The following is a 55,177-nucleotide window of genomic DNA, read 5'->3' on the forward strand; positions in this document are numbered from 1 at the left end:
GTACGCCCAACTCGCCGACCGGTACGGGTTCGTGGTCGTCTACCCGTCCGTCACCCGCAGCAGCAAGTGCTTCGACGTCTCCTCGCCCCAGGCCCTGCGGCGCGGCGGCGGCAGCGACCCCGTCGGCATCAAGTCCATGGTCGACTGGGTGGGCGCCCACTACTCCGCCGACCCCACGCGCGTGTACGTCACCGGCATCTCCTCCGGGGCGATGATGACCAACGTCCTCCTCGGCGACTATCCGGACGTGTTCGCCGCCGGCGCGGCATTCGCCGGCGTCCCCTTCGGCTGCTTCGCGACCACCGACGGCTCCGAGTGGAACAGCGCCTGCGCCCAGGGCACCGTGATCCGCACCCCGCAGCAGTGGGGCGATCTCGTCCGCGGCGCCTACCCCGGCTACACCGGGGCCCGGCCGCGCATGCAGCTGTGGCACGGCACCGAGGACGACGTGCTGCGCTACCCCAACTTCGGCGAGATGATCAAGCAGTGGACCAACGTGCGGGGCCTCTCCCAGACGCCGGCCGCCACCGACTCCCCGCAGTCCGGCTGGACCCGCACCCGCTACGGCGGCACCGGTGACCGCGCCGCCGTAGAGGCCGTCAGCCTCCGGGGCGTCGGGCACAACGTGTACGCCTGGGGCATGGGCGCGCGCGTGATCACCTTCTTCGGCCTGGACGCCGGCGGCGGCCCCGGACCTGGCCCCGACCCCGAGCCCCCGGCCGGGCCCTGCAAGGTGACCGCGTCCACCAGTGCCTGGAGCACCGGCCTGACCGCCTCGATCACCCTCACCAACACCGGGACCGCCACCGTCAGCGGCTGGCGGCTCGGGTTCACTCTGCCCGCCGGCCAGAGCATCACCGGCGGCTGGGGCGCCACGTACGCACCGGCCGCGGGAGCGGTGACCGCGACCAACGCGCCGTACAACGGCACGCTCGCGCCGAACGCCACCGTCACCATCGGATACCAGGCGAACCACACCGGCGACAGTGCCCCGCCGACCGCCTTCACCCTCAACGGGGCTGTCTGCACGACGAACTGACGCCGCGTCCTTTCTGTGCGGCCCCCTCGTCACCGTCGACCGGGGGCCGCACGCGTGCGCGTGCGCGCTCGTCGTGGGGCGGTGGAAAATGCCGGGCGGCCGGTGAAGGCCGAGGGGTAGCGTCCCCCGGGTCCCGGGCGCCGGCCCGGCGGAAGGAGACCCGAGGATGACGTCCGACGACGTGATGAGGCTGTTCGCCGACGAGAAGAAGGTGCGCGCCTTCGCCGCCGTCGCCTTGGGCGCGCGTGGTCCCGCCGAGGTCGCCGAGCGGGCCGGGCTGTCGGCCAAGGAGACCCTCGCCGCGCTGCGCCGGCTGCAGGACCGCGAGGTCGTCGTGTCGGACGACGGGGGACTGGCGGTCGCTTACGACCTCTTCCGCGACCTCGCCCGGGAGACGGCCGTCAACGGGGAGCCGCCGCGCGACCACGGCACCGGGGACCAGCGCGTCGAGGCGCTGCTGCGGACGTTCGTGCGCGACGGGCGGCTGGTGCGGCTGCCCGCGCAGTGGGAACGCAAGAAGCTCGTGCTGCGCCATGTCGCCGAGCGCAGCTTCGAGGCGGGACGGGAGTACTCCGAGCGGGAGGTCGACGACCGGCTGCGCGCCTGGTGCCCCGACGAGGGCATCGACCATGTGACCCTGCGCCGCCACCTCGTCGACCTGCATCACCTCGACCGCCAGGACGGCGTCTACCGACGCTCACCGGAGGACACGGCGCTGCTCGCCTGAGCGGACGGGTGCGCCCGGAGGCGGGGCGCGCGCGGCTCGCGTTTGTGCGGGGGGTGGGTTGCGAGCTCCGGTGTTGGCGGGGTGCCGCCGCGGCCACCCGTGCCGCTCTGGCGGCACGATTGCCCGCTGTTGACGGCTGCGGTTGGTCCGGTGATGGCGCGGCTTGCGGCGTGGTGCGCGGTCCGGCGCTGGCGGGGTTTCTGGCCCGGCCCTGGCGCGGGGTGCCGCGTGGTGCGCGGTCCGGCGGCCGGCGGGGTGTCGCCGCGCTCGCCCAGGCCGCCGACGACCGGGCGCAGGGCGTCAGCGGTTCGGGTGGGTTGCTGCTGCTTTCAGTGCGGCCCAGTCCGGGAGTTTGACCACACCTCGGCCCAGTGAGGCCCCGAGCTCCGCCTCGGCCCGTTCGATCGCCAGCCAGCCCGGCCACTCGACGGGCTCGGCGCCTTCGGCGCGCAGGGCGGCCAGCGGATCGCCGGGCAGCTCCCGCGCGACGAGGGCGGGGGCGTCCGCCAGCAGGGAGGTGACCGTCTCCTTCGCGCACGGCCGGTTCGTGCCGATGACACCCGTCGGGCCCCGCTTGATCCATCCCGCGACGTACTCGCCCCGGGACACCACACCCTCCCGCACCACACGCCCCGCGACGTGCGGCACCGTGCCCCGCTCCACGTCGAACGGCAGCCCGTCCAACGGCACCCCGCGATACCCCACCGAGCGCAGCACCAACTGCGCCGCGACCTCCTCGTAGCGGCCCGTGCCCGTCACCCCGCCCCGCCCGTCCGGCGCGGTCCGCTCGAAGCGCACGGCGGCCACGCGGCCCGCTTCGGCGAGCAGCTCGACGGGCCGCAGGAAGAAGCGCAGGCGGATCCGGCGTCGTAGCCCCTTGGGTGGCACGGCGGCCCAGCCGCGCAGGACCTCCACGTTGCGGCGCTGGGCGGCCGGCAGGGCGGACGGGTCGGCGCAGGCCGGATCGAGGGCGAGCTCCGCCGCGTCGACGACGACGTCGGTGTCCGCCAGCGAGCCCAGCTCGCGCAGCTCCTTGGTGGTGAAGCGGGCCTGGGACGGGCCGCGCCGCCCCACCATGTGGATCTCGGTCACCTCGCTCGCGGCGAGCGCGGTCAGCGCCGCCTGCGGCATGTCGGTGGGGCTCAGCTCCGCCGCCCCGCGCGCGAGGATGCGGGTGACGTCCACGGCCACGTTCCCCACGCCGACGACCACGGCCGAGCGCGCGCCGGTCAGGAAGCCGTCGGCGCCGGCGTCCGGGTGGGCGCTGTACCAGGACACGAACTCCGTCGCCGACCAGCTGCCGGGCAGGTCCTCGCCGGGGATGCCGAGCCGCCGGTCCGTCGCGGCGCCCACGCAGTAGACCACCGCGTGGTACAGCTCCCGCAGCCGCTCCACGGGCACTCCGCCGGCCCCGGCCCGGACCCCGCCGACGAAGCGCACGCGCGCGTGCTCCAGCACCGTCCGCAGGTTCTGCTGGAGGGACTTGATCTTCTCGTGGTCCGGGGCGACCCCGTACCGCACCAGCCCGTACGGGCACGGCAGCCGGTCCAGGACGTCGACGAGGACCTCCTGGTCCATCTGTACGAGGCTCTGGGCGGTGTAGACACCACTCGGCCCGGAGCCGACGACGGCGACACGCAGCACGGCCGGACTCCTTACCCCGAGGGACGGAGGGATGCGCCGGCACTTCCAGCATCGCACCGCCGCGGCTCCCCTGACAGGGTGCCGCGACCGGCATACGCCCGTACGCCCGCCCGCACGGAGGGTGACCATATCGTTACGTCGCGTGCGACGGCGGGCGGCCCCGTGCGACCGCACGGCCCCCGTCGCCCCGTCGCCCCGTCGCCCCGTCGTCCCGTCGCCCCGTCGTCCCGTCGCCCCGAGTGCCCGAGATGCCCGCCGCCCCGGGCCCCGCCGGTCACAGCATCGCGCGCATGCGGGAGATCTCCGAGGTCTGCTCGGCGACCACGTCGTCCGCCATCTCCTCGATACGGATGTTGTTCCCCTGTGCCTTGACATCCGCAGCCATGGTGAGCGCACCCTCGTGGTGGGTGATCATCAAGGCGAGGAACAGCTTGTCGAAGGCCTTGCCGTCGGCCGCTCGGAGCTGCTTCATCTGCGCCTCGGTCGCCATCCCGGGCATCGCGCCGTGATGATGCGCGCTTCCTTCGCCGCCCGCCTCGCCGCCCGCCTCCGCCTTGCCGTACTTGCCGAGCCAGCTCTTCATGGCCGCGATCTCCGGCCCCTGCGCGGCCGTGATCCGGGCGGCGAGCGACTTGACCTTCGCCGACTCGGCCTGCTTCGGGGCGAGCGCGGTCATCTCCAGGGCCTGGGCGTGGTGCACGATCATCATCTGGGCGAAGGAGACGTCGGCCGAGTTCGGGGTGTCGTCCTCCACGCGGTGCGCCGCCGCTTCCCCGGGCGGCAAAGTGCGGTTCGCCTCGCCCGGCTTGCCCGGCGCGATCACCGAAGGCCCGCTCGCCGCACCGGATTTGTCGTCCGGCGCGGAGTCGCAACCGCCGAGGACGAGCACGAGCAGCGAGGCGGTGACGAGGGGCGCGCGACGTAAAAGCACAACAACCTCCTGGTGAGGGCCGGTTGACGACCCGGGCGGACCTGGCGGGACCGTGGTGCGGTCTACCGGGAGTCTGGACCACGTTGATCGAAAACATTCATTACGAGTGCGTTACCGCCTGTTGATCTGTGCATGATGAAGACGATACTTCGGAGGACCGTGAACCGTTCCCGAGCGAACGGCATCAAGGGAGGACGCAGTGACCCTGTTGAACGAATCCCGAACGCGGCGCAGACGCCTGGGAGTCGTCGCCGCCTGTGCCGGACTCATGGCCGCGCTGCTGACCGCGGCCCCGGCCGCGGCGACCCCGGACCCGGGGGACGGCCCGGCCGTCGAACGCGAAGTGTCCCAGCGGGCGCAGGCGGAGGCCGCGGAGGCGATCGCCGCCGGCGAGATACCCGGCAAGGACGAAATCGTCCACTCGGACAACATCGAGCACGTCGCGAACGTTCCCAAGGACGCCTTACCCGGCACCAACTCCGACCTCGCCTTCCAGGGCAAGTACGCCTTCTCCGGCAACTACGACGGCTTCCGGATCTTCGACATCAGCAAGCCGAAGGCCCCGAAGACCGTCGCCCAGGTCCTCTGCCCGGGTTCGCAGAACGACATCTCCGTCTCCGGCGACCTGCTGTTCCTGTCCACCGACTCCTCGCGCAGCGACAGCAGTTGCAACAGCACCACCCAGCCCGCGACCGAGAAGTCCTCCTGGGAGGGCATCAAGGTCTTCGACATCAGCGACAAGCAGAACCCCAAGTACGTCGCCGCCGTCGAGACCGCCTGCGGCTCGCACACCCACACGCTGGTGCCCGAGCGCAAGAACGTCTACGTCTACGTCTCCTCGTACTCGCCCAACGCTTCCTACCCCGACTGCCAGCCCCCGCACGACGGCATCTCGGTCATCAAGGTGCCGCGCAAGGCGCCCGAGAAGGCCGCGGTCGTGGGCTTCCCCGTCCTCTTCCCCGGTGAGGGACCGGACGGCGGCGGCAACCCCGGCGGACCCACCAACCCGGGCGTCTCCAAGACGACCGGCTGCCACGACATCACCGTGCTGCCGGAGGAGGACCTCGCGGCCGGCGCCTGCATGGGCGACGGCATCCTGTTCTCCATCAAGAACCCGGAGAAGCCCAAGGTGATCGACCGGGTCCAGGACAACGTGAACTTCGCGTTCTGGCACTCGGCGACCTTCAACCAGAAGGCGAACAAGGTCGTCTTCACCGACGAGCTGGGCGGCGGCGGCGCTGCCACCTGCACCGCCGAGATCGGCCCGAACCGCGGCGCCGACGGCATCTACGACATCGTCGGCAAGGGCGACAAGCGCAAGCTCGTCTTCCGCAGCTACTTCAAGATCCCCCGGCACCAGGGTCCCACCGAGGTCTGCGTCGCCCACAACGGCTCGCTGATCCCGGTCGAGGGCAAGGACATCATGGTCCAGGCCTGGTACCAGGGAGGCGTCTCCGTCTGGGACTTCACCGACTCCGCCAGCCCGCAGGAGATCGCCTACTTCGAGCGCGGCCCGGTGGACACCGAGCGGCTGACCACCGCCGGCCCCTGGTCGGCGTACTACTACAACGGCTACATCTACTCGAACGACATCGCCAAGGGCTTCGACGTGCTGAAGATCGACGACAAGCGCACGAACCCGGCCAAGCGCGTGCACCTGCCCGAACTGAACGTCCAGACCCAGCCGGACTACTTCGACTGATCCACGGCCGGCTGTATCCCGGCCGGCTGAATCCCGGTGGTCCGAGCCTCGGCGGGGTGATCCCCGGCCGGCGGACTTCCGTCCGGCAGTCCCGTCGCGAAGAAGCGTGACAGGTCCGTCTCGCAGGTCCCGCCGGGCGCCACGGCGTCCGGCGGGACCCCCTGTCCCCAGCCGAGCCGGTAACGCGTGAACAGCTCCGCGCGCACCGGCGGGAGGGGCATCCCCGCATCGGGCAGCACCATCGCGTAGACCGAGCCCATCAGCAGCGAACGCAGCACCGGGTAGTCAGTGTCGACGTCGCACGAGCCGTGCCGGGCCACCGTGTCCCGCAGCAGCTCCGCCAGCCGCCGCTGCTCCGGACACCGCACGAAGCCCTCCGCCTGGAGCAGTCCCGCCATGTGCTGGCGCATCAGCACCGGCCGGTCCCGCGCCAGCCCCAGGATCGCGTCGATGGCCCGTGCCAGCCGCTCCCGGCCGTCCTCGGTGCGCGGCTCCCGCTCCAGCGCCTCCTCCAGCGTGCGGTGCATCAAGCGGTGCACGGCCGACTGGACCAACTGCCGCTTGCCGGGGAAGTAGTACGACACCAGGCCCCTGGCCGAGCCGGCCCGGTCCGCGATGTCGCCGAGCGTCGTGGCCTCGTACCCGCGCTCGTTCACCAACTCCACCGCCGCCTGCAGCAGTCGCTCCCGGGAACGCCGCCGCAATTCTTCATTGACCGAGGCGCTGCGCGGGGACATCCTGGAACTCCTGCGTTGACTGGCTGCCAGCCAACTATACTCAGGGACATCCCGGTGGGTTCCGCTCGGAGCCGTGCCGGGCTGCCGCCTGCTCTGGGCGACGCGGGGGATCGTCCAGAGTGGGCGTGCTTTCTCCCCGATAGTGGCCTGAGGCTCCTTCCGGTGCGGAAGGACTGGCGGAGGGCTGCCGGGCAGGGTCCATGCCCCGCGTGCGCAGTCCCCGCCCCCGCCGAGCCGGGGTCACCGCGACCGTCTCAGCCCACGAGCTCCAGCACCGGCCGCAGCCCGCAGGGCCGTTCCGCCACCGGCAGATGATCCACGAAGTGGACCGCGCAGCCCAACTGCGCGGCACCGCCGTCGGCCCTGCGGTCGTCGCCCACCATCAGCGTCGTCCGCGGATCGACACCGAGCCTCTCGCACGCCGTCGCGAACAGCAGCGGGTCCGGCTTCTGGACGCCGTGCTCGTACGACAGGACGTACGCGTCGACGAACGGGTCGAGACCGTGCTCGCGGAACACCGGCCGCGGATCCCAGCCGATGTTGCTCACCACGCCCACCCGGATCCCACGCTCGTGCAGCGCGCCCAGCACCTCGGAGGCGTCCGGGTACGGGGTCCAGGCAGCCGGCGTCATGTGCCGGTCGTACAGCGCGTCGTGCAGGGCCGGGTCGGTCAGCGGGACCTGGCGGGAGAGCCCGGTGTACGCGGCCCGGTGCAGCTCGGCGCTCCGGTCCCGGTCCCGCCACAGCCCGACCAGCTCCTCGGGCACCCGCGCGGGAGGCGCGCCGCCCGGCAGCGCCCCGGCCGCCTCCAGCGCCCGCGCCGCGTCCGCCAGCTCCTCCTCGTCCGGCGTGGCGCCGGCAGCGTCCAGCACGGCACGCAGCCAGGCCTCGGTGGGCTCGATGCGGAAGAGGGTGCCGGAGAAGTCGAACAGCACAGCTGTGGTCATGCAATCGATCTTACGGAGCCGGCGAGTCGGCCTTCCAGAGGCGGAAAGGACATCGGGCCTGACCGGCCGTCGTACGCCCGCGGGCCCTTGAGGGCATCGCCGTCGGGGCGCGTCACGGCCGCCAGCGGACGTGGGCCGCGATCGCCAGGGCGACCAGCGCCGCGCCCAGCAGCCAGCCGCCCAGGACGTCCGAGGCCCAGTGGACGCCCAGCCAGATCCGGGTCAGACCCACGCCCACCGCGGAGACCGCCGCCACCGCGACCGCCGTACGCCACAGAGCGGGGCTCACGCTCTCGCGGCGCAGGATCCACAGGACTAGACCGAGGGCGACGACGGCCGTGAGGGCGTGGCCGGACGGGTAGGCCGCGTAGTGGGCGGAGTCGACCGGGTCCGGCCAGACCGGACGCGCGCGGCCGACGGCGGCCTTCATGACCTGCTGGACGACCGTGCCCACCGCCGACGTCGTCACCAGCCACGCCGCCGTCCACCACGCACCGCGGCGCCACACCAGCCACACGGCGACCGCCGCGCACAGCAGCCGCATGACCAGAGGGTCCCAGACCCAGTCGGTGAGCACCCGGCAGACCTGTGTCACGTCGGGGTCGGCGACGGCCCAGCGGTGGGCGGTGCGGGCGATGTCGCCGTCCACGGACATCAGCGGACGCCACTCCGCCACGACAAGGAGCATGAGCAGCAGGGAGGACAGCCCCAGGACCAGCGCGGCGCGCAGTGCCGTGCGGTACGGCGAGGAGGCGGGCGGGGAGTCGACGGACGGCGAGTGCATGCCCTGATCCTTGCCCGCGTCGGGAGTTCGAAGCCTACCGGGGGGCTGCTCGTGGACTCTCCCGATCTCCCGCTCTCCCGCCCTCCCGCGAGGCGCGCCTCAGCCGAGCGCCCGCAGCCCCGGTACCAGCGTCACCGCAACCGGGATGACCGGAACCAGCGCGGCCGTCGCCGTCAGGCCGAGTCGGCGGGACGCGCTCAGCCGGTCCGGAGGCGTCAGCAGTCGCCGCACCCGCAGCGGCACGTGCGCATGCGGGGCGGGGGAGGGGCCGAACACGCCTCGGTCCTCGTTGAGTTCGACGAGGGCGAGCGCGGTCGTCAGCCGGCCGAAGCGGCGGGAGGCCATGTCGTCGGCGGAGAGTTCGACCAGGCGGTGCATCTCGTCGCGGAACGCGGCGAACACCGGCACCTGCGGAAACCCGTTCGCCAGCGCGGCCGAACAGTGCAGCAGCCAGTCGTGCCGCGCCTGGGCGTGACCCTGCTCATGGGCCAGCACCGCATCGAGCTGACGGCCTTTCAATCGACGCAACGCGGCGGTCGTCACCACCAGTTGAGGCGTTCCGTCGGCCAGCCACGACGCCTCGGGCCGCTCGTCCTCCAGCACCACCAGCTGTCCCGTGGTCGCCGCCTCGCCCGGCAACAGCGGTGCCCGCAGCCGCAGTTCGGCCCTACGGCGGCGCTGCCCCGACCGCGCGCGGGCGACCTCGCGTACGAGCATCGCCCCGCTCCACAGCCCCGCGCACGCCAGAGCCGTCGCGGTCGCCGCTGCCCAGGGCCCGCTCGCGCTCAGTGCGTACGCCTCCACGACGCCGCTCGGGGCCGACGCGAAGACGTGCCCGCGCACCGCCTGCCAGGCCGCCGCCGCACTCAGGGTCATCGACAGGGCGCAGCACAGCAGCACGGCCGCCACCAAGCACTGCCACGTCCACAGCGCCACCACCGGTTCGCGGTCCGGCCAGTCGGCCCGGGCGAGCAGCCGGGGGCCGGCCACGGCGGTCAGGGCGCCGAGCAGGAGCAGGACCGCAGGGACCATCATGGGCAGCACCCTACGAGCGGCGTACCGCACTCGGGTACGGCTCATCGGGGCAAAGTGACGCACACCACGGTTGTCCGGCCGGTGGTGGGGGAAGGTTGCGCGCTCACATCATCGGCAGCATCGCCAGCATCCCGATGCCCATCGACAGGCGGCACGCGCGCGCGAGTTCGGGGCGGTCGCCCCAAGCGACGACGCCCGCCGGCCCGCCGGCCGCGGGCAGCAGCCGCACCCCGGAGACGAGGACGTACGCGGCGAAGTAGAGCAGCAGCGCGCCCGTGAGCAGGGGGACCCCCGAGCCGCCGAGCGCCGCGCCGGCGTGCGCGTGGGCGGGGGAGTGGTGCGCGGCGGGCGAGGCCATCGCCACCGCCATGTAGACCATGGCCGAGGAACCCACCAGGTGGTGCAGGTGGTGGGCGTCGGAACGGGCGGCCCACAGCGCGTGCACCGCGGCGGTGCCGAAGACCGCCGCGTACACCGGCCAGGTCCACCGTGGCGGGGTGAACGCGGCCGCGGGCACCGCCATCACGGCCATGCCGAAGCCCATGAGCGCCTCACCGCCGGCGGCGAGGCGCTGCCGCCCGTCGCCGCTGCGCATGCGCAGCAGACAGTAGGCGCCCGTGGCCGCACACAGCGCGACCAGCAGCCAGCCGGGTGAAGCCGGTCCGTGCACGCGCACCTCCCCGCTCGACGATCGGTCGAGGGATGCGATGCCCAGGGCGCGCGGCGCGCACCCGAGCGCACGGGTGTACACGGGGAGCGTTCGGCGGGGCGCGCCCGGTGAGCGGTGGCCTGGTGTGACGGAGGCGCATCTTTCACGAGTAAAACACCTGTTAAATTAGTTCTCATGAGCAGTGCGACCCCTCGGCGTCCCCGTCCCCCGGCCCGCCTCCCGCTCGCCGGCGCCCTGCGGCTCGGCCGCCCCTCCGACATCTGGTTCAAGCCCGCACTGAGCGTGGTCGCCGCGGTCGCCCCGCCCAACCTCACTCTGCTGGCCCTCGACCGCCTCGACCTGGCCATGTACACGATGGCCGGGTCACTGTGCGCCCTGTACGCCCACAACCGCCCCTACGCGGCCCGGGCGCGCGCACTGGCGTGGGTGGTGCTCGGCATGACCGGCGGGCTCGCCGTCGCTCTGCTCGCGGCGTCGCTCACCGCGAACGCGGTCGTCCTCGTCACCGTCGGCGCCCTGCTCGCCGCCGTACAGAAGGCGCTGTGCGACGCCAGCCGCGTCGGGCCGCCGGGCAACATCGTCCTCACCTTCATCAGCTCCGCCACGCTGTTCGTGCCGCAGACCCCCGGGCAGATCCCCGGGCACCTCGCCCTGGCCCTCGCCGCGGGCGTCTGGGCCTGGCTGATCGGCATGGCACCAGGACCGGTGCGCCCCCACGGCCCCGAGCGCCGCGCCACGGCCCAGGCCCTGAACGCCGCCGCCGCGTACGCCGCCGCAGACCACCCCGGCGACTCCGCCGGCACCCCGGTCGCCGGCTCGGCCGGCGTTCAGGACGGCCACGCACGCGCGCGTGCCGCCGCCGCTGCCGCCGTCCACTCCGCCTGGCAGACCCTCCTGTGGGCACGCGACAGCGAGCCCCGCCGCGCCCTGCAGCGGCTCCTGGTCCGCGCCGAGGTCGCGCTCGCCGCGCCCGCCGACAGCGACCCGGAGCGGCTGCGCGCCTGGGCGCGACAGCTGCGCGGCACCGGTACGGTCCCGCGCCCCGACGACCTCGTCGACGACGACGAACTCCTGGGGCTGGACGCCACGCTCGCCGTCGGACAGCCCCCGCTGTGGCGTCGCCTCGGCCCTCTCGCCCCGCTCGCCGTCCGCACCGCCCTCGGCTGCGCGCTCGCCGGGTACGTCGCGCTCGCCCTCGGGATCGGCCGGCCCTACTGGGCCCTGGTCACCGCCGCGTCCCTCTACCAGGCGAACGTCACCCTCACCTGGAGCCGGGGCCTCCAGCGCGTCGTCGGCAACCTCGTCGGCGTGCTCGCCTACGCGGCCCTCGTCCCGCTGACCCACCTCCACCAGGCGGCCCTGGTTCTCGTCTGCCTGGCCCTGAACTTCGGCGCGGAGGCGCTGATCAGCCGCAACTACTGGCTCGGCAGCGTCTGTGTGACACCGATGGCCCTGCTGATCACCGAGTTCGCCCGCCACCAGGACGCGGGCGAGCTGATCACCGAGCGGGTCGTGGACACCCTCGTCGGCGCGCTGGTCGGATTCGCCGCCGCCGTCGCCGTCACCAACCGCCGTGCCGGCGACCGTCTCGGGCAGGCGCTGACAGCCGCCGAGCGCGCCCGCGAGGACGTCGCCCTACTCCTGGCCGAGTCGCAGCCGCAGCCGCGTCCCGCTTCGGACGCCCTGGAGTCCGCCCGCCGTTCGCTCGCGGCCGCCCTGGTCCACCTGCGCACCACCGCCGACGCCGCCGCCGGCGAGTGGTGGCAGCGCGCCCTCCCCGAGGAGCGGGTGATGGCGGTCGAACAAGCCGGACACCGTACGCTCGCGGCGACGGCCCGCCGCCAGAAACTCCTGGCCCGGACCGCGGTCAGGCACACGAGCACAGAAGCGGAGGCCACACGGCCATGACGGCGACCCACGGACGGCCGACGGGCGGCGAGGGCGAGCGCGGGGCGACTGCGGACGGGAGCCGAGCATCGAGCACGGACAAGCTCCGGCATGAAGCGCCCCCGGCGCTCCGGAAGCCGACTTCAGCCCGAGGCCACGCGCGGCCCGCCGACGCGCGCGGGCGGCAGACCGCCGGCACGGTCCCGGGGGTTCCTGCGGAGGTGGGGCGGCAGACCGCCAGTACGGCCCCCCAGGCTCCTGCGGAGGCGGGGCAGCAGGCCGCCGAAGCGGACCGGGGGACTCACCCGGTCACGAGGCAGCAGGCCGCCGACGCAGACCGGCGGACCTACCCGGACACGGGGCAGTCGGCCGTCGGCACGGCGCAACCGGCGTCCGCCCACGGCCCCCGGATCGCCGCACCGCAGGCGTCCGCCCAAGGCCACCGCGCCGACACCGTCGCCGCCGTGGTCCGGCAGTGGGGAGCCGTGCGGCCGGACCTCGACACCGGGCCCATGGAGATCATCGGCCGGGTCAACCGCTGCGCGGCCCTCCTCCAGCAGGCCGAGGACGCCCCGCTGCGCCGTGCCGGTCTCAGCCGGCCCGAGTTCGACCTGCTGGGCGCGCTGCGCCGCACCGGCCACGAGCTGACCCCCGGCGAACTGGCCCGGGAGACCTTCTCCTCGGGCGCCGCCGTCACCAAGCGCGTCAAGCAGCTGACCGAACGCGGCCTGGTGGAGCGCCGCGTGGACACCCGCGACCGCCGCGTCGCCCATGTACGCCTCACCGACGTCGGCCGTGACCTCGTGGACGGTGTCCTGCCCGAGCAACTCGCCTACGAGAGGGCCGTACTCTCTGCCCTGGACGGCGCCCGGCAGGGCGAACTGGCCGATCTGCTGGGCGAGTTGCTGAGCTGCCTGGAAGGACACATGCGGACCTTCACCCTCTGACCCCCTCGCGCCGACGGAACGCCCCGGGGGCCAGGTGGGCTCACAGGCCCGGCCGGTACCGCAGCGGATGGTCGGCCGGCACCTCCACCAGCACGATCGGTGTCCCGTCCGGGTCCTCGACCCACATCTCGACCAGGCCCCACGGCTCCCGCACCGGTTCCCGCGCCACCCGCACGCCCTTGGCGCGCAGCTCCTCGTGCGCCGCCGCCACGTCCGCGACCTGCATCCACAGCCGCACGGCGGGGTCCGGCGGGCTCTCCGCACGCCCCGAGACCTCCAGGAAGCCGCCGCCGAGGAAGTAGACGGTGCCGCGCTCTGCCCCCGTCCCGAACTCGCGGTAGACGGCGAGGCCGAGCTGCTCCCCGTAGAAGGCGCGGGAACGCTCCGGGTCGGTGGGATGGAGCAGGATCCGGCTGCTGAGTACATGCACCATGCGACGGGAGCATAGGGGCCGTTCAGCAGGCGCCGGGTTAGGCTCGGCGCTGCACCCGCCGGGCGCACGGCGCGTGCCGCGCCCCGCCCGCTCGACACCGCAGACCGGAGACCGTCGTATGGACACCACCGCCACCGCGCTCACCTTCCGCGACGCCGTCGACACCGACGTGGACGCTCTGGTCGGCCTCGTCGAGTCGGCTTACCGCGGGGACTCCAGCCGGTCCGGGTGGACCACGGAGGCGGACATACTCCACGGGCAGCGAACCGACCCCGAGGGCGTCCTGGAGATCGTCAAGTCGCCCGACGGCAAGGTCCTGGTCGCCGAGCGGGACGGCCGGATCGTCGCCTGCTGCCAGCTCGAACACCGCGGCGACCACGCCTACTTCGGGATGTTCGCGGTCAGCCCGACCGAGCAGGGCTCGGGCCTCGGCCGGACGGTACTCACGCGGGCCGAGCAGCTGGCCCGCGAGACCTGGGGCGCCACCGAGATGCACATGACGGTGATCTCGGTGCGCGAGGAGCTGATCGCCTGGTACGAGCGGCGCGGCTACCGCCGTACGGGCCGGATGACGCCGTTCCCGTACGGCGACGAGCGGTTCGGCATCCCGCAGCGCGACGATCTGCAGTTCGAGCTGCTGGTCAAGGAACTCACCTGACCGCCACCCGCTGACACGGGGAAGGCCCGCCCGACGTGCGTGACAGCCCTCACGCCGTGAGGCGGCCCGCCTGCTTGATCTCGGGCCGGTCGGTGGTCGCGCCGTCCAGCTCCAGGGCTCGTACGAGCCGCAGATGCTCCGGCGTGTTGACCACCCAGCCGAAGATCCGCAGGCCCTGAGCGCGGGCCCGTTCGACGATCTCCAGGGTGAGCCGCCGGATGTCCAGGCACACCGTCGCGGCCCCCACGGCCACCGCCCGCTCGACGATGTCGACGCCGTACCGGCTGCCCACCAGCGCGGTGCGCACCCCGGGGACCAGGCGGGCGATCTCGGCGACCGCCTCGTCGTGGAACGAGGAGACCTCGACGCGGTCCACCAGGGCGCGCGCCCGCATCACCTCGGCGAGCGCCCGTGCCGCCCGCACGTCCTTGATCTCGGCCTGGACCGGCAGCGACACCGCCTCCAGGACCTCCTCGAACACCGGCACCCGCTCCCCGCGCCCCGCGTCGAGCGCGCGCAGCTCGTCGAGCGTGAGGTCGGCGATCGGCCCGCTGCCGTCGGTCGTGCGGTCCACGTCCGCGTCGTGCATGACCACGAGCGCGCCGTCCTTGCTCAGGTGCAGATCGAGCTCCACGACGTCCAGGCCGGCCCGCTCGGCGGCGACGAAGGAACGGAGGGTGTTCTCGGGCTCGACACCCATCACTCCGCGGTGACCGATGGTGAGGAAGTTCACGACTGGACTCGCTTTCGTCGTCGGCTACGCCGGGACCGGCGGCCGGACGGCCGGGTGCCGGCGCGGGCAGATGTCTGCGCCGACGATCGCCTACCCCGTCGACCGTGGCGAAAGTCATGGCATACGTGAAGGGAAACAGGAAAAAGAGCGGTGACCATGGCGGTGCGCAGGATGATTTCCCGCACTCCCTCTTGCTGGAAGAAAGCTCGTATGTCTACGGTGTCCGTACGCAAGGTTCTCCAGTGAGGGATGGGACATGACGGAAATTCTTGTGCAGGTGGGTTCGGAGGACCAGGCTCCTCCCGTGGTCAGGGTGGTGGACCACCCGGCCTGGCCCGTGCTCAAGGATGCCGTGGAGCGGATCCGCCCCTGGCAGTCGAAGGACGGGTCGATCGACTTCGCGGCCGAGGGCGCCCCCGAGCGCTCCGACGCCGAGCACGCCCTGCGTCAGGTGGTCGACGCGGTCGAGGAGCTGTCCCCGCTGCTCCCGCACGACGCCGACTACCACCGCGCCCTGGTGAAGGACCTGCGCCGCTGGTCCGAAGGCGGCTTCGAGGTGCCGGACTTCCTCGACTCCCTGCTGGCCTTCCAGCCCGCCGCGAACCGCCGCGACGGCCTCCAGCACCTGGTGCTCTTCCCGATGTACACGCAGAACGGCAACCCGGACCGCAACCTCGAGGCGGTCGTGCTGCGCATGGTCTGGCCCGACTGGCTGGCCGAGCTGGAGCGCACCCGCTACGACAACCCGCTGTTCTGCGGCATCACCTTCGAGGACTTCACCTCCGGCTACGACACCAACTCCGCCGTCCTCTTCCCGGAGACCATCGCCGTCCGCGAGGCGCCGGAACGATTCTCCTGGGGTGGCATCTTCTGCGACCGCGAGGCCGCCCGCTTCCGCCGGGTGACCGACGCCGCCGTCGACATCCTGGGCCTGGAACTGCCCGAGGACATCGCCGCCATGGTCCACGACCAGAAGCGCTGCGAGGAGGCCTTCGTCCTGTGGGACATGGTCCACGACCGCACCCACAGCCACGGCGACCTGCCCTTCGACCCCTTCATGATCAAGCAGCGCCAGCCGTTCTGGATGTACGGCCTGGAGGAGCTGCGCTGCGACCTCACCGCCTTCAAGGAGGCCGTCAAGCTCCAGGCGGACGGCGTCCCGCAGGCCCGCGACGTGCAGTACGCGGTGCTGTTCGACCGCATGTTCCGCTTCCCCGTCACCGGCGAGCGCGTGCGCAACTACGACGGCCTCGGCGGCCAGCTGCTCTTCGCCTACCTGCACAAGCACGACGTGGTGCGCTGGACCGACAACAAGCTGCACATCGACTGGGAGCGCGCCCCGAAGGTCACCAACGAGCTGTGCGGCGAGATCGAGAAGCTCTACCGCGACGGCATCGACCGCCCCAAGCTGGTCCACTGGTTCGCCGGCTACGAGCTGGTCTCCACCTACCTCGCCCCGCACCCCGGCTCCAAGTGGGCCAAGGGTCCCGACGCCCTCGACCTGAGCCAGCCGCCGCGCAAGCTCGTCGATGACGTGCTTCCCGACGAGTTTCCCCTGAGCATGTTCTATGAGGCCCTGTCCAAGAAGCTGAAGAACGTGATCGCCTCCACCAAGGGCATCACGGCGGACGGCGCCGAGCGGATCGCCGCGTGAGCGACCTGCGTACCGAGAACACTGCTCAGGAGGCGAAGACCATGGGGAACGGGGCACTCAGCGGTGCGGTCATCGCGGTGGCCGGAGCGGGCGGACCCGCGGGCCGTGCCGCGCTGCTGCGCCTGGCCGAGGCCGGCGCGACCGTAGTCGGGGCGGACAACGACCCCGAGCGGCTCGCGGAGGCCGTGGACGCGGCCCGTTACGCCTCCGGTGGCGCCAGCGTCACCGGTGAGCCGGTTGACCTGCTCGACCTCCAGTCCACCCGCGACTGGGCCGCGCACATCGAGAAGGACTTCGGCCGCGTCGACGGCCTGGTCCACCTCGTCGGCGGCTGGCGCGGCAGCGAGACGTTCATCAAGACCAGCCTGGACGACTGGGACTTCCTCGAACTCCTGCTGATCCGCACGGTGCAGCACACCTCGCTGGCCTTCTACGACGCGCTGCAGCGCAGCGACCGCGGGCGCTACGTGCTGATCAGCGCCGCCGGCGCGACGAAGCCCACGGCGGGCAACGCCTCGTACGCCGCCGCCAAGGCCGCCGCCGAGGCGTGGACGCTCGCGCTGGCCGACGCCTTCCGCAAGGCCGGGGGCCCCGAGGGGCCGACCTCCGCGGCTGCGATCCTGGTCGTGAAGGCGCTGGTGCACGACGCGATGCGCGCCGAGCGACCCAACGCGAAGTTCGCGGGCTTCACCGACGTCAAGGACCTGGCCGAGGCCGTCGCCGACGTCTGGCAGAAGTCCGCCGCCGAAGTGAACGGACACCGTCTGTGGCTCACCGAGAAGCCGTGAACCCTTCCAAGACCGACGCGCGCCGCCGTCATGACCCGCAGGTCCGCGGATTCGCCAGCGACAACTACGCGGGGGCGCACCCGGAGGTGATGGCGGCCCTGGCCCTGGCCAACGGCGGCCATCAGGTCGCGTACGGGGAGGACGACTACACCGAGAACCTCCAGGGGATCGTCCGCAGCCACTTCGGCCCCACGGCGGAGGCCTTCCCGGTCTTCAACGGCACCGGCGCCAACGTCCTCGCGCTGCAGGCGCTCACAAACCGCTGGGGCGCGGTGGTGTGCGCCGAGAGCGCCCACATCAACGTGGACGAGGGCGGCGCACCCGAACGCATGGGCGGACTGAAGCTGCTCACGGTGCCCACCCCGGACGGCAAGCTCACCCCCGAGCTGATCGACAAGCAGGCCTGGGGCTGGGACGACGAGCACCGCGCGATGCCGCAGGTCGTCTCGATCACCCAGAGCACCGAGCTCGGCACGCTCTACACCCCGGACGAGATCCGCGCGATCTGCGACCACGCCCACGCGCGCGGGATGAAGGTCCACCTCGACGGCTCCCGCATAGCCAACGCGGCGGCCTCGCTGAACGTGCCGATGCGCACGTTCACCAACGCGGTCGGTGTCGACGTCCTCTCCCTCGGGGGGACGAAGAACGGGGCCCTGTTCGGCGAGGCGGTCGTGGTGATCAACCAGGACGCCGTCAGCCACATGAAGCACCTGCGCAAGCTGTCCATGCAGCTCGCCTCCAAGATGCGCTTCGTGTCGGTGCAGTTGGAAGCTCTGCTCGCCAAGGACCTGTGGCTGCGCAACGCCCGCCACGCCAACGAGATGGCGCAGCGGCTGGCCGAGGGCGTCCGCGCCGTGCACGGCGTCGAGATCGTCTACCCGGTCCAGGTCAACGCCGTGTTCGCCAAGCTGCCCAACGACGTGAGCGAGCGGCTGCAGAAGAAGTTCCGCTTCTACTTCTGGGACGAGCCGGCCGGCGTCGTCCGCTGGATGTGCTCCTACGACACCACGGAGGACGACGTGGACGCGTTCCTCGCCGCCCTCAAGGAGGAAATGGCCCGCTGAGAGGCTGCCCAAAACTGCATAGGTATGCGATCACCCGAAAAGTCATTGACCGTCGGGTGATCGCTTTCCTATGCTCTCGCGCCATGCAGCTGATCCAGGAGAACCCCGACCTGTCCGCCTACCTGGCCGCGGACGAGGTCATCGACCATCACCATTCGCTGGTACGGGAGACCGCCGCGCGCCTCGCTGTCGAGGCGGAGGACTCGTATGCCTATGCGCGCCTGGCTTTCGCCTACGTCCGCGACACCATCCCCCACTCGCAGGACTCCGGCGACCCGCGCGTCACCTGGCGCGCCTCCGACGTCCTGGAGCAGCGGACCGGCATCTGCTACGCCAAGGCCCACGCCCTGACCGCGCTGCTGCGGGCCGAGGACATCCCTACCGCGCTGTGCTATCAGAAGCTCGACGTGGTGCACGGACTGGTCGCCGTTCGCTTCCACGGTGCCTGGCACCGCCAGGACCCGCGCGGCAACAAACCGGGCGTGAACGCCCGCTTCTCCCTGAACGGCGAGCAGCTGGCCTTCACGCCCGACGTCGAGGCCGGAGAGTACGACCACCCGGTGCTGTACGCCGCTGCGCATCCGGGCGTGCTGAGCGTGCTGAAGGCGGCTCCGGACCGCCCCCGCCTCTGGGGGGCGCTCCCCATCGCGTTGTGAGCCGGCGCGCCGCGCGCGGGTGAGGTCAGCGGGCCTCGGCCGCGCGTACCTGCTCCGGGGTGGGGGCCGTGCCGCCGAGGTGGGCCGGCATCCACCAGGTGTCCTCGGAGTCCTTGGGGCGCACCGGATAGGCGCGCTGCGCGGCCTCCAGGAGCTCCTGGACGCGCTCGCGCAGCTGCCGGGTGATCGCCCCCGCGTACTTGTCGCGGGAGGCCTCGATCGCCTCCCCGACCCGAATGGTGATGGGGGTGTGGCTGCGCTTGAAGTTGCGCGGGTGCCCCTTCGTCCACAGCCGCTGCGTGCCCCACACGGCCATCGGGATCAGCGGGACGCCCGCCTCCTGGGCCAGCCGGGCGGCGCCCGACTTGAAGCTCTTCAGCGTGAACGACTCGGAGATCGTGGCCTCGGGGAAGACGCCGACGATCTCACCGGAGCGCAGTGAGTCCAGGGCGTGCGCGTAGGCGGCCTCGCCCTGCTTGCGGTCCACCGGGATGTGCTTCATGCCGCGCATCAGCGGGCCGGAGATCTTGTGCCGGAACACCGACTCCTTGGCCATGAACCGCACCAGACGCTTCTGCGGCAGTGCGGCGAAGCCGTCGAAGATGAAGTCGAGGTAGCTGATGTGGTTGCTCACCAGCACGGCTCCGCCCGAGCGCGGGATGTTCTCCGACCCCTTGCAGTCGATCTTGAGGTCCCACACCTTGAACAGGGTCTGGGCGAGGCCGACGACGGGGCGGTAGACAAGCTCTGCCATGGGCGGGGCGAACCCTTCCTTCTCTCTGCCCGCGGGTGGTGTCCCGAGGGGCAAAGTTACGCAGCCGTAGGTTAACGGCTTGTCGCAGATCGTGCCCGAAGAACGGCTCGGGAGCCAGCCCTGGTGCCCTCGAACCGCGAGATCCTCGTCACTTCGGCCCCCTGACCGACCTGTGCTTTTAGATCGTCTTTACTTTGCTCGTACCGCCGACCTGCGGACGAGCAGGTACATCTCGCAGCCCAGGCAGTACCCGAAAGCAGCATTGAGGAACGCGGCCGCGAGCGCCGCCGCGGTCGCCGCGAGCCCCAGCCACCCGGGACCCAGTGTGAAGCCGACGAGTCCGACGCCCGCGAAGAGCAGCCCCACCGCCTGGGCGAACCGCGGCGGCTGGGGCGGTTCGAACTCCGTCGGCGGCCCCAGTCCGGGCCGCACCGCCACCCGCCAGGCCCACCCGTACGGCGAGCGCCCCACGCCGCCCGCCGCGCCGAGCGCGAACGCCAGCGTCTGCCAGGCCAGCAGCCAGGCGCTCCCGGTGATCAGCACGACCGCGAGCACGGCGGTCGTCACGGCCGCCCCGAAGCGCGGCCCCCTCGCGTCGATGTCCATGAATCAAGCATTCCGCAACGGGAACACCTCCGGGAGCCGGGAATCTTTGCGCTCTGATGAACGCTGGTGCCGGGGATGACGGGACTCATGGTGTGCGTGGCGGTGCTCGCGGCGGCGAGCGCCTACGGAGTGCTGCACCGACGGCGGAACGGGAGAGTACGCGTGCGCGGACGCGACGAGGGACAGTGGCTCGACGCCGGCCGGCTCGGCGGGGAACTCGGCGAGCGGGCCACGCTCGTGCAGTTCTCCAGTGCCTTCTGCGCCCCCTGCCGGGCCACCCGCCGTGTCCTCGGGGAGGTCGCCGGCATGGTCCCGGGCGTCGCCCATGTGGAGATCGACGCCGAGGCCCACCTGGACCTCGTCCGTGACCTCGGCATCCTCAAGACCCCGACCGTGCTGGTCCTCGACGCGGACGGCCGCGTGGTGCGCCGGGCCGCCGGCCAGCCCCGCAAGGCCGACGTCATCGCCGCCCTCGGGGAGGCCGTGTGAGGCCGGTGCCGGGCGCGGCGCGACGGCTCCCGGATGCCGGGACGGACTTGACTGCGCATGTCACCTGTCGTCAGCCTGACCGTATGCCGCAGGAACTCCTTCTCCACGCGCGGGTCCACGTCGACCTCGTGCGGACCGCGAGCGCGCGCTGTCCGGGCCGGTGAGCCCCCGCGACCCCGCTCGTCCCCTCCCGCAGAAGGATCGCCTCATGACGGCCACGTCCGGCCTCAGCACCCCCCAGCTCGCCTCACCCGGCCTGCTGCGCTCCGTCTTCCGCCGCCACGCCGCCGGCGTCGCCGTGATCACCGCGCCCGGCGAGAGCGGCCCGGTCGGATTCACCGCGACCTCGCTCACCTCCGTCTCCGCCGAGCCGCCGATGCTCTCCTTCGGGGTCGGCACCGGCGCGTCCAGCTGGCCGGCCCTCTCCCGCGCCGACCATGTCGGCGTGCACATACTCGGCGAGCACCAGCGTGAGCTGGCCGCCACCTTCGCCCGCAGCGGCGCCGACCGGTTCGCCGCGCCCACCGCCTGGCGCGAGGGCCCCGAGGGCGTTCCCGTCCTGGACGACGTGCTCGCCTGGCTCGTCTGCCGGGTCGTCGCGCGCGTGCCCGCCGGGGACCACCGCATCGTGCTGGCGGAGGTCGTCGTCGGGGACCCGGCCGGCGCGGGGCGGCCGCTGCTCTACCACGAGGGCGGGTTCACGGCCCTGCGGGACTGACGCCGCGGGCCCGCTCGTCTGCGTAGCGGGCGGGATCCGATTACGCTGCGTTGCACAGGTCACAGTTCAAAGCGCTTGCTTAGCGGGAACGAACTGGGTGTACTGGCGAGTAATATTTCGGTCGGAGCGCGGGCCGCCCCGACCGGGATCGGCCGCTTGCAGCGCCTATGCTGCCTGCAAGAAGGCAGCCGAGAACTGACGATTGCAGTAGGAGAGCCGGCGTGAGCTTGAGGATCGTTGTCACTGTGAAGTACGTGCCCGACGCCACTGGCGACCGGCACTTCGCCGATGACCTGACCGTCGACCGGGACGACGTGGACGGTCTGCTCTCCGAGCTCGACGAGTACGCCGTCGAGCAGGCGCTGCAGATCTCCGAGAACTCCGACGACGACGTCGAGGTCACCGTCCTGACCGTCGGCCCCGAGGACGCCAAGGACGCGCTGCGCAAGGCGCTGTCGATGGGCGCCGACAAGGCCGTCCACGTCGAGGACGACGACCTGCACGGCACCGACGCCATCGGCACCTCCCTGGTCCTGGCCAAGGCCATCGAGAAGGCCGGCTACGACCTGGTGATCTCCGGCATGGCCTCCACCGACGGCACCATGGGCGTCGTCCCGGCCCTGCTGGCCGAGCGCCTGGGCGTTCCGCAGGTCACCCTGCTGTCCGAGGTCTCCGTCGAGGACGGCACCGTCAAGGGCCGCCGCGACGGCGACGCCGCCTCGGAGCAGCTCGAGGCCTCCCTGCCGGCCGTCGTGTCGGTCACCGACCAGTCCGGCGAGGCGCGCTACCCGTCCTTCAAGGGCATCATGGCCGCCAAGAAGAAGCCGGTGGAGTCCTGGGACCTGTCCGACCTCGACATCGACGCCGACGAGGTCGGCCTGGAGAGCGCCTGGACCAAGGTCGAGTCCGCGTCCGAGCGCCCCGCGCGCACCGCCGGCACGATCGTCAAGGACGAGGGCGAGGGCGGCAAGCAGCTCGCCGACTACCTCGCGGGCCAGAAGTTCATCTAGAGCCCACGCCGACCGCCCCTCAACTTCGTTTCGCAGGAGAGCAATCCCATGGCTGAAGTCCTCGTCTACGTCGACCACGTGGACGGCGCCGTCCGCAAGCCCACCCTGGAGCTGCTGACGCTCGCCCGCCGCGTCGGCGAGCCCGTCGCCGTCGCCCTCGGCGCCGGCGCCGAGAACACCGCCGCCGCGCTCGCCGAGCACGGCGCGGTCAAGGTCCTCACGCACGACGCCTCCGAGTACGCCGACTACCTCGTCGTACCGAAGGTGGACGCGCTGCAGGCCGCCGTCGAAGCCGTCTCCCCGGCCGCCGTCCTGGTCCCCTCCTCCGCCGAGGGCAAGGAGATCGCCGCGCGGCTCGCGCTGCGCATCGGCTCCGGCATCATCACCGACGCCGTCGACCTCGAGGCCGGCGACGAGGGCCCGGTGGCCACCCAGTCGGTGTTCGCCGCGTCCTTCACCACCAAGTCCCGTGTCTCCAAGGGCACCCCGGTCATCACCGTCAAGCCGAACAGCGCCGCCGTCGAGGCCGCGCCGGCCGCCGGCAGCGTCGAGGCGCTGAGCGTGACCTTCTCCGCCCAGGCCACCGGCACCAAGGTCACCGGCCGCACCCCGCGCGAGTCGACCGGGCGTCCGGAGCTGACCGAGGCCGCGATCGTCGTCTCCGGCGGCCGCGGCGTCAACGGCGCGGAGAACTTCTCGATCATCGAGGCCCTCGCCGACTCCCTCGGCGCGGCCGTCGGCGCCTCCCGCGCCGCCGTCGACGCCGGCTGGTACCCGCACACCAACCAGGTCGGCCAGACCGGCAAGTCGGTCTCGCCGCAGCTGTACATCGCCAACGGCATCTCCGGCGCGATCCAGCACCGCGCCGGCATGCAGACCTCGAAGACCATCGTGGCCGTCAACAAGGACCCCGAGGCCCCGATCTTCGACCTGGTCGACTACGGCGTCGTCGGCGACCTCTTCGAGGTCGTCCCGCAGCTCACCGAGGCGATCAAGGTCCGTAAGGGCTGATCACCCGCTGACACGCCGCCCGGCACCCGCCGGACCACCCGAGGCCCCCGTGACCGCACACCGGTCACGGGGGCCTCGGCCCGCTCCCACACCCGTCGCTCATCCCGTCGACACGGAGGCCAGCACCGGCACGTGGTCGCTCGCGTAACGGCCGTCCAGCGTGAACGTGTCGACCCAGCTGCGGTGGACCGTCACCCCCGGCGTCGCCAGAATCCAGTCGATCCGGGGGCCGCCCGGCCGCAGCGGCTGGTACGCGTGGAACGTCCCGAAGGCCTCACCGCGCTCGCGCGCCGTGTCCCAGGTGTCGACCAGACCGGCGCCCAGCAGCGTGTCGTACACCGGGGAACCGTGCGCGGGGACGTTGAAGTCGCCGGTCACCAGCAACGGCAGGGCCGGGTCGAACTCCGCGATCCGGGAGGCGATCAGGGCCGCGCCGCGCTCCCGCGCATATCGGCTCCTGTGATCGAGGTGGGTGTTCAGGAGGCAGAACTGCCGCCCCCCGGCCCGCACATCGCGGAAACGGACCCACGTGACCATGCGGGGGTGCATGCCGCCCCAGGTGTTGGAGCCGTGCACCTCCGGCGTGTCCGACAGCCAGAAGTGGGCGTGCTCCAGCGGGGTGAGCCGTCGAGTGTCGTAGAAGACGGCCATGGACTCCTGGTCCCCGCCGCCGCGCCCGGTGCCGATCCAGTCGAAGTGCGGCCCCAAGTCCGCCTCGATGTCCCGCAGTTGCGGCGGCTCGCCCTCCTGGGTGCCGATGACGTGCGGCGCCGCGCCCCGTAACAGCGCACGCATCGCCGGACGGCGGCTCTCCCAGCTGTGGGGTTCCTTGGTGCTGGGGAAGCGGAGGTTGAACGTCATGACCTCCAGCGGCGGGTACGGCGCCGGCGCCGCCGGACCCTCGTCGTCGGCCTCGGCCTCCACGGGCCGGTCGCGGGCCGCGGAGGACCGGCACATCCCGAGCAAGGGCACCCCGATGGCCGCCGCCACGGTCCTCAGCCCCGTGCGACGCGTGATTGCCCCGTTGTCCGCCATGTGCCACCTCCCTGATGATCCAGGATGAGGGTGCGAGCCGCCGTGCGGAAGGGGAATCAGGTGACTGGGGGAAACCGGGGGAACGACAGGGTGTTGACCGACGCGAAGATCCACGGATAGCTTCGCACTACGGATTGTTGATTCCGTACACCGGAAAACAGGAGGTCGCGGGATGGGACACGGCCGGCAGGAGACGGTGGCCACGAGCCTCCCGGCAGCCGTCAGCGAGGCCGTCGGCGCCTCCCTCGCACCCGTCGACGCCGAACTCGACCGCCGCTACCCCGGCGACCCCGGCACCCGCCAGCCCGTCCACACCGTCTACGTCCCCGGCGACGCCTTCACCGCCGGCACCGTCCGCTCCTGGGGCGACCAGGCCCTCGCCGCCCTCGACGAACACGCCCCCGACGCCGCCGCCCTCGCCGCCGTCCTCGAACTGCCCCGCGACCTCGCCGAAGACGTGTACGCGCGCGTGCGCGCCAAGCTGGCCCGCGAACCCGTCGAGGACCTGCGCGTCGACTTCGAGGACGGCTACGGCGTCCGCCCCGACGCCGAGGAGGACGAGGCCGCCGCCCGCGCCGCTCGGCTGATCGCCGAGGCCCACGCCCTGGGCACCGCCACCCCCTGTGCCGGCATCCGCATGAAGTGCATGGAGGCCGCCGTCCGCGACCGCGGCATCCGCACCCTCGACGTTTTCCTCACCGGCCTCACCGCGGCGGGCCCCCTGCCCGGCGGACTGCTGCTCACCCTGCCCAAGGTGACCTACCCGCAGCAGGTCACCGCCATGGTCCGGCTCCTGGAGGCCTTCGAGAAGGCGCACGGACTCACCCCCGGCCGGCTCGGCTTCGAGATCCAGATCGAGACCAGCCAGGCCATCCTCGCCACCGACGGCACCGCCACCGTCGCCCGCATGATCCAGGCCGCCGAGGGCCGCGCCACGGGCCTGCACTACGGCACCTTCGACTACAGCGCCTGCCTCGGCGTCTCCGCCGCCCACCAGGCGAGCGACCACCCGGCCGCCGACCACGCCAAGGCGGTCATGCAGGTCGCCGCGGCCGGCACCGGCGTACGCGTCTGCGACGGCTCCACCAACGTCCTGCCGGTCGGTTCCACCGAGCGGGTACACGAAGCCTGGCGGCTGCACTACCGCCTCACCCGCCGCGCTCTCGCCCGCGCCTACTACCAGGGCTGGGACATGCACCCCGGCCACCTCCCGACCCGCTACGCCGCCGTCTACGCCTTCTACCGCGAGGGATTCGCCCAGGCCGCCGAGCGGCTTGCCCGCTACGCCCATCGGCGCACCGGGGACGTCATGGACGAGCCGGCCACCGCCAAGGCCCTCAGCGGGCATGTGCTGCGCGGGCTGGACTGCGGCGCGCTCGACCCCGAGGAGGTGACGGGCGCGACGGGCCTCACGCGGGCCGCGCTGGAGGCGTTCGCCACACCGCGCCCGAGCGGCCTCACGGCGTCCTGAGCCGGACGGCGCGGGCCGGGCACCCTGAGCCGGGTGGCCGGACGGGACGAGACCGCCCGGCCGGCCACCCGCTGCGGACTACTGCTCGGGGAAGGTGTACGGGGTGGTGATGATCTCCATGCCGTGACCCGCCGGATCCATGAAGTACAGACCGCGGCCGCCGTGGTGGTGATTGATCTCGCCCGGCTGCCTGCCGTGCGGATCGGCGAAGTACGTGATCCCCGCCTGCCTGATCCGGCCGAACGCCGCGTCGAACTCCTCGTCGGAGACGAGGAACGCGTAGTGCTGCATGACGATCTTCTCCGCGGGGATCGCGGCGAAGTCCAGGGTGACGCCGTTGGCGGTGGTGACGGGGACGAAGGGGCCCCATGCGGTGCCGACTTCGAGTCCCAGGACGTGGGCGAGGAACTCGGCGGACTCCCGGTTGTCACGGGAGTGGACGATGGTGTGATCGAGGTTGACGGACATGAGTGGAATGCCTCCGTAAGGCAAACTCACGGGCACCTCCATGCCTCACCCGGACGGTGACCGACACGCGATGCCGTGCGCTCACCCTAACGGAGGATCAGGTGTACGCGCCCGGCATCTCGACCGCTCAGTCGGCCGGCGGCGTCTCGCCCGAGCCGCGGGCGACGAGCCGCGTCGGCAGCACGACACGCTCAGGGGCCGTGAGGGTGCCGTCCAGTTGCCGGAAGAGCCGTTCGGCGGCGGTGCGGCCGATGGCAGCCGCGTCCTGGGCGACCACCGTGACGCCCGGTTGCAGCAGATCCGCCAGCTCCAGGTCGTCGAAGGCGACCAGCGCGACCGGACGCTCCTGCCCGGCCAGCACCCGGATCACGGTGACCGTCACCCGGTTGTTGCCCGAGAAGATCGCCGTGACCGGCTCGGGCCCCGACAGCATCTCCTGTGCGGCCCGGCGCACCCGGCCCGGCTCCGTCACCCCCAGGGACGTCCAGGCGTCCGCCACGGCAATGCCCGCCTCCCGCATCGCCGTCCGGTAGCCCCGCAGCCGCTCGGCGGCCGTGTGGATGCGCGGCATGTCGCCGATGAACCCGATCCGGCGGTGGCCGTGCGCGACGAGATGCGCGACCCCCTCCCGGGCGCCCCCGAAGTTGTCCGACAGCACACAGTCCGCGTCGATCCGGCAGGCCGGCCGGTCGACGAACACCGTCGCCACACCCGCCCTGATCTCCGGCTCCAGATACCGGTGGTCGTCCCCGGCCGGGATGACCAGCAGCCCGTCCACCCGGCGCGCGCACAACGCCAGCGCCAACTCCTGCTCACGGTCCGGGTCCTCGGCGCTGGAGCCGTTGATCAGCAGCGCGCCGTGCGCCCGCGCCACCTCCTCCACCGCGCGGCTGAGCATGCCGTAGAACGGGTCGGCGAGATCCTCCAGCACGAGCCCGATGCTCGAGGTACGGCCCTTGCGCAGCACGCGCGCGCTGTCGTTGCGGCGGAAACCGAGCGCGTCGATCGCCTCCTGGACGCGCCGCTCCGTCTCCGGCGTGACGCCCGGTTCGTCGTTCACCACACGGGAGACGGTCTTCAGACCGACCCCGGCCCGCGCCGCGACGTCCTTCATGGTGGGACGGTTCCCGTAACGAGTTCCCGAGCTGCCGGCAGGGCGGCGGGGCGTCTCTGGCACGATGCGGTGTCCTGTCCTTCTGTCCACGGCTACAAGGTCCCCGGGTTCGCACGCGCGTACGAGGGCCTCGGGGATCGTATGACGATGTGGCGTCGAGCATAGAGCCTGGACAACGTTGTCATGCGCGGGGAGACTGTCTCCCGTCATGGATCCCGACGGTCGACGGGGGAGAACCGAGACTGATGCGCACCGACCTCGTGGCAGCGCTGGACATAGGCGGCACCAAGATCGCGGGAGCGCTGGTGGACCGCACCGGAGCCATCCTGGCCCGCGCCCAGCGGCCCACGCCCGCCCGGGAGGACGGCGACATCGTGATGCGGGCCGTCGAGGAGGTGCTCGCCGACCTGGCGGCCTCGCCGCTGTGGGAGCGCGCGCACGCCCTCGGCATCGGCAGCGCCGGCCCGGTGGACGCCGCCGCCGGCACCGTCAGCCCCGTCAACGTGCCCGGCTGGCGCGACTTCCCCCTCGTCGAACGCGTCCGGGCCGCGACCGGGAACCTCCCCGTCGAGCTGATCGGCGATGGCGTGGCGATCACGGCCGCCGAGCACTGGCTGGGCGCCGCACGCGGCCACGACGACGCGCTGTGCATGGTGGTCTCCACCGGCGTCGGCGGCGGCCTGGTGCTGAACGGCCGGCTGCACCCCGGCCCCACCGGCAATGCGGGCCACATCGGCCACGTCAGCGTCGACCTCGACGGCGACCCGTGCCCCTGCGGCGCGCGCGGCTGCGTCGAGCGGATCGCCAGCGGCCCCAACATCGCCCGCCGCGCCCTGGAGAACGGCTGGCAGCCCGGCCCGGACGGGGACGCCTCGGCGGCCGCGGTGGCCGCCGCCGCGCGCGCGGGCGACCCCGTCGCGGCCGCCTCCTTCGAGCGCGCCGCCCGGGCGCTGGCCGCCGGCATCGCCGCCACCGCCGCCCTCGTCGAGATCGACATCGCGGTGATCGGCGGAGGCGTCGGCAAGGCGGGTGACGTCCTCCTGACACCCCTGCGGCGCGCCCTGGCCGACTACGCGACGCTCTCCTTCGTCCAGCGCCTGAGAGTGGTGCCCGCCCAGATGGGCACGGACGCCGGCCTGGTCGGCGCCGCGGCCGCGGCACTGGCCGGCGGGACGAGTGCACGCGCGGGGGTATGAGGGGCAGGCGGCCAGGGCAGCGCGCCGGCGAGCGCGCCGCCCTGGCCACGACGCACACGGAGGCGTGACCTCAGGGCGGCTTCGTAGTTGTTCCGGGCATGAAGAAGCGCAGCATGCTCGCCATCGCCTCACTCGCCACCGGCTTCGTCGTCGCGGCGATCACCCCCTCGCACAGCACGGCCGGTGAGGAACTCGACGGGCTGAACGTCGGCGACACCCTCAGCACCCTCGACCACACCGTCGCCGCCGACAGCCTCGCCGTGGACGAGGGCGCCCTCGGCGACTGACCCGCATCCGCACGACGGCGTGACGCCGGTCCCCGGCCCGCGGGGACCGGCGTCGCCACGTCCGCGCCCTCAACGAGACGCGGTTTCCGTGGCAGGGTGGAGCGGGCAAACCCCAGGGGGCCGACCGAAGAGGGGGACACGTGACCGTCGTCTGGATCAACGGCGCGTTCGGTGCGGGGAAGACCACCGCCGCACGGGAACTGATCGACCTGATCCCGAACAGCACGCTCTTCGACCCCGAGGTCATCGGCGCGGCGCTGCCGCACCTGCTGCCGGCCAAACGCCTCGCCGAGGTCGGCGACTTCCAGGACCTCCCGATCTGGCGCCGACTCGTCATCGACACCGCCGCCGCGCTCCTCGGCGAGCTCGGCGGCGCCCTCGTCGTCCCCATGACCCTCCTGCGCCAGGAGTACCGCGACGAGATCTTCGGCGCCCTCGCCGCCCGCCGCATCCCCGTCCGGCATGTGCTTCTGGCCCCGGCTGAAACGATCCTGCGCGGGCGGATAGCCGGGCGGGACGTCCCGCCCGATCTCCCCGACGGCGAGATGCGCGTACGGCAGTGGTCGTACGACCACATCGAACCGTACCGAGCCGCCCTCGGCTCCTGGCTCACCGCCGACGCCCACCTTGTCGACACCAGCGCCCTCACCCCGTACGAGACCGCCGTCCGCATCGCGGAGGCCGTCGGCGCGGGAACCGTCCCCGTCTGCGAGATCGTGCAGACCCCCGAACCCACCGGCGAGACCGTGGCCGCCGGCGTGCTGCTCTTCGACGAGCACGACCGCGTCCTCCTCGTCGACCCCACCTACAAGCCCGGCTGGGAGTTCCCCGGCGGAGTCGTGGAACCCGGGGAGGCGCCCGCCCGCGCCGGGATGCGCGAGGTGCGGGAGGAGACCGGCGTCCAGCTGGACGAAGCGCCCCGACTGCTCGTCGTCGACTGGGAACGGCCCACACCCCCCGCATACGGCGGTCTGCGCTTCCTCTTCGACGGCGGCCCCCTCGACCCCGCCGCCGTCGCGGGTCTGCTGCTGCCCGGCCCCGAACTGCGCGCCTGGCGCTTCGTGACCGAGGAGGAGGCCGCCCACCTGCTGCCCCCGGTCCGCTACGAGCGCCTGCGCTGGGCCCTGCGCGCACGGGAACGGGGCGCCGCCCTCTACCTGGAGGCCGGCACACCGGTCGGCTGACGGACCGGGCACGGAGCGGACACCGGGCCCCGCACGTACGTCACCGCACGGCCCCGGACCTGTCCGCCGCCTCACGGAGGACGTCCGAGGCGTTCTCCGTCACCGGGCTGCCGTGGCCGAAACAGGCGGTGCGCGTGTCGAGGGCGGCCAGACGGTGGAGAGCGGCGAGCACCCGGGGGCCATCGAGGTTGAAGACGCCGGGCACGACCGACCCGTCGACCGGCGAGGCCGCGACCGTGTCGCCCGTGAACAGCACCCCCTGTTGGGGGAGATGGAGCGCGATACTGCCGTCGGTGTGCCCGGGGACGTGCAGCACGTGCGCACCGCCACCGAAGGCGAGCACATCGCCGTCGGACAACTCCAAGACCTGTGAAGGACGTTCGAAATCGCCTTCGGGCAACAGCCGCAGGGCGGCCGCGTGCAGAGGGCGCTCCCAGTCCCGCAACACCGGCGACGGAGCCGGGACCTCGCGGCGCAGGACCGTCGCGTCCGCGCTGTGCGCCAGCACCTCGGCCCCCGACAGGGCGGCGAACTCGGCGGCCCCGCCCGCGTGGTCCTCGTGGAAGTGGGTGAGCACCACCCGCCGTACGGCCCCGGGGGAGTGCCCCAGGGCCGTGACCACGTCGGCGATCACCCGGCCGGAGCCGGCCGGCCCGGCGTCGACGAGCGTCAACTCGTCACCGTCACACCACAGATAGGCCTGACCGACCGCGAAACGCAGCAAGTGCAGACGGGGCAGCAGCTCGATGACGTCCATGAGCCGACCTTAGGCAGGACCCCGCCCGGCGGGCAGAGCCTTCTGCCGAGGGCAGAGCCGGCGGATCAGCTCGCCGCGTACGTGCGCAGGAACAGCGCCTCCGCCACCGACAGCCGCTCCAGCTCCTCCGGGGAGACGCTCTCGTTGACCGCGTGGATCTGCGCCTCCGGCTCGCTCAGCCCGATGAGGAGGATCTCCGCCTGCGGGTACAGCGCCGCGAGCGTGTTGCACAGCGGGATGGACCCGCCCTGACCGGCGTACTGCATCTCCTCACCCGGGTAGGCCACCGCCATCGCCTCGGCCATCGCCGCGTACGCCGGGCTCGTCGTGTCGGCGCTGAACGGCTGGCCCTGCCCGATCTGCTCCGTCCGCACCCGCGCGCCCCACGGCGTGTGGGCCTCCAGGTGGGCTTCGAGCAGCTTCGTCGCCTCGGCCGCGTCCCGGCCCGGCGGTACCCGCAGGCTGATCAGCGCGCGGGCGCTCGCCTGCACCGACGGGGTGGCGCCGACGACCGGCGGGCAGTCGATGCCGAGGACCGTGACCGCCGGACGCGCCCAGATGCGGTCGGCGACCGTCCCCGAGCCGATCAGCTCGACGCCGTCCAGGACCTTGGCGTCCCGGCGGAACTGCTCCTCCTCGTACGCCAGCCCCTCCCACGGCTCGCCGTCGGTCAGACCGTCGACGGTCGTCGAGCCGTCCTCGGCGCGCAGCGAGTCCAGGACGCGGATCAGCGCGCCGAGTGCGTCAGGGGCGGCCCCGCCGAACTGGCCGGAGTGCAGGTTGCCCGCCAGTGTGTCGATCGTCACTCGCACCATGGTCATACCGCGCAGGGTGGAGGTGACCGTGGGCAGACCGACCCGGAAGTTGCCCGCGTCGCCGATGACGATCGTGTCGGCGGCCAGCAGCTCGGGGTGCTCCTCGGCGTACCGCTCCAGACCGCCCGTGCCCTGCTCCTCGGAACCCTCGACGATCACCTTCACGTTCACCGGGACCCCGCCGTCCGCCTTGAGGGCGCGCAGCGCGAGCAGATGCATGATGAAGCCGCCCTTGCAGTCGGCGGCGCCCCGCCCGTGCCAGCGGCCATCCCGCTCGGTCAGCTCGAACGGCGGAGTGTCCCAGCCGGCCTCGTCCAGCGGCGGCTGCACGTCGTAGTGCGCGTAGAGCAGCACCGTCTTCGCGCCCTCGGGGCCGGGCAGGAAGCCGTACACGGACTGGGTGCCGTCCGGGGTGTCCAGCAGCGCCACGTCCTCGAAGCCCTCGACACGCAGCGCCGCCGCTATCCAGTTCGCGGCCGCCTCGCTCTCGCTCCGTGGGAACTGGTCGAAGTCCGCCACCGACCTGAACGCCACCAGTTCGGTGAGTTCCGCCTTCGCCCGGGGCATCAGAGAGGCGACGGTCTCGGCGACCGGATTCGACGACATGGGCACGCTCCTCGTGGGTGCGACGTTGTACCTGCGGGTGCCGTCGATCCTCCCACAGCGGACGGTGGCGATCTCCGCCGTAGGATGCGTGGGACAGGTGCGGCAAGCGGCTTGATCGGGAGCAGTAGACCATCGTGAGCAGCGAGAACTCTTCGGCGGACGACGTGCAGCGGGTGTGGGACGTCGTCGTGGTGGGCGCGGGACCCGCGGGGGCTTCGGCCGCCTACGCGGCGGCGGTCACGGGGCGGCGCGTGCTGTTGCTGGAGAAGGCGGAGCTGCCCCGCTACAAGACGTGCGGCGGCGGCATCATCGGACCTTCGCGCGACGCGCTGCCACCGGGCTTCGAGCTGCCCTTCCGCGACCGGGTGCACGCGGTGACCTTCTCCCACAACGGGCGCTTCGCCCGCACGCGACGCTCCCGGCAGATGCTGTTCGGGCTGATCAACCGGCCCGAGTTCGACCAGCAGCTCGTCGAACACGCCCAGAAGGCGGGCGCCGAGCTGCGTACCGGCGTCACCGTGCAGCGCGTCGAGCAGCACGGCTCGTCGGTGCCGGACCGGCGCACGGTCGCGGTCGTCCTCCAGGGCGGCGAGACGCTCCTGGCGCGCGCGGTCGTCGGCGCGGACGGCAGCGCCAGCCGCATAGGGGCGCACGTCGGGGTGAAGCTCGACCAGGTGGACCTGGGTCTCGAAGCGGAGATCCCGGTGCCGGAGACCGTCGCCGAGGACTGGAAGGGGCGGGTCCTCATCGACTGGGGCCCGATGCCCGGCAGTTACGGCTGGGTGTTCCCCAAGGGCGACACGCTGACCGTCGGCGTGATCTCCGCGCGCGGTGAAGGCGCGGCCACCAAGCGCTACTTGGAGGACTTCATCGGCCGACTCGGCCTCGCCGGCTTCGAGCCGAGTATCTCCTCCGGCCACTTGACCCGCTGCCGGGCCGACGACTCCCCGCTCTCCCGGGGGCGCGTGCTCGTCTGCGGCGACGCCGCGGGCCTGCTGGAGCCGTGGACCCGTGAGGGCATCTCCTTCGCGTTGCGCTCGGGCCGGCTGGCCGGCGAGTGGGCGGTCCGCATCGCGGAGGCGCACGACGCGGTGGACACCCGCCGTCAGGCCCTGAACTACGCGTTCGCCGTCAAGGCGGGCCTCGGTGTGGAGATGAGCGTCGGCAAGCGGATGCTCGCCGCCTTCGAACGCCGGCCCGGCCTCTTCCATGCGGCGCTGACCGGCGTCCGCCCGGCCTGGCGGGCGTTCACGGACATCACCCGCGGCCGGACCACGCTGGGCGAGCTGGTGCGCTCGCATCCGATGGCCCAGCGCGCGCTGAACGTCATGGACCGGTGGGTGGGGGCCGGCGGAACGCAGGAGCCTCGCGAGGGCCGGTCTCTGGAAGGCCAGTCCGGGGAGAGCCAGTCCCGGGAGGGCTGAGGCCGGGCGCCGGGACGCACCTCACAGGGGAGGGTGAGGTGGGTCCGGTCAGGGACGGTTGTCGACCGTGATCCGGAACACCGGGTGGTCGCCCGCCGCGGCGGTGATCTCGTCGTCGGTGGACTTGGCGGTCACCCCGTCGAAGTACTGGTTGACCTCCCAGCCCCACTTCTCCAGGTAGGTCCGCAGGACCGGGAGCTTCTCCTCGTCGGGAAGCTCCACCGCGGAGAACGTGTGCACCTTGCGCCCAACACGCAGCTCGCCGCCCCCGGCGGCGCGCATGTTGCGCACCCACTGGGAGTGACCCCGCGCCGAGACCAGGTACCGCGCGCCCTCGTATGTGTGCGGGTTGACGGGGATACGCTGCATCCTGCCGCTCTTGCGGCCCCGCACGGACATCTCGGCCGTGCCGGCGAGGCTCACGCCGTGCCGGGCCAGCCAGCCGACGACGTTGTTGAAGCGGGTGTTGAGCCGGCTGCTCTTGATGTAGTACGGCGTCGACATGATGGCCCCCAGCGGTGAGTGAGCGGGTTCGAGAGCGGTGCTCTCGTTCCCCTTGTGAGGAGTCTGCACCGGATGGGTGCTCCAAAGCAAGAGCGGCGCTCTCTTTTGTGTGCGGCAATCTCACCGTGGGTCGTCGCTCTCGAATGTGTGCGGTGCTCCGCCCGCCGTGCGACACTGCCCCCATGAGCAGCACCACTCAAGGCGCGCGCGCCCGCGCCCGCATCGAAGTCACCGCCGCCATCAAGGACGAGGCCCGACGGCAGCTCGCGGCCGAAGGCGCCGCCAAGCTCTCCCTGCGGGCCGTGGCCCGCGCGCTCGGCATGGTCTCCTCCGCGCTGTACCGGTATTTCCCCAGCCGCGACGACCTGCTCACCGCGCTCATCATCGACGCCTACGACTCCCTGGGCGAGAGCGCCGAGACCGCGCACGCCGCCGTCGCGGACGCCGACCCCCTTCGGCGCTGGGTGGCGGTCTGCGAGGGGGTGCGCGGCTGGGCGCTGGCGCATCCCCACGAGTATGCGCTGATCTACGGTTCGCCGGTGCCCGGCTACAGCGCACCTGACACGACGGTCCCCGCCGCGTCCCGTGTGGGCCTCCTCCTCATCGGGATCCTGCGTGACGCCCGCCTGAGCGCCGGCGGGACCGAACTGCCACCGCTCCCCGATGAGTTGCGCACCGAGGCCGACCGTATGGCCGCCGACCTCGCGCCCGACCTGCCTCCGGAGACGGTCGCCGCACTGGTCGCGGCCTGGGCGCAGCTGTACGGCCTCGTGGGATTCGAGCTGTTCGGGCAGTTCCATCGGGTGGTCGAGGACCGCGAGCCGTTCTTCCGCCACGCGGCCACCCGCCTGGCCCATGGCGTGGGACTGGGCTGAACCGCCGTCCCACGAAAGCGGTTGAGGTGGGCGCGGCTGCCGCAGCGGTCGAGCGGCGCTGACGCGGCGCCCCCGCGAAGACCCCGGCTGATCGGGCCGCGTCTACGAGTCGGGGTGGGCGCCGCTGGGCCGGGAGGCGTCGGGGCGGAAGCCGGCGAGCACGCTCACCACCCGCGCCGCGAACACCAGGGGCGCGAGCACGTACCCCGTACGGATGAGCAACACCTCGATGCCGTAAGGGAGTCGGAACAGCAGAGCCGGACCGGCAACCGCACCGAAGATCACTGCTGCCGCGAAGGCCGCGCTGAACAGCGCGTACCCGATCTCGACGGTGACCGCGTCCCGCCGCGCCTGCCGGCGTCGTCCCCCGTACTCGCTCATCCCGCAAGTCTCACAGGCGTGCGCCCGGCGGAGCAACCGCCCCGCCGGGCGCACACTGGAGGCGTCTTCCTAGTCGTGGACCGGCACCCGCTCCGCTTCCGGCTTGCGCACCGTGGACTCGACGACGACATCGCTCGCGGACCGTGCGACCGGCGCCGTCGGACCGGGGCGGCGGGTGCGCAGGCCGGTCAGGCTGATCAGGAGGCCCAGGGCGGCGATGGCGGTGACCACCGTCAGGCCGGGGCGGTAACTGTCCAGCACGGCCTGCGGGGTGGGGTCGGCGGGGGCGCCGGCGGTGACCACCGCCGTCACCACGGCGAGGAAGATCGCCCCGCCCACCTGCACGGAGGTGTTCAGCAGGCCGGAGACCATGCCCTGCTCGCGGTCCTCGACGCCGTTGGTGGCCTGGATGTTGAGCGAGAGGAAGACCAGGGCGCAGGCCGCGCCGATGAGCAGCATGCTCGGCAGGATCACGGCCGCGTAGACCGGGTCCAGGTCGACGCGCAGGAACAGCGCGTAGCCGACGACCATGAGCGCGAACCCGGCCGTGATCAGCCGCGGGGTGCCGAAGCGGTCCACGACCGAGCCGACCTTGGTCGAGGAGAGCGCGACCAGCGCGCCCGCCGGCAGGAACGCGAGCGCGGTGTGCAGCGCCGACCAGTCCAGCAGTGTCTGCATGTAGAGGGTGGCCAGGAACTGGAAACCGACGTAGGAGCCGAAGAACGTCATCGCGCCGAGCTGGGCGCGCACCTGGCTGCCCGAACGCAGCACGCCGAGCCGGATCAGCGGGCTGGGCGAGCGCCGCTCGACGAGGACGAAGACGCTCAGCAGCACGGCGACGGTGAGGAAGGACAGCAGGGTGCGGGCGGACGCCCACCCGGCCTCCGGCGCCTGGACCACGGTGAACACCAGCAGCAGCATCGACGCGGTGCCGAGGACGGCGCCGGGGACGTCGTAGCCGTCGTGACCCCGCTCTCGAGCGCTGCGCGGCAGCAGTTTCAGGCCGGCGATCAGGGCGATCAGGGCGATCGGCGCGGGCAGCAGCATGGTGAGGCGCCAACTGGCCTCGGTGAGCAGGCCGGAGAGGACCAGGCCCATGGAGAAACCGGTGGCGGCGCAGGTGGTGTAGATGGAGAGCGCGCGGTTGCGCAGTGGGCCCTCCGGGAATGTCGTGGTGATGATCGACAGGCCGGCGGGGGCGGTGAAGGCGGCGCTGAGCCCCTTGATGAACCGGCTGGCGATCAGCAGTGGGCCGGAGTCCACCAGCCCGCCGAGCAGTGAGGCGAGCGCGAAGACGCCGAGGGCGACCAGGAAGACCTGGCGGCGGCCCAGCAGGTCGGCCGTACGGCCGCCGAGGAGGAGCAGGCCGCCGTAGCCCAGGATGTAGCCGCTGACGATCCATTGCAGTGTCGAGGTGGACAGCCCGAGGTCGGCGCCGATGGACGGCAGGGCGACGCCGACCATCGACACGTCCAGCGCGTCGAGGAACATCGCGGCGCAGAGCACCAGCAGGGTTCCCCACAGGCGCGGCGTCCAGCGGACCTCCGGGAGGCGGGGTGCGGGGGAGGGGAGCGGAGAGGACATGCCGCAGACATTACATGCGTCTGCATCGAATGCAAACGCATTTAATTCTGATGCAATCAAACCCTTTCTCTGCTACGGTGCGGCCCATGGCGGGGAAGAAGGCCGAGCAGGCGCTCGTGGAAGAGTGGCGGGACATCCTGTCGCTGCACGCCCGCACCCAGTGCGAGCTGGACCGGGCCCTGCATCAACACGGCCTGTGCGGCAGTGACTTCGAGGTGCTCGACGTCCTCGCCGCGAGCGCAGCGACCGACCCGGGCGGAGCTTGCGCCTTCCGTGTCCAGGAGATCGCCGACCGGGTCCACCTCAGTCAGAGTGCGCTGTCACGGCTGATCGCCCGGCTGGAGAAGGACGGCCTCGTCGAGCGTGGGATGTGCGCCGAGGACCGCAGGGGCGTGCGGGTCGCTCTCACCGCCAAGGGGCGCGCACTGCACGACGAGGTGCTGCCGGTGCAACGTGCCGTGCTCACGCGGATGTTGTCCGACTGACAGTCCGTCGCCTCCGGTGGCCCCAGGATGGCCGAAACGGCGCGGTGCGCTGCCCTCGGGCGCTCTGACGTGGCTTTGCTCAGGGCGAGTTGACTTAGGTTGGGGTTTCCGATCACCACCCTGAGCGCGCAGGAGGCCTCGCCGTGCCGGAACCCGCCCCCCAGACCACCGTCGGCGCCCCCGCCCGGATCGACACGTCCAAGCCCCACTCGGCCCGGTTCTGGAACTACTTCGTGGGCGGCAAGGACAACTACGAGGTCGACCGGGAGATCGGCGACCACATCAAGGAGATCTTCCCCGGCCTCGTCGACGTGGCCGTCACCAGCCGCCACTTCCTCGGTCGCGCGGTGCGTCATCTGGCCGTCGATCAGGGCATCCGGCAGTTCTTGGACGTGGGCACCGGACTGCCGACCGCCGACAACACCCACGAGGTCGCCCAGCGGGCCGCCCCGGACGCCCGCATCGTCTACGTCGACAACGACCCCATCGTCCTCGCCCACGCGAACGCCCTGCTCACCAGCACCCCCGAGGGCCGCACGGCCTATCTCGACGCCGACCTCTACCAGCCCGAGAAGGTCATCGAGGCCGCCCGCGGCACGCTCGACCTCAGCCGGCCGGTCGCCCTGATGATCCTCAACACCCTCGGCCATGTCGCCGACCACGAGCAGGCCCGCGATCTCGTGCGCCGGCTCATGGCCGGCCTGCCGTCGGGCAGCTACCTGGTCATCAGCGACAGCACCGCGACCAGCGAGGGCATGATCGCCGCGTCCGACGCCTACAACTCCAGCGGCGCGGTGCCGTACTACGTACGCGGCGTCGAGGAGATCGCCGGGTTCTTCGAAGGACTCGACCTGGTCGAACCGGGTGTCGTACGAGTTCCCGAGTGGCGTCCGGACGCGGTTGATCCGGCCAACTCGGCCGTCGCCGTGGACGCTTACTGCGGGGTCGCGCGCAAGAAGTAGACGACGAAGGGAAGTCAGGGCGGCCGACGGCCGGGGTGCGGAGCGTACGCACCCCGGCCGTCCGTCGATTCCTGGCTGCGCCGGTCTGGCGAAACGGACTGACAGGGACGACAGTTGACGCCCCGCACATTGCACGGTCCGCCCCTTGAACCCCCGACCGTCGCTCCTGTCCGGCAGCCGGGGGCTCGGGGAGCACGCCTCATGGGCAACGAACCGCCTGTGGGCGCCGCCCCTACGGCCCCTGAACGGACCGGCATCCGCCCCACTCGGGTGCCGGTCCTCCCCGGCGGATCCGAACGGCCGGGCGTCGTTCCTGGTTGTCAGCCGCCGTTCGTGCCCGGACCGTGCGGCTCGGTCGGTCCGTGACCAGGTGGCAGACCTCGACGGGTCCCGACAGCTCCCGCGCGGCGCGGTGGGCGACCGCCGCGCAGGGGTCGGCGAGCGGAGAGACAAGCCGGCCGCCTCGACAGGCCGCGTGCGCAGCCCTTCGGACTTGCCGGCGCCCCGGATCAACCTCGCTTGACGGCCTTCAGCACCACGAACTTCGGGTCACCCGCGACCAGTTCACTGTTGCCGAACAGCCGCCGCAGCTTGACGTGATAGCCCAGGTGACGGTTCCCCACCACCCACAGCTCGCCGCCCGGCCGCAGCGCGCGCCGCGCCCCGGTGAACATCCGCCACGCCGTCGCGTCGGTCGTGGCCTGGTGGGAGTGGAACGGCGGATTGTTCAGCACGAGGTCCACGCTGCCGTCCGCCACCCCCGCCAGCCCGTCCCCGACCCTGAACTCGGCCCGTCCGGGCGCCCCGTTGGCCTTGTACGTCGCCTCCGCCGAGGCCACGGCCTGGAACGACTCGTCCGTGAACAGCACTTCGGCGCGCGGGTCGGCCAGCGCGACCGCCGTGCCCACGATGCCGTTGCCGCAGCCCAGGTCGACGACCCTCCGCTCGCCCCGCGTCCGGGGCAGATGGCGCAGGAAGAACCGGGTGCCGATGTCGAGCCGGTCGGCGCAGAACACGCCCGCGTGGTTGACCACAGGACGGCCGGAGAGCGCACCGATGCCGTCAGGCAGGTCGTAGTGGTACGGCCAGGGGTTGGACGGGAGCCGCCGCTCCGGCGAGACGTCGGGCGCGCAGAAGATCAGCCGGGCCTTCTGCCGGGCGAGCGAGGTCCGGGTGGGGCCGAGGATCCGCTCGAACAACTGGAGCGTGGAGGTGTGGATCTCCTTCACCATGCCGGCGCCGACGACGACCGTCCCCGCGTGCAACGAGGGCGCGAGGCGCAGCAGTTGGTCCTCCAGGAGCGCGAGGCTCTTGGGCACCCGCACCAGCAGCACGTCGACGCGGGCGGGCACCGGATCCTGCGTGGTGAGCAGCCGGACCGTGCCGGGCGCGACGCCGTTGCGGGCGAGATTCGCCCGGGTGGCCTCCTGCCCCAGCCACGAGTCGGTGATCTGCGTAGCCCGCGGAGCCGGGGCCGGCGCTCCGGCGGCCCCCATGGGCCCGTGCGCCGCGAGCGCCGTGACGAGCGCGCCCCAGCGGTCGCCGAACACCACGACCGTCCCGTCCGCCGGCACGTCCTGCTCGGCGAGATGCCGGAGCAGATACGCGTCGGCGGCGTCCCAGGCACGCAGCCGGTCGCGCGGGTCCTCGGGGTGGCGGGCCAGCGTGAGCTCGCCCCAGGGAGTCGTCATACGGTCGTCCATCGTGCGTCAAGGCTAAGGGATCCTTGCACCAAGCCCGTCCGGACCGCGCGCGAGCCGCAGGTCAGGGCCGGCGGGGGGAGGATGGGGGAATGGACGTGGAGCTGTTTCCCCGGGAGCGGGCGCTGATCGCGCCGGGCGCGGTGCACGTGCCCGACTGGCTCGGCCCCGCCGGCCAGCGCGAGCTGCTCGACGCCTGCCGGGAGTGGGCGCGTCCGCCCGCCGGACTGCGCACGGTGCGCACACCCGGCGGCGGCGCCATGACCGCCCGGCAGGTCTGCCTGGGCTGGCACTGGTACCCGTACGCCTACGCGCGCACGGTCGTCGACGGCGACGGCGCCCCGGTGAAGCCCTTCCCGGCCTGGCTCGGCGAGCTGGGCCGGCGCGCGCTGACCGACGCGCTGGGGCCGGAACCGGCCGGGACGGAGGAGTACGACATCGCACTGATCAACTTCTACGCCGGCGACGCCCGCATGGGCATGCACCGCGACGCCGACGAAACCTCGCACGCGCCGGTGGTGTCCCTCAGTCTCGGCGACACCTGCGTGTTCCGCTTCGGCAACACCGAGACGCGGACCCGCCCCTACACCGACGTCGAACTGCGCAGCGGCGACCTGTTCGTCTTCGGAGGGGAGTCCCGGCTCGCGTACCACGGCGTGCCGAGGGTGTACCCGGGGACGAGCCCCGCCGCTCTGGGGCTGGACGGGCGGCTGAACGTGACCCTGCGGGTCAGCGGCTTCCCGGACGGCGGCTGACGGAGCGGATCATGGGAGGATCGCCGTCATGACCGGCAACGCGGACCCCCGGCATGCGGGGGAAGGGACCACGTCGAGAGCGCGGCTGGACCGGGGGCGCGGTGCGCTCGGACCCGCGCTGGAGCTCGTGCACACCGGGCGGGCGCCGACCCGCGCGGTGCTCACCGCCGAGCTCGGCGTCACGCGCGCCACGGCCGGCGCGGTCGCCGCGGAGCTGGAGGCGCTCGGCCTGATCCGGGTCGACGCCCGCCCCGGAGCCGCCGCCGGCTCACAGGGCCGCCCCTCGCACCGGCTCGCCCTGGCCGACGAGGGTCCCGTGGTCCTCGCGGCGCAGGTGCACGCCGACGGTTTCCGCGCGGCGCTGGTCGGCCTGGGCGGCCGTATCATCGCGACGACCCCCAGCTGCGAGGCCGTCGACGCCGACCCGGCCAAGGTGCTCGGCGCCGCCGTGGACGCCGGCGCCGACCTGCTGCGGCAGACGGGCCGGCACTGTGTGGGCGCCGGGCTGGCCGTGCCGTCGGCGGTCACCGAACCCGAGGGCCTGGCCCTGAACCCCCTCCACCTCGCCTGGCCGGCGGGCGCGCCGGTGCGGGAGGTGTTCGCCGAACGGGTCCGGGCCGCCGGCGTGAGCGGGCCTGCGTTCGCCGCGAACGACGTCAACCTCGCCGCCCTCGCCGAACACCGGCACGGCGCCGGGCGCGGCGCGCGTGACCTGCTGTGCGTGGCCACCGGCCACCGTGGCGTCGGCGGGGCGCTGGTGCTCGACGGCCGTCTGCACACGGGCAGTTCGGGCCTGGCCCTCGAAGTGGGTCACCTCACCGTCAACCCCGAGGGCCGCCCCTGCCACTGTGGCAGCCGCGGCTGCCTGGACGTGGAGGCGGACCCGCTGGCCCTGCTGACGGCCGCAGGCCGCGATCCCGGACCCGAGGGCTCCCTGCTCCACCAGGCCAACGAACTCATCCGCGAGGAGTACGCGGACCCCACTGTGCGCACCGCCGTCGAGACGCTCGTCGACCGGCTCGGCCTGGGTCTCGCCGGGCTGGTCAACATCCTCAACCCCGACCGCATCATCCTGGGCGGCCTGCACCGCACGCTTATGGACGCCGACTCCGAACGCCTCCACGCGGTCGTCGCCGACCGCGGACTGTGGGGCCGCAGCGGCGGCGTGCCCATCCTCGGCTGTTCGCTCGACCACAACAGTCTGGTCGGCGCGGCGGAACTGGCCTGGCAGCCCGTGCTGGACGACCCGCTCAGGGCACTCGCGGGAGGAACCGGAAACACCGGTGCGGGGGCGGGAAGGTGACGTCATGACACGCCCGCCCGGCTCGGCGTGGTCACTGCCGCCAAGAACGTCCGGCTGATCGTCGAGGCCGGCCGCGGCAACGGCGTCCGGCTCGACATGGCGGCCGCGAGCGCCACCCGGCTGAAGTGGGCCGCCGCGCAGCGCCACGCCGACGAGGACATCGCAGCGGCGTACTTGGCCGGCGTCGAAGAGAAACGCTGAGCGGGCTCCCGGAGACGCTGAGCCGATCCCCGGCCGAAACGCTGAGCCGATCCCCGGCCGAAACGCTGAGCCGATCCCCGGCCGAAACGCTGAGCCGATCCCCGGCCGAAACGCTGAGCCGATCCCCGGGCGAAACGCTGAGCCGATCCCCGGGCGAAACGCTGAGCCGATCCCCGGGCGCTCACCCGAAGGCGCCCGTGCACACCCCGGGCCCCCTCGGGCGGCGGGGCGCGCGGGGTTCAGCCGACCGCCGCCGATCGCGCCGGAGCGTGCGCCGGCCTGCGGTCGTCGACCCCCACCACCTCGGGGAACAGCCGGTCCGCGGCCAGTCGCCGGGTCGGCCGCGCCAGCCGTTCGGGCACCGGCAGCGGGGCAGGCAGCGTGAACCAGACGACCTTGCCGGACTCGCCGTCCGGCTTGGCGCCCCAGCTCTCGCTGACCGCCGCCACCATCGCGAGCCCGCGCCCGCAGGTTGCGAACGCGTCGGCGGCCTCCAGCACCGGGAGCCGGGGGTCGCGGTCGTGGACGGAGACGGTGAGCCGGTCGAGCAGCAGCTCCATCTCCACCGTGCACGTCTTGTCGGGCTGCGCATGCAGGTGGACGTTGGTCAACAACTCCGTCACACCGAGCGAGGCCCGGTCTATCAACGGGTCCAGATGCCAGTAGCGCAACTGTGCCGATACGATTCTGCGGACCTGGCCGATCCGCGACGGCAGGGCTTGAAGCTCCACCGTGCAGTGCCTGCTTGGGTTGCTGATCACGGCTGCGACTCCCCGACATGAGGTCCGGAAGAACACGGAGTTCGGATCGATCGGAGCAGTGCGTCTGCGCGAGGCGGCCGCCTGCTGTCGTGGCCGGCGGGCTGGTTCGCAGCGTTATCGCCGGTAAACCCAGAGTGACGTGAGAACAGCGTGACGCAGGGGATCGAGGAGCGCAACTCGCCGTCCCGTCACCCCGCTCTGCCGGCTCAGTCCCCGCGTCCCGCCGCCTTGCGCACGGCCTCGATGAACCGACGCGCCGCGGGCGGCCCCGGCTCGCCCGGCGCCGGGTCGTGCTCACCCAGCGTCAACAGGTACCGGTTGCCGTTGAGGTCGGCCAGCGCCCGGTCATCCGGCGCGAACCACGGCCGGGAGGCGCGGACCGCCTGTACCGGGGCGCTGTCGATCTCACTGCCGTAGCTGGTCAGGAGCTCCAGCCTGCCGTCGCTGATCCGGACCTGACCGGCCCGGGTGAGCGAGCGCAGCCGCTTCCCGATCCGCACGCCCGTCGCCGTGAACTCCGGCTCCGCCATCCCGCCCCCTTGCGCGTGGGTGAGCCGGCCCGCGCTCCCCCCGTGGGCCGGGAACCGGCTCGTGTCGTGGTCCAGTGTGCGCCCCCGTCCGGGACTCTGTCCCGCCGCCGTGCAGTCTGCCCCCGCACGGCGTCGAGCACCAGTGCGCGCGACACGCGGACGCCGGACGCCCGGAGCACTCGCACGAATGCGCCCCCACCCGCGCGCCCCGCGCACCCAGGGCCGCCTTTGAGCCCCCCAAAGATGCGTTTATGCAGGTGGGAACTGGTGTGACGGATGTTTATGATCGAGGTGTCGGCAGGCGTCTGCCGCCCGCCGACGCGACGTACGAAGGAGCCCGCCGTGACCACCCCCCAGCAGACCAGGACCGGTGCCACCCTCGACGTCGACCGCAGCGACGCCTTCTACCGCACCTGGCTGAAAGAAGCCGTCCGCAAGGTCCAGGCCGACGCCAACCGCTCGGCCGACACCCACCTCCTGCGCTTCCCGCTGCCCGAGCAGTGGGGCATCGACCTGTACCTCAAGGACGAGTCGACCCACCCCACCGGCAGCCTCAAACACCGCCTGGCCCGCTCCCTGTTCCTGTACGGCCTGTGCAATGGCTGGATCCGGCCGGACCGCCCGGTGATCGAGGCGTCCAGCGGCTCGACGGCGGTCTCCGAGGCGTACTTCGCCAAGCTGATCGGCGTCCCCTTCATCGCCGTCATGCCCCGCACGACAAGCGCCGAGAAGATCCGCCTGATCGAGTTCCACGGCGGCCGCTGCCACTTCGTCGACGATCCGCGCACCATGTACGAGGAGTCGGCCCGCCTCGCGGCGGACACCGGCGGCCACTACATGGACCAGTTCACCTACGCCGAACGGGCCACGGACTGGCGCGGCAACAACAACATCGCCGAATCCATCTTCCGGCAGCTGGAGTTGGAGCGGTTCCCGGAGCCGGCGTGGATCGTCGCCACGGCCGGCACCGGCGGCACCTCGGCGACCATCGCGCGCTACGTCCACTACATGCAGCACGACACGCGCGTGTGCGTCGCCGACCCGGAGAACTCCTGCTTCTTCGAGGGCTGGACCACCGGCGATCCGGACGTCACCTGCGACTGCGGCTCCCGCATCGAGGGCATCGGCCGGCCCCGCATGGAGCCGAGCTTCGTGCCCGGCGCCGTCGACCGGATGATGAAGGTGCCCGACGCGGCCAGCGTCGCCGCCGTGCGCGCCCTGGAGCGGGGCATCGGGCGAAAGGCGGGCGGCTCCACCGGCACCGGGCTGTGGAGCGCGCTGAAGATCGTCGCCGAGATGGTGGCCGAGGGGCGGCAGGGCAGCGTGGTCACCCTGCTGTGCGATCCGGGCGACCGCTACCTCGACAAGTACTACTCCGACGCCTGGCTCGCCGCCCAGGGCCTGGACATCACCCCGTACACGGAGGCGATCGACACGCTGCTGGCGACGGGCGTGTGGCCGGAATGAGGCCGCACCTCACCGAACGACCCGTGCCGACGCCTCGCCGCACCGGGCCCTGAGCCGTCCTCGTCCGCCCTCCGCCGCCCTACGGCAGCTCCCTGAGCCGCCGGTCCAGTCGCGTCACCGCGTCCCGGAACGTCCGCCCCATCCCCGGCCGGGCCAGCCGCAGCACGCCCCGGAAGGCCGCCGTGCCGTCCGCGGCGAACGTCCAGCACACGCGCGTGCCCGCACCCGCCGGCGCGAGCCGCCACTCCTCGACCAGCGCCCGGGCCCCCGGCGCGTTGGTGACGTCGACCCGGTAGGCGTACACCTCGGGCTCCGTCGCCGCCAGCACGGTCTCCCGGAAACGCGTCCCGCCCCGGAGCCGTACCTCGCGCCCCGCGCCACCGTCCAGCGGCCGCGCGGACGCCACCGCCGGGAACCAGGCGGCCCAGCCGGGCACGTCCTCGGCGAGCGCCCGGAAGACCCGCTCAGGCGGAGCGGCGACCTCCCGTGCGAAGATCAGCCGCACGGGCGCCGCCGTCAGGAAGCCCAGACCCTCGGGCCGCAACCGGTGAGCCACGCACACCACCTCCCAGCACGACGAACGGGTGCGTCACCCTAGCCAGTGCCGGGTCAGATGTCTGCGTCCTCGTCGGCCTCGCCCGCCACCACCAGCCGCCGCAGATGCTCGGACACCTCCGCGCGGGCCGCGCCCGGCAGTCCCGCGTCCGTCACCAGCGTGTCGACCTGATCCAGCGACGCGAACGAACTCAGGCCCACCACACCCCACTTGGTGTGGTCAGCCACCACCACGACCCGGCGCGCCGACTGCACCAGCCGCCGGTTGGTCTCGGCCTCCGCCAGGTTCGGCGTCGACAGGCCGGCCTCCGCCGATATCCCGTGCACGCCGAGGAACAGCACGTCGAAGTGGAGCGCCGCGATCGCCTGGTCGGCCACCGGGCCCACCAGGGAGTCGGAGGGCGTGCGCACCCCGCCCGTCAGCACCACCGTGGCCGCGCCCTGCCGGGGGCCCGAGGTGCGCTGCGCCACGTGGAACACATCTGCCACCCGCACCGAGTTGGTGACCACCGTCAGGTCGGGCACGTCGACCAGGCGGTGCGCCAGCGCGTACGTCGTGGTGCCGCCCGACAGGGCGATCGCGCTGCCCGGCGCGACCAGCTCCGCGGCCGCCCGCGCGATGTCCTCCTTGGCGGTCAGCTCCAGCCCCGACTTGGCCTCGAAACCCGGCTCGTGCGTGCTCGCCTCCACGACCGGCACCGCCCCGCCGTGCACCTTCTCCAGCATGCCCTGTCGGGCCAGCGCGTCGAGGTCACGGCGTACGGTCATGTCCGACACCCCGAGCTTGCGGGTCAGTTCGTTGACGCGGACGCCACCCCGGCGCCGGACCTCGTCCAGGATCAGTGTGCGGCGCTGCTCCGCGAGGAGGTTCTGATTCTCACTCACGTACGCTCCGGTCCTCTCGACTCAAGCCGACCCACTCCGTCCGACACGCCTCGCGCACCTGCGCCGACGTGGGCGTTCTGCCGGTCGGCGGGACGTGGGCGTCCCATCCTCGCACGGGCGGGCACCGGGCGCGCCACCGCCTGTCCGACGCGGTCATGTCACGGATTCGACACGCGTCGATTCCGTCCGTCACACGGATCGGGGGAAATTCGGTCACAACCGGTGTGTTCGGACCCTCCAGCGGCGATCCTGGTGCCCGCACGCAGGTCGACAGCGCGTCACGGGGGAAGTGGCACAACGGTGGAACGTGCACAGGAACGAGCCCTGACCGGCGGGGAGGCCACGGCCGCCCTGGAACTCCTGGTCCACGGCGTGGGCGGCGCGACGCCCGAGAAGATGCTGAACGATCCGCGCACGGTGCGGATCACCGGCGACGACACGGCCGCCGTGTTCCGGCGCGCCGCCGACGTCGACGCCGACCACAGGGGCGGGCAAGGGGCCGTCTCCGCGACCGGCGGGCCCCGGGACCGGCCGGTCCCCGAGGCGTACGTCTGGTGCAACCTCACCTCCGGCAACGGCACCCGCGCCCTGTGGCTCCTGCTGCTGCCGTTCATGGTCGTCAACCTCGCCCACTGGATGCGCCCCGCCGCACCCGCACGCACGCGTACCGTCCGCTGCTACGGGCTGCTCGTGCGGCTCGCCGGGCTCAGCCTGACGGTGCTGCTCGTCGCCGCGGCCTGCGAGGTCGCCCTCGACCTGACGGCCTGGCAGTGCGCCGGCACGGCCGCCTGCGCCGAGCGGCACACCTGGCTGGGCTTCCTGTCCCCGTCGGTCCGCGACGGCGGCTGGTGGACCCTGCCCGGCCGCCGCCTCGCCCTCGCCGCCCTGGTCCCGGCCGCCCTCACCGGGCTGCTGTGGTACCTCTCCCACCGCACCTGGCGGGCCTACGAGTCCCAGGAACCGCTGAACGCCCGGCCCGAACCCGAGGACGCGCTCGGCCACACCGCCCTCGGCCGACCCGGCTTCTGGTACGGCCGTCGCCTGGTCGCCCGGCTGCGCGCGGCGCACACCGCGGCCGGCCTGCTCACCGTCGCCGCCGCCGTCGGCGCCGCGGCCGCCCGCCACGACGCCCGGCCGGGCGGCCCCGCCCTCCTCGACCTCCTCGGCCGGCTCCTGGAGACGTCCCTCGCCGCCGGCGCCCTCGCCACGGTCTGGGTGGTGTGCCGCCGCGGCCGCAGCGAACACCGTCTCGACCGCCGGCTCGACGCGCACCTCGTACGACGCCTGCCGCTGGCCGCCCTCACCCTGCTCGTCCTCACCCTCGTCTACGCCGGCTGGGAGCGCCCCGGCTGGACGTCGTCCGGACGGCTGCCGGGCGACCTGACCTTCGGCGGCATCGCCCTCGCCCAGGGCGCCCTGGTGATCGCCCTCGCCGTCGTCGCCGCCGCGCTGCATCGCGGCTCCACCGGCGACCCCGAAGGGCGCACCGCGCTGCGGGGCCTCGGCGGGCCCGCCGTCGCCACCCTCGCCTGCGCCCTGGGCGGCGTCATGTCCGGCGGGGTCTCCCAGCGCGTCTCGGACTGGCTGGACGGCACGGGCACCTCCCTCGCCGGCCCGCCCGTCCTGCTGACCTGGCAGGCGTCCGTCATCCCCGCGCTGCTCCTCGTACACCTCGCCCTGTGCGCCCTGCTAGGCCGCCGCGTCTGGCTGCTCACCCGCGCCGGACAAGCCGCGGTGGCCCGCGAGTACGACACCGGACCCGGCGATCCCGCCCGCACCCGGCGGATCGCCCGCACCCGCGCGATGGCCACGCTCACCGACCGGGGCCCGCTCCTCGTCGCCGTCACCGCCGCCACCACCCTGCTGCTGGGCGCGGGGGCCCTCGTCGGCGCGTTCACCACCGGCACGACCCCCCAGCGGGCCGCCGTGTCCGCCCACCCCTTCGTGCGGGGCGCCGCCGAGACCGGGCAGGCGCTCGGCTCCTGGCTGACAGGGCTCGGCTTCCTGCTGTTCGTCACCTGGGGCAGACGCGCCTACAAGGACGCCTCCGCACGCCGCACCATCGGCATCCTCTGGGACGTCGGCACCTTCTGGCCGCGCGCCGCCCACCCCTTCGCCCCGCCCTGCTACGCCGAACGCGCCGTGCCCGACCTGACCTGGCGCATGGCCACCTGGACCCGCGCCACCGGCGGCCGGCTGGTCATCTCCGGCCACTCCCAGGGCAGCGTCCTCGCCGCCGCGGCGGCCTGGCAGCTGCAGCCCGCCGACCGCAGACGGGTCGCCCTGCTCACCTACGGCTCCCCGATCGAGCGTCTCTACGGCCGGTGGTTCCCCGCCCACTTCGGCCCGGCCGCGCTGACCGCCCTGCACGAGGAGATCGCCTGCTGGCGCAACCTCTACCGGCTCACCGACCCCATCGGCGGGCCCGTACGGCTGTCCGGCGACGACTGCGGCCCCCAGGTGGACCACCCGCCCCTGGCCGACCCGCTCGCCTACGGCCGCACGGCGCGGCACCCCCTGCCCGCCCCGATCCTGGGCCACTCCGACTACCAGGCGGACCCGGCTTTCGCCCTGGAACGAGAACGGCTCCTGGGCCGTCTGCGCCCGGAGATGCCCCCGCAGCGCCCCCGACCGGAAGAGCCGCAGGCCCCCGCCGCCACGGGGGCCTGAAGGCGCGCCGACAGGACGCCGGGAGCTCCTACCGCGACTGCGGGAGGTCCTCCGCGTACAGCAGCGTCAGATCGTCCGTGCTCGGGTCCGGCACCTGGGCGACCCGGCTCGCGTGCCGCTCCACCAGCGCCTCGAACGTCTGGCGGGCCGTGCGTCCGTTGCCGAAGGCGGGACCCTTCGGGATCGCCGTGAAGTACGTCAGCAGCGCCTCGGCGGCACCCGGCGCGAGCCGGTACTCGTGCTCCTCGGCCTGCTGCTCCACGATCCGCAGCAGCTCCCCGGGACCGTAGTCGCCGAAGGTGATGGTCCGCGAGAAACGGGACGCGACACCGGGGTTGACCGACAGGAAGCGCTCCATCTCGGCCGTGTAGCCCGCGACGATCACCACCACGGCGTCGCGGTGGTCCTCCATCAGCTTCACCAGCGTGTCGATGGCCTCCTTGCCGAAGTCCCGCCCGGCGTCCTCGGGGGAGAGCGCGTACGCCTCGTCGATGAACAGCACGCCGCCGCGGGCCCGTTCGAACGCCTCCTGGGTGCGGATCGCGGTGGAGCCGATGTGCTCGCCGACCAGGTCGACGCGGGACACCTCGACGAGATGGCCCTTCTCCAGCACGTCCAGCGAGGCGAGGATCTCGCCGTACAGGCGGGCGACCGTGGTCTTCCCGGTGCCGGGGGAACCGGTGAACACCAGATGCCGCTTGACGGAGGCCGCCTTCAGCCCCGCCCGCTGCCGGCGCCGGCCGACCTCGATCATGTCGATCAGCGCCCGCACCTCGCGCTTGACGCTCTCCAGGCCCACCAGCGCGTCCAGTTCGCCGAGCACGTCCTTCGAGGTCCGCACGGTGTCCTCCGGCTCGACGGCGCCCGCAGCGGGGTGCGGATCGGCGGCACGCTGCTCGGGCATCGCACCGAGGAGACCCGAGCGGTCCGCCGTCTGGACGGCCGTCTCCCGCGCCGCCGACGGCGGGCGCAGGGCCGCGCTCTCGTCGCTCGTGCAGTCCTCCACCACGGGGCCCGCGCCGGACGCGGCGTCCGCGCCGCTGTCCGCGAACTCGAAGCCGCCGCGCGCGCAACGCTCGGTGCGGCACTTGCGCAGGGTGGTGCGGCAACCGTCTATCACATGGAAGCCGTAGCCCCCGCTGTCGGTGACGCGGCAGTTCAGGAAGCTGCCACGGCCCCCGGCCGACACATAGAACCCTGCCTCCGAGGGTGAGCCCACCACACAGCGCTCGACGACGGGGTCGGCGCCCTTGGTGACGATCACTCCGGTCTGGGTGCCCTCGACCGTGCAGCCGTTCAGGGTGCCGCCGCTGCCGTGGTCGCGGAACCAGGCGCCGGTCGCCGCGTCCCGGATCCGGCAGTCGTCGAGCTGGGCGGTGGCGCCGTCGCTCACCGACACCGCCGTGTTGCGCACCTGCGTCAGGTCGGTGTCGACGACGTCCGCGCGCGAGCCGCGGTCGAGGACGAACAGCGCGTCCGGCACGTCGTGGACCCGGCAGGAGTCCAGGACCACGGTGGCGCCGTCGCTGACCCAGACGGCCGGATAGTCGCCGGTGCTGTCGAAGATCTCGCACTGGTTGGCGTCCACCCGCGTGCCCGGGTCCCACACCGACAGCCCGTTGCGCCCGAACTGACGCACCGTCGTGCGCGTCAGCGTCAGCACGGACCGCGAACGCAGGTCGACAGCGTTCTCCGGGATCTCGTGGATCCGGCAGTCCGCCAGGGTCACCACGGCGTCCGTGTCGAGCGTGACGCCGTCGGCGGTCGTGCGGTGGACGTCGCAGTCGGTGAGGTGCGCGGTGGCGCGCGCGGTGATGTGCACGCCGCTGCCCCGGACCTCGTACACCTCGCAGCCGACCGCTTCCAGCGCGGAGTTCTCTCCGGTCGCGCTGAGCCCGGCGCCGGAGGTGCGGTGGACCCGGCAGCGCTCCAGCCGGGGGTGGCCGCCGCCGCGCACCGCGACGCCCGCCTGCCCGGCCGAGACCACCTCGCACTCCTCGAACACCCCGCCGCCGCCGTCGACCACGGCGATGCCGATGCCCGCCGGGTTGTCGACGGTGCACCGCCGGACCGTGGGGCGGGCACCGCCGCGCACCTCGACGCCGGCCGCGGACCGCGTGACGATCCGCAGGTCCAGCAGCTCGGGCGTGCCCTCCTCGACGAGCACGGCGGGCGCGGCCGCGTCCTGGCCCTCCACGTGCAGGTCCTGCACCACCGCCGAGGCGCGCACCGTCAGCGGCACCCCGTCCACGGGCGCGATCCGCACGGAACCGGAGGCGCCCTCGGGACCGCGCAGTGTCACCGCCCGCTGGACGACGAGGTTCTCCCGGTAGGTGCCGGGAGCGACGGTGAGCACGTCGCCCTCGGCCGCGGCCTCCAGGGCGGCGGCGAGCGATGCGTACTCACCCGTGCGGCGCCGCCACCTCGATGTGCCGGTGTGCGTCACCTGGACCGTGCCCTGTGCCATGGCGTTGCTGTGCCCCCACCTCGTGGTAGTCATGGCTCGTTCGCCGGCGGGCGGCATGCCCCTCCGGCTCCCTCGCGCGCGGGTTGATGCCGAGTGGCTCGGCCGGTCCACCGTAGCGTGCGCGGAGGCGCTCGGTTGACAAGTGAGGGAAGGCCGTCAGCTGCCGGTACCGGTCCGGCCCCAGTCCGGGCCCACGCGCTCCCATGCCTGGTCCCAACGCGCGTACCTGCGGCGGACCATGCGCCAGACGATCATTCTCCGTCCGCCCTCGACCAAGGCGGCGGCGGCGAAGGCCGCGCCGATTCCCGCGAGCACCGCGTGTGTCGTCGCCGTGGCGGAGTCCAGCGGACGGGCCACCAGCCGGCCGTGCACGTCGGTCCATATGGAGAACCGGTCGCCCCGATGGGGGGTCTGCAGACCGGACATGACGGCGCCGTGCGCGGCGGTGCCGTCCGGGGCTTTCCAGTCGGCGAACACACGGGTGCGCGTGTCGCGTCCGGTGCCGGTGTCAGGGTCGGCCTCGAACGGCGAACCGCCCAGCCTGCGCACCACGACGGCCGTCACCTCGTGGCGGGAGTCGCGCTGGTCGCGCACCGCCTGCTGCAACGCGCTCTGGGCGACCGCGCCGACGACCGCGCCCACGACGGGAGCGACGAGGAGCACCAGCAGCAGCGCCGACAGGGCGACCCAGGCTTCGACCAGGTCCGTCGTACGCCGCAGCGGATTGTGCCGCCAGCGCCAGATTCCACCGATCGCTCGCACGGTGCCCCACCCCCTTCCCGCTCCGTGATAACTCCTCGTGGAGCCGTTCACGCCCCCTTCGGGGCCAAGAGAGAGCGAAATCACCCGGAACCGGGACCTCTCATGAACTGCTCACGAAAGACACAACGGACCGGGGGTGCGCGGAGGTTCCCCCCGCAAGGGCGGTCTTCGGCCGCCGCTAGCCGGTGACGCGGACGGGGTCGCCGACCCGGATCGTGCCGCCCGACACCGGCACCAGGTTCTGACCGAACATCAGCTTGCCGTCGATGCGGCGGTGCCGGCCCAGGCTGTGCAGGGGCTCCTTGCCCCGGTCGGAGGTGCTCTGGTCGGTCGTGGTCACCACGCACCGGCCGCACATCTTGGCCACCCGGAAGTCGACCTCGCCGACGGAGACCCGCGACCAGCCGTCCTCGGCCCATGGCTCGGTGCCCGCCACGACCAGGTTGGGCCGGAAGCGGTCCATCGGCAACGGCCCCTCAGCCGCGTGCTCGCCCGCGGCGATCAGCGCGTTGAGGGCGTCGAGGGACGCGTCGGCGGTGACCAGCAGCGGATAGCCGTCGGCGAAGGAGACGGTCTCGCCGGGCAGCGCGTGCTCCGGATCCACCGGGCGGCGTGTCGCGGGGTCGTCCATGTGCACCAGGCGCACGTCGGCGCCCAGGTACGCGCTGCACCAGGCGTGAGCGGCCTCTTCGGCGACGACGGCCTCCACCTTGTCGCTGAAGATCTCCATGGAGACCGTCGCCAGCGGCTCGGGCACCTCGACGGTCAGCGGCTCGAGGCCGGGCGCGGACAGCCGCAGGCCGCCACCGGGCAACAGCTCGGCGGCGGCCTGCGCGAGGCGCGGCTGCTGGCGTTGCGTGACGACCTTTCCCCCGTCGTCGATCAGCGCCCAGCGTCGGTCTCCGGCCAGCCCCCAGGGCTCCACGACGGCCTCCCGGAGCGACACGCTCCGGAACGCCTTGACCGGATGGATGTGAATCGACAGCAGTTCCGCGTTCCCCATGCGCTCATCCTGCCAGGTGACGCCGGCGCCGGGTGAGGTGAGAGGCGCATGACGCATATGCCGGTGAGGACGAGTTCAGGCGGACGCGGATCGGCTCAGTAGCCGCGGTACTGCTGCTGGTTGTTGTACGGATCCTGGTACTGCTGCGCCGCGGGCCGGGGAGCCGCGGGGCGCATCGCCTCGTAACCCGCGACGGGGCCGGCCGGACGCGGCTGCTGCTGCGCCTGCGGGCCGGGATAGCCGCGCGGGGCGGAGGCCTGCTGCGGGATGTAGGCCGCGGGCGCCTGCTGCAGCGGGGCGGGCTGCTGCATCTGCGGGTAGCCGTAGGACGGCTGCGACGGGGCCGACGGGAGGGCGGGCAGCGCCGACGGCAGTGCGGGCAGGCTGCTGCCGCTCATGTCGTACGCGGCGGGGACCCGGATCGGGGCGATCTGCGGGGTGCCCCGCTCGGCCACGAGCGAGTCATAGATCGGGGTGTCCGGGAAGGAGGCGGAGTAGTAGCCGCCGCCATAGGTGGAGCGGGGGGAGGTCATGGCACATAAGTTAAGCCCACGATGTGCTGGTTGGGGAGACCGATAAGAGGGTTGTTTTCCGTGTCGGGGGTACCTCCGGCTCCCCAATGCGAGCGAAGTCGGTGAAAAGGGGCGGCAAACGCCGCGTGAATCGTGTAAAGGCCGAGATCCGGGGCGGTTACCCCCGGTCGGGCGGGGTCTGTTCACGCGCCGTGGAGGGGAGTTCACTGACGGGACGAATAAGTTGACTCGACAAGCAAGCCGGCGGGCGCCCGAGCGGTGTGCCGGGCCGGCCCGGTCACAGGTGATGGGGGAGCGGACATGTCCATGGCGAAGGGTTCCAACACTCCCGTGCCCACGGCGGCGCTGAGAGTGGAGGTCGGCTGGCGGTCCGGGCCCGGGGTGCCCGACGCCGACGCATCGGCGCTGCTGCTGGTCGGCGGAAAGGTGCGCTCCGACAGCGACTTCGTGTTCTACAACCAGCCCACGCACTCCTCGGGAGCGGTCCGCCACGAGGGCAAGCGCGACGCCGGGGGCCAGGTCACCGACACACTGCTCGTCGACCTCGCGCGCGTGGAGCCCGCGGTCGAGACCGTCGTCCTGGCCGCCTCGGCCGACGGCGGCGCGTTCGGGCAGGTGCCCGGCCTCTACGTCGAGGTGCGCGACGCCGGGAACACCGTCGTCGCCCGCTTCGACAGCACGGGAGCGACCGTCGAGACGGCGTTCGTCCTCGGGGAGTTCTACCGACGCCAGGGCGCCTGGAAGTTCCGCGCCGTCGGACAGGGCTACGGCAGCGGACTGGAGGGCCTGGCCACCGACTTCGGCATCGCC

At 72.7% G+C, this 55,177-nt stretch carries 55 protein-coding genes and 1 pseudogene (2 of these 56 running past the window's edge); 28 read left to right on the forward strand and 28 right to left on the reverse strand.

Annotation, left to right across the window (positions count from 1 at the left end; translation table 11 throughout):
* Positions 1 to 1,039 carry the 3' portion of a PHB depolymerase family esterase gene (locus tag ACIOC0_RS02270; protein WP_402151281.1) on the forward strand. The gene continues 287 nt to the left of window position 1, outside the view, so only the last 1,039 of its 1,326 coding nucleotides appear in the window; the start codon falls outside the window, past its left edge; the stop codon is at positions 1,037 to 1,039.
* Positions 1,040 to 1,205: 166 nt separating this feature from the next.
* Positions 1,206 to 1,766 carry a DUF2087 domain-containing protein gene (locus ACIOC0_RS02275; protein ID WP_402151284.1) on the forward strand — a complete coding sequence of 187 codons (561 nt, stop codon included), beginning with the start codon at positions 1,206 to 1,208 and terminating at the stop codon, positions 1,764 to 1,766.
* A gap of 300 nt (positions 1,767 to 2,066) precedes the next feature.
* On the opposite strand, the gene ACIOC0_RS02280 is transcribed toward ACIOC0_RS02275, so the two are convergent.
* Positions 2,067 to 3,410, reverse strand: a complete 1,344-nt coding sequence (locus tag ACIOC0_RS02280; RefSeq protein ID WP_402151287.1) for an FAD-dependent oxidoreductase — start codon at positions 3,408 to 3,410, stop codon at positions 2,067 to 2,069.
* A gap of 274 nt (positions 3,411 to 3,684) precedes the next feature.
* Entirely contained in the window at positions 3,685 to 4,341 is a 657-nt protein-coding gene (locus ACIOC0_RS02285) for a DUF305 domain-containing protein (RefSeq protein WP_402151290.1), read from the reverse strand.
* Between the two features lie 199 nt (positions 4,342 to 4,540).
* Here ACIOC0_RS02285 and ACIOC0_RS02290 point away from each other — a divergent pair, with 199 nt between their 5' ends.
* Entirely contained in the window at positions 4,541 to 6,043 is a 1,503-nt protein-coding gene (locus ACIOC0_RS02290; protein WP_402151293.1) for an LVIVD repeat-containing protein, read from the forward strand.
* Here ACIOC0_RS02290 and ACIOC0_RS02295 read toward each other — a convergent pair.
* The 5 genes from ACIOC0_RS02295 to ACIOC0_RS02315 form a co-directional block, all read right to left on the reverse strand.
* A complete protein-coding gene (locus ACIOC0_RS02295; RefSeq protein ID WP_402151295.1) occupies positions 6,031 to 6,780 on the reverse strand; it encodes a TetR/AcrR family transcriptional regulator in 750 nt (249 codons plus the stop codon). The genes ACIOC0_RS02290 and ACIOC0_RS02295 overlap by 13 nt on opposite strands.
* A 254-nt stretch (positions 6,781 to 7,034) precedes the next feature.
* Positions 7,035 to 7,727 carry an HAD family hydrolase gene (locus tag ACIOC0_RS02300; RefSeq protein ID WP_402151297.1) on the reverse strand — a complete coding sequence of 231 codons (693 nt, stop codon included), beginning with the start codon at positions 7,725 to 7,727 and terminating at the stop codon, positions 7,035 to 7,037.
* A 112-nt stretch (positions 7,728 to 7,839) separates the two neighbouring features.
* Positions 7,840 to 8,511: a phosphatase PAP2 family protein gene (locus ACIOC0_RS02305; RefSeq protein ID WP_402151300.1), complete on the reverse strand. Its 672-nt coding sequence runs from the start codon at positions 8,509 to 8,511 to the stop codon at positions 7,840 to 7,842.
* 99 nt (positions 8,512 to 8,610) lie between these two features.
* Entirely contained in the window at positions 8,611 to 9,546 is a 936-nt protein-coding gene (locus tag ACIOC0_RS02310) for a M56 family metallopeptidase (RefSeq protein ID WP_402153148.1), read from the reverse strand.
* Between the two features lie 103 nt (positions 9,547 to 9,649).
* Positions 9,650 to 10,216, reverse strand: coding sequence for a DUF5134 domain-containing protein (locus ACIOC0_RS02315; protein WP_402151302.1), 567 nt, complete (start codon positions 10,214 to 10,216; stop codon positions 9,650 to 9,652).
* 174 nt (positions 10,217 to 10,390) lie between these two features.
* On the opposite strand from ACIOC0_RS02315, the gene ACIOC0_RS02320 reads away from it, so the two are divergent.
* Positions 10,391 to 12,124, forward strand: a complete 1,734-nt coding sequence (locus tag ACIOC0_RS02320; protein ID WP_402151304.1) for an FUSC family protein — start codon at positions 10,391 to 10,393, stop codon at positions 12,122 to 12,124.
* 389 nt (positions 12,125 to 12,513) lie between these two features.
* Complete coding sequence (locus ACIOC0_RS02325; protein ID WP_402153150.1) at positions 12,514 to 13,050, forward strand: MarR family winged helix-turn-helix transcriptional regulator; 537 nt, start codon at positions 12,514 to 12,516, stop codon at positions 13,048 to 13,050.
* A 40-nt stretch (positions 13,051 to 13,090) separates the two neighbouring features.
* On the opposite strand, the gene ACIOC0_RS02330 is transcribed toward ACIOC0_RS02325, so the two are convergent.
* The gene (locus ACIOC0_RS02330) at positions 13,091 to 13,483 is read right to left on the reverse strand and encodes a VOC family protein (protein ID WP_402151306.1); all 393 of its coding nucleotides are present in this window, start codon (positions 13,481 to 13,483) and stop codon (positions 13,091 to 13,093) included.
* A gap of 118 nt (positions 13,484 to 13,601) precedes the next feature.
* On the opposite strand from ACIOC0_RS02330, the gene ACIOC0_RS02335 reads away from it, so the two are divergent.
* Positions 13,602 to 14,141 carry a GNAT family N-acetyltransferase gene (locus ACIOC0_RS02335; protein ID WP_402151309.1) on the forward strand — a complete coding sequence of 180 codons (540 nt, stop codon included), beginning with the start codon at positions 13,602 to 13,604 and terminating at the stop codon, positions 14,139 to 14,141.
* A 49-nt stretch (positions 14,142 to 14,190) separates the two neighbouring features.
* Here the strand turns inward: ACIOC0_RS02335 and ACIOC0_RS02340 are convergent, their stop codons facing one another.
* Positions 14,191 to 14,874: a glycerophosphodiester phosphodiesterase gene (locus ACIOC0_RS02340; RefSeq protein WP_402151311.1), complete on the reverse strand. Its 684-nt coding sequence runs from the start codon at positions 14,872 to 14,874 to the stop codon at positions 14,191 to 14,193.
* A gap of 256 nt (positions 14,875 to 15,130) precedes the next feature.
* On the opposite strand from ACIOC0_RS02340, the gene ACIOC0_RS02345 reads away from it, so the two are divergent.
* The 4 genes from ACIOC0_RS02345 to ACIOC0_RS02360 all read left to right on the forward strand — a co-directional run bounded on the left by ACIOC0_RS02345 (position 15,131) and on the right by ACIOC0_RS02360 (position 19,039).
* A complete protein-coding gene (locus tag ACIOC0_RS02345) occupies positions 15,131 to 16,528 on the forward strand; it encodes a DUF6421 family protein (RefSeq protein WP_402151314.1) in 1,398 nt (465 codons plus the stop codon).
* Between the two features lie 41 nt (positions 16,529 to 16,569).
* A complete protein-coding gene (locus ACIOC0_RS02350; RefSeq protein ID WP_402153152.1) occupies positions 16,570 to 17,316 on the forward strand; it encodes an SDR family NAD(P)-dependent oxidoreductase in 747 nt (248 codons plus the stop codon).
* Positions 17,313 to 18,383: a threonine aldolase family protein gene (locus tag ACIOC0_RS02355; protein ID WP_402151317.1), complete on the forward strand. Its 1,071-nt coding sequence runs from the start codon at positions 17,313 to 17,315 to the stop codon at positions 18,381 to 18,383. The genes ACIOC0_RS02350 and ACIOC0_RS02355 overlap by 4 nt, the downstream gene beginning before the upstream one ends.
* Positions 18,384 to 18,466: 83 nt before the next feature.
* On the forward strand, positions 18,467 to 19,039 hold the full coding sequence (locus ACIOC0_RS02360) for a transglutaminase family protein (RefSeq protein ID WP_402151319.1): 573 nt from the start codon (positions 18,467 to 18,469) through the stop codon (positions 19,037 to 19,039).
* A 25-nt stretch (positions 19,040 to 19,064) separates the two neighbouring features.
* Here ACIOC0_RS02360 and ACIOC0_RS02365 read toward each other — a convergent pair whose 3' ends face one another.
* A complete protein-coding gene (locus ACIOC0_RS02365) occupies positions 19,065 to 19,793 on the reverse strand; it encodes a 1-acyl-sn-glycerol-3-phosphate acyltransferase (RefSeq protein ID WP_130440421.1) in 729 nt (242 codons plus the stop codon).
* A gap of 189 nt (positions 19,794 to 19,982) precedes the next feature.
* Complete coding sequence (locus tag ACIOC0_RS02370; protein WP_402151322.1) at positions 19,983 to 20,399, reverse strand: DUF4395 domain-containing protein; 417 nt, start codon at positions 20,397 to 20,399, stop codon at positions 19,983 to 19,985.
* 75 nt (positions 20,400 to 20,474) lie between these two features.
* On the opposite strand from ACIOC0_RS02370, the gene ACIOC0_RS02375 reads away from it, so the two are divergent.
* From ACIOC0_RS02375 to ACIOC0_RS02390, 4 genes are all read left to right on the forward strand, one after another.
* On the forward strand, positions 20,475 to 20,888 hold the full coding sequence (locus ACIOC0_RS02375; RefSeq protein ID WP_402151325.1) for a thioredoxin family protein: 414 nt from the start codon (positions 20,475 to 20,477) through the stop codon (positions 20,886 to 20,888).
* 208 nt (positions 20,889 to 21,096) lie between these two features.
* The gene (locus tag ACIOC0_RS02380) at positions 21,097 to 21,606 is read left to right on the forward strand and encodes a flavin reductase family protein (RefSeq protein WP_402151328.1); all 510 of its coding nucleotides are present in this window, start codon (positions 21,097 to 21,099) and stop codon (positions 21,604 to 21,606) included.
* Positions 21,607 to 21,827: 221 nt separating this feature from the next.
* A complete protein-coding gene (locus tag ACIOC0_RS02385) occupies positions 21,828 to 22,616 on the forward strand; it encodes an electron transfer flavoprotein subunit beta/FixA family protein (RefSeq protein ID WP_130440425.1) in 789 nt (262 codons plus the stop codon).
* A 48-nt stretch (positions 22,617 to 22,664) separates the two neighbouring features.
* Positions 22,665 to 23,627: an electron transfer flavoprotein subunit alpha/FixB family protein gene (locus ACIOC0_RS02390; RefSeq protein ID WP_130440427.1), complete on the forward strand. Its 963-nt coding sequence runs from the start codon at positions 22,665 to 22,667 to the stop codon at positions 23,625 to 23,627.
* A 99-nt stretch (positions 23,628 to 23,726) separates the two neighbouring features.
* Here the strand turns inward: ACIOC0_RS02390 and ACIOC0_RS02395 are convergent, their stop codons facing one another.
* Positions 23,727 to 24,662 (reverse strand): endonuclease/exonuclease/phosphatase family protein, encoded by a 936-nt coding sequence (locus ACIOC0_RS02395; RefSeq protein ID WP_402151331.1) that lies wholly within the window; start codon positions 24,660 to 24,662, stop codon positions 23,727 to 23,729.
* Positions 24,663 to 24,834: 172 nt separating this feature from the next.
* Between ACIOC0_RS02395 and ACIOC0_RS02400 the strand changes: the two genes are divergently transcribed.
* Positions 24,835 to 26,133, forward strand: a complete 1,299-nt coding sequence (locus ACIOC0_RS02400) for a DUF6986 family protein (protein ID WP_402151334.1) — start codon at positions 24,835 to 24,837, stop codon at positions 26,131 to 26,133.
* A 78-nt stretch (positions 26,134 to 26,211) separates the two neighbouring features.
* Here ACIOC0_RS02400 and ACIOC0_RS02405 read toward each other — a convergent pair whose 3' ends face one another.
* Complete coding sequence (locus ACIOC0_RS02405; RefSeq protein ID WP_402151337.1) at positions 26,212 to 26,601, reverse strand: VOC family protein; 390 nt, start codon at positions 26,599 to 26,601, stop codon at positions 26,212 to 26,214.
* Between the two features lie 127 nt (positions 26,602 to 26,728).
* Positions 26,729 to 27,778: a LacI family DNA-binding transcriptional regulator gene (locus ACIOC0_RS02410; RefSeq protein ID WP_402151339.1), complete on the reverse strand. Its 1,050-nt coding sequence runs from the start codon at positions 27,776 to 27,778 to the stop codon at positions 26,729 to 26,731.
* A gap of 182 nt (positions 27,779 to 27,960) precedes the next feature.
* Here ACIOC0_RS02410 and ACIOC0_RS02415 point away from each other — a divergent pair, with 182 nt between their 5' ends.
* The 3 genes from ACIOC0_RS02415 to ACIOC0_RS02425 all read left to right on the forward strand — a co-directional run bounded on the left by ACIOC0_RS02415 (position 27,961) and on the right by ACIOC0_RS02425 (position 30,382).
* Positions 27,961 to 28,911, forward strand: coding sequence for an ROK family protein (locus tag ACIOC0_RS02415; protein WP_402151342.1), 951 nt, complete (start codon positions 27,961 to 27,963; stop codon positions 28,909 to 28,911).
* 98 nt (positions 28,912 to 29,009) lie between these two features.
* Complete coding sequence (locus tag ACIOC0_RS02420; protein ID WP_351088977.1) at positions 29,010 to 29,198, forward strand: hypothetical protein; 189 nt, start codon at positions 29,010 to 29,012, stop codon at positions 29,196 to 29,198.
* Positions 29,199 to 29,338: 140 nt separating this feature from the next.
* Complete coding sequence (locus tag ACIOC0_RS02425) at positions 29,339 to 30,382, forward strand: NUDIX domain-containing protein (protein WP_402151345.1); 1,044 nt, start codon at positions 29,339 to 29,341, stop codon at positions 30,380 to 30,382.
* A gap of 40 nt (positions 30,383 to 30,422) precedes the next feature.
* Here ACIOC0_RS02425 and ACIOC0_RS02430 read toward each other — a convergent pair whose 3' ends face one another.
* Together ACIOC0_RS02430 and ACIOC0_RS02435 are read right to left on the reverse strand one after the other, a co-directional pair.
* Positions 30,423 to 31,139: an MBL fold metallo-hydrolase gene (locus ACIOC0_RS02430; RefSeq protein ID WP_402151348.1), complete on the reverse strand. Its 717-nt coding sequence runs from the start codon at positions 31,137 to 31,139 to the stop codon at positions 30,423 to 30,425.
* Between the two features lie 65 nt (positions 31,140 to 31,204).
* A complete protein-coding gene (locus ACIOC0_RS02435; protein WP_402151350.1) occupies positions 31,205 to 32,560 on the reverse strand; it encodes a dipeptidase in 1,356 nt (451 codons plus the stop codon).
* Positions 32,561 to 32,694: 134 nt separating this feature from the next.
* Here ACIOC0_RS02435 and ACIOC0_RS02440 point away from each other — a divergent pair, with 134 nt between their 5' ends.
* On the forward strand, positions 32,695 to 33,984 hold the full coding sequence (locus tag ACIOC0_RS02440) for a geranylgeranyl reductase family protein (protein ID WP_402151352.1): 1,290 nt from the start codon (positions 32,695 to 32,697) through the stop codon (positions 33,982 to 33,984).
* Between the two features lie 48 nt (positions 33,985 to 34,032).
* Here the strand turns inward: ACIOC0_RS02440 and ACIOC0_RS02445 are convergent, their stop codons facing one another.
* Positions 34,033 to 34,488, reverse strand: a complete 456-nt coding sequence (locus tag ACIOC0_RS02445) for a nitroreductase/quinone reductase family protein (protein ID WP_402153154.1) — start codon at positions 34,486 to 34,488, stop codon at positions 34,033 to 34,035.
* A gap of 182 nt (positions 34,489 to 34,670) precedes the next feature.
* On the opposite strand from ACIOC0_RS02445, the gene ACIOC0_RS02450 reads away from it, so the two are divergent.
* Positions 34,671 to 35,363, forward strand: a complete 693-nt coding sequence (locus ACIOC0_RS02450; protein ID WP_402151355.1) for a TetR/AcrR family transcriptional regulator — start codon at positions 34,671 to 34,673, stop codon at positions 35,361 to 35,363.
* A 102-nt stretch (positions 35,364 to 35,465) separates the two neighbouring features.
* On the opposite strand, the gene ACIOC0_RS02455 is transcribed toward ACIOC0_RS02450, so the two are convergent.
* The gene (locus tag ACIOC0_RS02455) at positions 35,466 to 35,744 is read right to left on the reverse strand and encodes a DUF6332 family protein (protein WP_402151358.1); all 279 of its coding nucleotides are present in this window, start codon (positions 35,742 to 35,744) and stop codon (positions 35,466 to 35,468) included.
* A 69-nt stretch (positions 35,745 to 35,813) separates the two neighbouring features.
* The gene (locus ACIOC0_RS02460) at positions 35,814 to 37,328 is read right to left on the reverse strand and encodes an MFS transporter (RefSeq protein ID WP_402151360.1); all 1,515 of its coding nucleotides are present in this window, start codon (positions 37,326 to 37,328) and stop codon (positions 35,814 to 35,816) included.
* A gap of 86 nt (positions 37,329 to 37,414) precedes the next feature.
* Here ACIOC0_RS02460 and ACIOC0_RS02465 point away from each other — a divergent pair, with 86 nt between their 5' ends.
* Together ACIOC0_RS02465 and ACIOC0_RS02470 are read left to right on the forward strand one after the other, a co-directional pair.
* The gene (locus tag ACIOC0_RS02465) at positions 37,415 to 37,813 is read left to right on the forward strand and encodes a MarR family winged helix-turn-helix transcriptional regulator (RefSeq protein WP_402151362.1); all 399 of its coding nucleotides are present in this window, start codon (positions 37,415 to 37,417) and stop codon (positions 37,811 to 37,813) included.
* A gap of 143 nt (positions 37,814 to 37,956) precedes the next feature.
* Positions 37,957 to 38,775, forward strand: a complete 819-nt coding sequence (locus ACIOC0_RS02470) for an SAM-dependent methyltransferase (protein WP_402151365.1) — start codon at positions 37,957 to 37,959, stop codon at positions 38,773 to 38,775.
* A gap of 509 nt (positions 38,776 to 39,284) precedes the next feature.
* Here ACIOC0_RS02470 and ACIOC0_RS02475 read toward each other — a convergent pair.
* Positions 39,285 to 40,466: a methyltransferase gene (locus ACIOC0_RS02475; protein ID WP_402151368.1), complete on the reverse strand. Its 1,182-nt coding sequence runs from the start codon at positions 40,464 to 40,466 to the stop codon at positions 39,285 to 39,287.
* 101 nt (positions 40,467 to 40,567) lie between these two features.
* On the opposite strand from ACIOC0_RS02475, the gene ACIOC0_RS02480 reads away from it, so the two are divergent.
* The 3 genes and pseudogenes from ACIOC0_RS02480 to ACIOC0_RS02490 form a co-directional block, all read left to right on the forward strand.
* Positions 40,568 to 41,230: an alpha-ketoglutarate-dependent dioxygenase AlkB family protein gene (locus ACIOC0_RS02480; RefSeq protein WP_402151371.1), complete on the forward strand. Its 663-nt coding sequence runs from the start codon at positions 40,568 to 40,570 to the stop codon at positions 41,228 to 41,230.
* Between the two features lie 28 nt (positions 41,231 to 41,258).
* Complete coding sequence (locus tag ACIOC0_RS02485) at positions 41,259 to 42,533, forward strand: ROK family protein (protein WP_402151374.1); 1,275 nt, start codon at positions 41,259 to 41,261, stop codon at positions 42,531 to 42,533.
* A 9-nt stretch (positions 42,534 to 42,542) separates the two neighbouring features.
* Positions 42,543 to 42,734: pseudogene (locus ACIOC0_RS02490) on the forward strand (NAD(P)-dependent oxidoreductase); the annotation flags it as partial.
* Between the two features lie 239 nt (positions 42,735 to 42,973).
* Here the strand turns inward: ACIOC0_RS02490 and ACIOC0_RS02495 are convergent.
* Positions 42,974 to 43,495, reverse strand: a complete 522-nt coding sequence (locus tag ACIOC0_RS02495; protein ID WP_402151377.1) for an ATP-binding protein — start codon at positions 43,493 to 43,495, stop codon at positions 42,974 to 42,976.
* Positions 43,496 to 43,701: 206 nt separating this feature from the next.
* Positions 43,702 to 44,025, reverse strand: coding sequence for a hypothetical protein (locus tag ACIOC0_RS02500; RefSeq protein ID WP_130440469.1), 324 nt, complete (start codon positions 44,023 to 44,025; stop codon positions 43,702 to 43,704).
* 342 nt (positions 44,026 to 44,367) lie between these two features.
* Between ACIOC0_RS02500 and ACIOC0_RS02505 the strand changes: the two genes are divergently transcribed.
* Complete coding sequence (locus ACIOC0_RS02505; RefSeq protein WP_402151379.1) at positions 44,368 to 45,492, forward strand: PLP-dependent cysteine synthase family protein; 1,125 nt, start codon at positions 44,368 to 44,370, stop codon at positions 45,490 to 45,492.
* A gap of 79 nt (positions 45,493 to 45,571) precedes the next feature.
* On the opposite strand, the gene ACIOC0_RS02510 is transcribed toward ACIOC0_RS02505, so the two are convergent.
* Positions 45,572 to 46,048: an SRPBCC family protein gene (locus ACIOC0_RS02510; protein WP_402151382.1), complete on the reverse strand. Its 477-nt coding sequence runs from the start codon at positions 46,046 to 46,048 to the stop codon at positions 45,572 to 45,574.
* Between the two features lie 53 nt (positions 46,049 to 46,101).
* Positions 46,102 to 46,932 (reverse strand): DeoR/GlpR family DNA-binding transcription regulator, encoded by an 831-nt coding sequence (locus ACIOC0_RS02515; protein ID WP_130440475.1) that lies wholly within the window; start codon positions 46,930 to 46,932, stop codon positions 46,102 to 46,104.
* A 300-nt stretch (positions 46,933 to 47,232) separates the two neighbouring features.
* Here ACIOC0_RS02515 and ACIOC0_RS02520 point away from each other — a divergent pair, with 300 nt between their 5' ends.
* Complete coding sequence (locus tag ACIOC0_RS02520; protein WP_402151384.1) at positions 47,233 to 49,602, forward strand: hypothetical protein; 2,370 nt, start codon at positions 47,233 to 47,235, stop codon at positions 49,600 to 49,602.
* A gap of 28 nt (positions 49,603 to 49,630) precedes the next feature.
* On the opposite strand, the gene ACIOC0_RS02525 is transcribed toward ACIOC0_RS02520, so the two are convergent.
* The 4 genes from ACIOC0_RS02525 to ACIOC0_RS02540 form a co-directional block, all read right to left on the reverse strand.
* Positions 49,631 to 52,069, reverse strand: a complete 2,439-nt coding sequence (locus ACIOC0_RS02525) for a right-handed parallel beta-helix repeat-containing protein (RefSeq protein WP_402153155.1) — start codon at positions 52,067 to 52,069, stop codon at positions 49,631 to 49,633.
* A 156-nt stretch (positions 52,070 to 52,225) separates the two neighbouring features.
* A complete protein-coding gene (locus ACIOC0_RS02530; protein WP_402151387.1) occupies positions 52,226 to 52,831 on the reverse strand; it encodes a hypothetical protein in 606 nt (201 codons plus the stop codon).
* 178 nt (positions 52,832 to 53,009) lie between these two features.
* Entirely contained in the window at positions 53,010 to 53,834 is an 825-nt protein-coding gene (locus tag ACIOC0_RS02535) for an MOSC domain-containing protein (protein WP_402151390.1), read from the reverse strand.
* Positions 53,835 to 53,929: 95 nt separating this feature from the next.
* Positions 53,930 to 54,367: a DUF6643 family protein gene (locus ACIOC0_RS02540; protein ID WP_402151392.1), complete on the reverse strand. Its 438-nt coding sequence runs from the start codon at positions 54,365 to 54,367 to the stop codon at positions 53,930 to 53,932.
* 306 nt (positions 54,368 to 54,673) lie between these two features.
* On the opposite strand from ACIOC0_RS02540, the gene ACIOC0_RS02545 reads away from it, so the two are divergent.
* A protein-coding gene (locus ACIOC0_RS02545; protein ID WP_402153157.1) for a TerD family protein crosses the window boundary here: on the forward strand, positions 54,674 to 55,177 show its start. It continues 828 nt past the right edge of the window; only the first 504 of its 1,332 coding nucleotides appear in the window; it begins with the start codon at positions 54,674 to 54,676; its stop codon lies beyond the right edge, outside the window.

This window comes from Streptomyces sp. NPDC088254, assembly GCF_044740925.1.
GTDB lineage: Bacteria > Actinomycetota > Actinomycetes > Streptomycetales > Streptomycetaceae > Streptomyces.

Bases quoted from the DNA above. Each gene is read 5' to 3' on its own strand.
- ACIOC0_RS02380 (WP_402151328.1), top strand. From the start codon at position 21,097: ATGACGGCCACGTCCGGCCTCAGCACCCCCCAGCTCGCCTCACCCGGC.
- ACIOC0_RS02540 (WP_402151392.1), bottom strand. From the start codon at position 54,367: ATGACCTCCCCCCGCTCCACCTATGGCGGCGGCTACTACTCCGCCTCC.
- ACIOC0_RS02275 (WP_402151284.1), top strand. From the start codon at position 1,206: ATGACGTCCGACGACGTGATGAGGCTGTTCGCCGACGAGAAGAAGGTG.
- ACIOC0_RS02310 (WP_402153148.1), bottom strand. From the start codon at position 9,546: ATGATGGTCCCTGCGGTCCTGCTCCTGCTCGGCGCCCTGACCGCCGTG.
- ACIOC0_RS02350 (WP_402153152.1), top strand. From the start codon at position 16,570: ATGGGGAACGGGGCACTCAGCGGTGCGGTCATCGCGGTGGCCGGAGCG.
- ACIOC0_RS02475 (WP_402151368.1), bottom strand. From the start codon at position 40,466: ATGACGACTCCCTGGGGCGAGCTCACGCTGGCCCGCCACCCCGAGGAC.
- ACIOC0_RS02400 (WP_402151334.1), top strand. From the start codon at position 24,835: ATGGGACACGGCCGGCAGGAGACGGTGGCCACGAGCCTCCCGGCAGCC.
- ACIOC0_RS02485 (WP_402151374.1), top strand. From the start codon at position 41,259: ATGACCGGCAACGCGGACCCCCGGCATGCGGGGGAAGGGACCACGTCG.
- ACIOC0_RS02300 (WP_402151297.1), bottom strand. From the start codon at position 7,727: ATGACCACAGCTGTGCTGTTCGACTTCTCCGGCACCCTCTTCCGCATC.
- ACIOC0_RS02420 (WP_351088977.1), top strand. From the start codon at position 29,010: ATGAAGAAGCGCAGCATGCTCGCCATCGCCTCACTCGCCACCGGCTTC.
- ACIOC0_RS02415 (WP_402151342.1), top strand. From the start codon at position 27,961: ATGCGCACCGACCTCGTGGCAGCGCTGGACATAGGCGGCACCAAGATC.
- ACIOC0_RS02450 (WP_402151355.1), top strand. From the start codon at position 34,671: ATGAGCAGCACCACTCAAGGCGCGCGCGCCCGCGCCCGCATCGAAGTC.
- ACIOC0_RS02365 (WP_130440421.1), bottom strand. From the start codon at position 19,793: ATGGCAGAGCTTGTCTACCGCCCCGTCGTCGGCCTCGCCCAGACCCTG.
- ACIOC0_RS02535 (WP_402151390.1), bottom strand. From the start codon at position 53,834: ATGGGGAACGCGGAACTGCTGTCGATTCACATCCATCCGGTCAAGGCG.
- ACIOC0_RS02405 (WP_402151337.1), bottom strand. From the start codon at position 26,601: ATGTCCGTCAACCTCGATCACACCATCGTCCACTCCCGTGACAACCGG.
- ACIOC0_RS02320 (WP_402151304.1), top strand. From the start codon at position 10,391: ATGAGCAGTGCGACCCCTCGGCGTCCCCGTCCCCCGGCCCGCCTCCCG.
- ACIOC0_RS02390 (WP_130440427.1), top strand. From the start codon at position 22,665: ATGGCTGAAGTCCTCGTCTACGTCGACCACGTGGACGGCGCCGTCCGC.
- ACIOC0_RS02375 (WP_402151325.1), top strand. From the start codon at position 20,475: ATGACGGGACTCATGGTGTGCGTGGCGGTGCTCGCGGCGGCGAGCGCC.
- ACIOC0_RS02360 (WP_402151319.1), top strand. From the start codon at position 18,467: ATGCAGCTGATCCAGGAGAACCCCGACCTGTCCGCCTACCTGGCCGCG.
- ACIOC0_RS02370 (WP_402151322.1), bottom strand. From the start codon at position 20,399: ATGGACATCGACGCGAGGGGGCCGCGCTTCGGGGCGGCCGTGACGACC.
- ACIOC0_RS02460 (WP_402151360.1), bottom strand. From the start codon at position 37,328: ATGTCCTCTCCGCTCCCCTCCCCCGCACCCCGCCTCCCGGAGGTCCGC.
- ACIOC0_RS02330 (WP_402151306.1), bottom strand. From the start codon at position 13,483: ATGGTGCATGTACTCAGCAGCCGGATCCTGCTCCATCCCACCGACCCG.
- ACIOC0_RS02305 (WP_402151300.1), bottom strand. From the start codon at position 8,511: ATGCACTCGCCGTCCGTCGACTCCCCGCCCGCCTCCTCGCCGTACCGC.
- ACIOC0_RS02435 (WP_402151350.1), bottom strand. From the start codon at position 32,560: ATGTCGTCGAATCCGGTCGCCGAGACCGTCGCCTCTCTGATGCCCCGG.
- ACIOC0_RS02500 (WP_130440469.1), bottom strand. From the start codon at position 44,025: ATGGCGGAGCCGGAGTTCACGGCGACGGGCGTGCGGATCGGGAAGCGG.
- ACIOC0_RS02480 (WP_402151371.1), top strand. From the start codon at position 40,568: ATGGACGTGGAGCTGTTTCCCCGGGAGCGGGCGCTGATCGCGCCGGGC.
- ACIOC0_RS02445 (WP_402153154.1), bottom strand. From the start codon at position 34,488: ATGTCGACGCCGTACTACATCAAGAGCAGCCGGCTCAACACCCGCTTC.
- ACIOC0_RS02345 (WP_402151314.1), top strand. From the start codon at position 15,131: ATGACGGAAATTCTTGTGCAGGTGGGTTCGGAGGACCAGGCTCCTCCC.
- ACIOC0_RS02335 (WP_402151309.1), top strand. From the start codon at position 13,602: ATGGACACCACCGCCACCGCGCTCACCTTCCGCGACGCCGTCGACACC.
- ACIOC0_RS02295 (WP_402151295.1), bottom strand. From the start codon at position 6,780: ATGTCCCCGCGCAGCGCCTCGGTCAATGAAGAATTGCGGCGGCGTTCC.
- ACIOC0_RS02455 (WP_402151358.1), bottom strand. From the start codon at position 35,744: ATGAGCGAGTACGGGGGACGACGCCGGCAGGCGCGGCGGGACGCGGTC.
- ACIOC0_RS02430 (WP_402151348.1), bottom strand. From the start codon at position 31,139: ATGGACGTCATCGAGCTGCTGCCCCGTCTGCACTTGCTGCGTTTCGCG.
- ACIOC0_RS02525 (WP_402153155.1), bottom strand. From the start codon at position 52,069: ATGGCACAGGGCACGGTCCAGGTGACGCACACCGGCACATCGAGGTGG.
- ACIOC0_RS02395 (WP_402151331.1), bottom strand. From the start codon at position 24,662: ATGGCGGACAACGGGGCAATCACGCGTCGCACGGGGCTGAGGACCGTG.
- ACIOC0_RS02465 (WP_402151362.1), top strand. From the start codon at position 37,415: ATGGCGGGGAAGAAGGCCGAGCAGGCGCTCGTGGAAGAGTGGCGGGAC.